Genomic DNA, 57,671 nt, shown 5'->3' on the forward strand with positions numbered 1-57,671 from the left:
GCCAGAGCCAGAGCCAGAGCCAGAGCCAGAGCCAGAGCCAGAGCCAGAGCCAGAGCCAGAGCCAGAGCCAGAGCCAGAGCCAGAGCCAGAGCCAGAGCCAGAGCCAGAGCCAGAGCCAGAGGAAAAAGAAGGTTTCTTTGCGCGCTTGAAGCGAGGATTGTCTCGAACGAAAGAAAATCTGGGTTCAGGCATTGTGAGTCTTTTCAAAGGCAAAACGATTGATGACGAGCTATTTGAAGAGCTTGAAACACAGTTGCTTGTTGCCGATGTTGGCATGGACACAACAACAAAAATCATTGATGGCCTAACCGATTCTGCTAGCCGAAAAGAGCTTAAAGATGGAGACGCACTGTTCCAGATTTTAAAAACCCAATTAGGCGACATGCTAGACAAAGTGAACCAGCCCCTTGTACCAGTGTCTTCAAAAGGGCCATTTGTTATATTGATGGTCGGTGTGAATGGCGTGGGCAAAACGACCACTATCGGTAAGCTTGCCAAGCAATTCCAGAGTCAGGGTAAAAAGGTGATGTTAGCGGCAGGGGATACCTTCCGTGCGGCGGCTGTTGAGCAGTTGCAAGTGTGGGGAGAACGAAATCAAATTCCTGTAGTGGCGCAGCAAACTGGCTCAGACAGTGCGTCGGTTATTTTTGATGCTTTGCAATCAGCAGAAGCGCGTGGAATTGATGTCTTGATTGCGGATACCGCTGGACGATTGCAAAATAAAGATCATTTGATGGAAGAGCTTAAAAAAGTCGTAAGGGTAATGAAGAAAATTAACCCAGAAGCGCCTCATGAAATCATGCTAACGCTAGATGCTGGAACGGGTCAAAATGCGGTGAGCCAAGCCAAGTTATTCGATGAAGCAGTCGGACTAACAGGTATCACGCTGACCAAACTAGACGGTACAGCAAAAGGTGGCGTCATTTTCGCGATAGCCGATAAATTCGGTATTCCAATTCGTTATATCGGTGTGGGAGAAGGCATTGATGATTTGCGTGAGTTTGACAGCAAGCAATTCGTCGATGCATTGTTTAGCGAAAAGTCAGATTAATACCACAAGGAAGCGTTTATCTCGTGATTAAGTTTGAGCAGGTCAGTAAAACCTATCCGGGGGGGCAACAAGCCCTCAGAAAAGTGAGTTTTCATATTGAACCGGGAGAAATGGCATTTCTGACCGGTCATTCTGGCGCGGGTAAAAGTACCTTGCTTAAATTGATTAGCATAATGGAACGCCCAACAGTCGGAAATGTGCTTATCAATGGGCATGATTTGAACCAGATTCACCGACGTCAAATCGCCTATATTCGACGTGATATTGGTATGATTTTTCAAAGCCATCAATTATTGATGGATAAATCTGTTTTTGACAATGTCGCGCTGCCACTTGTCATTGAAGGCTACTCAAGAAAAGAGATCACCAAACGGGTTGATGCAGCCCTGGAAATGGTTGGATTAAGAGATAAAGTGAAATGCTTGCCAATCACCTTGTCTGGCGGTGAACAGCAGCGAGTAGGTATTGCGCGGGCAGTCATTAATAAACCCCCCTTGCTGCTGGCTGACGAACCCACGGGTAACCTTGATCCTAAATTGTCGATGGAAATCATTCGTTTGTTCGAAGATTTTAATCAGGCTGGCGTGTCAGTATTCATCGCTACCCATGATTTAGGATTAATTGCTCGCATGAAATACCGCACGTTAACGCTAAAAAGTGGCATGATGATCACAGATGGCCTGAGTGAAGATTGGCAGGAAGAGGAATCTAGCGGCCTGCAAGGTGAATTATGAGTATTTTGTTTAAAGGTCGCGCGCAAGGCGCACATGATAGTGTGGTGTCGTTGCCACAAAAAATTCAAATGTTTTTTGTCGCGCATTTGCGCCAAGCATTGTCTAGCCTCGGCGAAATTTGGCGTACGCCCGTTGCCAGTTTAATGACCATAGGCGTACTTGGGCTAAGCATCACATTACCGGGGACGCTTTATATCTTGGTTAAAAATGCAGAGCAGGTGAGTGCGGGGTGGCAGCAAGCCTCAGAAATCTCGTTGTTTCTGCACAAGCGAACGTCGGACGCTGAAGCACAACAGTTGATGAAGCGATTGTCTTTGTGGTCTGAAATTGACGAAGTGACATATATTCCAGCTGCTGAGGCATTAGAAGAATTCAAGATGTTGTCTGGATTTGGTGATGCTATCGCCTATTTAGATGAAAACCCCATACCTGATGTGATCTTAGTTGCACCCACTTCCAAACATGCTGGGCCAACCGCGGCTAGGCTTTTACTGGATAAGTTAAGAAAAGAAAGAGAAGTCGAAATAGGCAAGCTTGATATTGAGTGGTTAGAGCGCCTACATGCATTTTTGTCTCTGGCAAAAGAGCTTGTCACTATTATTGCGTTGCTGCTTTTCCTTTCGGTGATTTTAATTATTGGGAACACGATTCGACTGAATATTCTCAGTAAACGTGATGAGATTTTGGTTATGAAGCTGGTGGGCGCTACCGACAGCTTTATTCAGCGCCCTTTCCTATATACAGGTGTATGGTACGGGTTACTCGGCGCCTTAATTGCGTGGATTACTGTAGCCATTTTACTTTTCTGGATGGAGTCAAGTATTCAAGATATCAGTGCGCTTTATCAGAAAAATATCAATATTACTGGCCTCGATGGGCACGCTTTGCTTGTTATGCTGGGGTGCTCAGTAGCGTTAGGGTTGGCGGGCTCAGCAATATCTGTACAGCGCCATGTTAAAGAAATAGAACCCAAGTAGCTAACAATAAAGGCTAGAGCGCCAGAAAGTAGGGCATTTTGGTTATCCCACTTTCTTAGCGAGTGCCAAGGTATTTGGAATGTTTAACTGGTTCTTCGCGTCTTGGTCACAGGAAAGTGTGAAGACAAGGTCTGTCGCACGCTATTTCCCCACACAATGGCTTCGTTAAATAAACTGTGACAGTGTGCTTGCTCCATCATTAACATATCTGAAGCGCGTTTGACCTTCAGCCAAGTTGCACTCTCGAATGCTTTTGCCAGCGCTAGATAGATTGCCAATTGATTTTGCCCGCCGCATAGTGCGTGTTTCACCTCTTCTACAATGGGAAGTTGTGATACGGCATCGTGCATGCGTTGATCGAGTAGTGCATCTAATAGTGAGAATAGTCCAGTTAAGAAACCCAATGGAGGATTATCTCCCACGCATTTTTCTCGCGCTAATAAGTCGCAGAATTTAGCTCTCACTAAAGACAGGTGCAACAGTTCCAGTGGTTTGTCGTCCGCGAGATTTGCAAGTGCCAATAATGCGATAAACTTCTTCACTTCAACCTCGCCCATGTAGGTTAATGCGTGTTTTAGCGAGGTGATTTTGTGGCGCTTATTAACCAGTGGATTATTGATAAAGCGCAGCAACATGTAAGACAATCCCGCGTCTTTTTCAATGATTTCATTGACTGCTGACACGTCGAATGACGACTTATTACATTCAGAAATCAAACTCGTTAGCGAGAGCTTGGAAGAAGGGAGCGGCTTCTTGTTGTAGGCCTGTGGGCGTGAGAAAAAATAGCCTTGAAAATAATCAAATCCTAAGTCAACACATTGCTCAAATGACGCGGGCGTATCAACGTGTTCGGCTATTAACTTAACGCCATTGTCTTTCCACATTGAAATGTTATCGCCATTATGAGCAACAGGATGACGCATCACGTCTAATTTAACGATATCGACAAAAGGCAGTAGCAGCTTTGATTGGTTAATATCGTCGAGATGATCGAGTGCGATTTTGAACCCTTGATCTTTTGCGCGCTTGCAAGAGTTAACTAATTCATCGTCGACATTGCCTAGATGATCAACTTCTACCACGATGTTGTTGGGATCTAAGATTTCAGGAAGCCCGTTAAGTAATGTGGTTTTATCAAAGTTAATAAATGCCTGTTTTTGGCAAGAAATATCTTCTAGATTGAGCTTGAGTATCTCTTTACTTGATGGTGAAGCGTCGTCATCGAGTGATTCTGGAAAGCAGTCGTTTACCCCATTACGGAATAAAAGTTCGTAGGCGAAGACTTCTTTTTTGCCCGTTAAAATGGGCTGACGAGCGATGAACGCAAACATGACATATCCTTTAGTTCAATTCGTTCTTATTATTTTTAATCCTGATCGAGAATACGTTCGCCAAAAATAAAGAGTGGGCGCAGCGACCAAGTTGTGTCGTTTTTTTGCATCATAGCCTTAAAGAATATGAATTAAAAGTTATACGTAAAGAACCAAATTCAAGTAATGATAACGAGCGAATGTTAGCACTTACTACGAAGTTAATATTTGATATCACGCTACCTCGAATACTGATCTGGAGATAGGGCAATAGTATTATTTTTTGATTGCATTGGTCATGGCGTAACTCCACTTAATAGACTCGTTGTAGAAACTATGTATTAGCCGTTGATCAAGGTTAAGTTTGGTCGATAGTCGCTTGACACTGCTCCAATTTCCTTCTTCGAATGCTCTAGCCAAAGAAAGATAAATCTTTAACGTATTTTCAATTCCCAACAAGGCTTGCTTTAGTTCTTCGGAAAGAGGAATTCGCTCTAATAAGTCTTGCATTGTGTGGTCTAACATTGCATCAAGAAGAGACAGTAATCCTACTAAAAATCCCTTCGGCGGGTTGTCATGATCGTTACGAAAGCGAGCGACTAGCTCGCAGAATTTAGCGCGCACCAGAGAGAGTTGAACCAGTTGCATGGGTTTATTGTCTGCCAAATTAGCCAGTGCTAATAACGCGACAAACTTCTTAACTTCCACCTCTCCCATAAACGTAAGTGCGTGTTTTAACGAGGTGATTTTGGTTCGCTTGTTAATGATTGGGCAGTTAATAAAGCGCAGCAACATGTAAGATAATGCCACATCTCGCGTTAGAATGTCGTTGATGTAATCAAAGTCAAAATCGGGTTTATTACAGGCTTCTAACAAATCCAGCATGACTTGTTTGGATGCAGAAATGCTCTTTTTCTTCACCAATTCTGGTTTGGCAAAATGATAGCCCTGAAAAAAATCGAACCCGAGTGCGCTGTATTTATCCAGCTCTTCTGGTGTTTCAATCCGTTCGGCCACCAGAAGTAAATTGCGGGCCTTATAGATGGGAGCGTACTCTTCAATCAGTGCGTGTGATGCGGCTTGTACATCAATTTTTATGTAAGTTGCCAGAGGTATTAGTGGCTCCCAGCGCGATGAAAAATCATAGTCATCTAATGCAAGCGAATAGCCTAGCTGTTTAATTTGTTGACATGCATTGACCAATTCATCGGAAATCTCGACACTTTCGACGATTTCAATCACTACGTTTTTAGGGTCTAAAAACGTGGGAAATTGTTTAATGAGCGCGTCTTGGTGGAAGTTTATAAAGGCTAACTGGCCATCAGAAATATCTTCGATACCAAGCATTAAATGGTTTTCTGCGAGTAGTTTCGATGTCGCCTCATCCTGCGGAACACCTGGGAATTGATTACTTTCCCCGTTACGGAAAAGCAACTCGTAAGCGTGCAATGCACCGCTTTTGTCGAGAATAGGTTGTCGTGCGACATAGGCATACATAGCGTGGTGATTCCTTGTGGTCATCCATTGCAAATGTTATTACGTATAACATCTTCAAATGATTCCAAGACTCTTCATCGCAAAATCGTTGTGATATGATGATCCAACGTTTTGCTTATTCCAAACTGTATAGTAGAAATTGGAATTGTGGTGAAATTTTTTTAAAATTTTGCGGTCTATTAAACGGTGTAGTCATAGCGATCTCTATTTGGCTTTGCTACACTCGTGGACTGGAAAAATAACGAGGTGAACATGAGCACAAACATGCAAATGGCATTAAGCGTCCCTCAGGGCGGAAGCATTGAAAGCTACATCCAAGCGGTGAGCAGTATCAATATGCTTACAGCTGATGAAGAGCGTAGTCTTGCAGAACGTTTGTACAACGAGGGTGATTTAGAAGCAGCGAGAAAGCTGGTAATGTCACACCTTAGGTTTGTTGTGCATATTGCGAAATCGTACTCGGGATACGGATTGCCCCAAGCAGACCTCATTCAGGAAGGCAATATTGGTTTAATGAAAGCGGTCAAGCGTTTCGACCCAGCAGTGGGCGTTCGCTTAGTCTCTTTTGCCGTACATTGGATTAAAGCTGAAATCCACGAGTTTGTTTTACGCAACTGGCGTATCGTAAAAGTGGCGACAACCAAAGCACAGCGTAAGCTTTTCTTTAACCTTAGAAAAGCAAAGAAGCGTTTGGGTTGGTTTACTCATGAAGAAGTGCAGAAAGTGGCAGAAGAGCTAGGTGTAAGCACCAAAGAGGTTCTGCAAATGGAAGCTCGAATGAGTAGTCAGGATCAAGCTTTTGATCTTGGTGCTGACGACGACGATAGCGGAAACTTTGCCCCAGCACAGTACTTAGAAGATAAAAGCACTGATGTTGAAAAAGAAGTCATCAACGCTGACTGGGATAAGAACGCCACCGATCGTTTGTATTCAGCTATCAAAACACTTGATGAGCGAAGCCAGCATATTATTCAAACACGATGGTTGGCCGATGATAAAACCACACTTCAAGATTTGGCTGATAAATATCAAGTATCGGCAGAGCGTGTTCGCCAAATCGAAAAGAATGCAATGAAGAAATTGCAAGCCGCGATGGTTTAGTTTTTAGTTCCCGGCATTGATGTATTTTTTGAAACCCCGCTTATAGCGGGGTTTTTTGTTATTAGGCAATTGCTTCGAATTTGAATAGTGATAACGAGGTTGCAATTGTTGGCTGTGTTACTTTCTTGCTGTTCTATTAATTGTTAGATATGCCCAGATTCGTTAATCCTAAACCAGCCAGTTACTGAGTAACGATCGCGTTTAGATGGCAATACTTCGTGGGGAAAGTCTTCACTCAAAAAAAGTACGGTCGTGGCGAACTCAGGCGCGATGGAGACAGATTGATTATTGGGGAGATACAGAATCATTTCGCCACCATCGTCTTGCGACCAACTTTTATTGAGGTAGTTAATTAACGTTAGCTTTCGATTACTTTTGCCTCTGAATGCATCCACATGCTTTTTGTAAAAATCACCTTGGCGATAATGGGCATAGTGGCCTTCAAACGAAAATAAGCCCATGTACAAATACCGATTCATCGCGGTTTGAATATTACTTGTCCAATCTAACCAAATAGCTTCTGCTTGGGTTTGGCCGTTAAACCAATGAATTTGGTCGCGCCTTATCGTTTTATTCTGCGTGTTATCTGTTTCGCGTCCAATACTGGCTTCGTGAAAATGTGATTGTTGCAATGCTTGTACTTCATCTAGTAATGCTTGTGCAATGGGCTGAGGTAAGGAATGAGGGGCGATAAAGTAACCCTGTGAATGAATCGCATCGACAGCATTTTCGAGGAAACGTTGAATATCATCGGTTTCTTTGCAGGTAATCATACCGTATATATGGTGAAACAAGTGTAATGGGGAAAGTTTACACGAATCTTATCTTTATCAGAATACTCTGAGCTCCCTGTATTCGTAGTAATCGATACATGATCGGTACCATTATTCAGTCGCTACGTCGAGTTATTGGTTCCTCACACCTCCACGGCTTAAAGCAGATCAGGACTTGAAAGAGTGTATATAGCGCACTGTCGGTGAATAAAATCAATCTGACTTAGCTTGCTCAGGCAATACCCAATATATGCCTTTAAACTCAGCGACTGGATTGTCACCGTCAAGTATATCAACCTGAAGTTTGATCCGGCACTTGCTGCCTCGCGTGAGCCGATCAAATTTGCCATCAATTGATTCTATGTTACACAGGGCACGAGGTTGCATGGTAATAGGTTTGTGGTAGTGAATATCACCATCGCCCAGAACGATTTCCCCCATAAGGCCTTTTTCTTTCAACTTTAAAAATATCATCCCCCACCCAGTCAGTGTGGCTAGAGAGAATATGCTTCCAGCGAACATAGTGCCGTGCAAGTTGATATTCTTATTTAGAGATGCACGAGTTTCGAATGTGTTGCCTGTATATTGATGTAGCTTAATGCCCATTTGTTCTGAGATGGGAATGGTATCGTGCCAGGTTTTTTGTAATTCGTTGCACCATTGTGGATGTAAAAGAATCTTATTAACGTCTGTGAGGCGTTTAACCATTTGTTGGCGTTTAAGTTGTCCTAGTTCTGCGGGCGCTTCACTTTCGATTTCGAATCCACAAGCCTGAAAGAAGTGGATCGAAATTTCTCTGCTGTTAGTGACCAAACGAATCGCACCTTGATCTCTAGCGACATTTTCTAAAGCAGAGAGAATCAATTTACCTAACCCCTTACCCTGCGCACTCGGAGACACCGCAATATGGCGAATTTGCGCTTCTTCAGCCGTGTTCATGTGTACGCGCCCAATTGCAACAATATTACCCTTAGCGTCTTTTACCACGCGATGCTCAGCCACCGCTTCGTATTCATCTTTTTCGGAGCCTTGCGGATAATTCCAAGGCTTTCTTAACATCTCCCAGCGAAAGTGGAAATAATGCTCGAAATCCTCGTCAGTGTTGGGCGTGTCAATTCTATACATAAACCGCTACAGTCCTTCCATCAATTGAGTAAGGTGAAAATTTGAAGCCTCACAGGCTATTAAATAGCACTGAGAGAATGCTGGCAAGTCGAGATAATTACATGTTTAGGTGAAAGGTAACAGGCCCATCGTTTTGTAAGAATACTTGCATATCGGCCCCAAAGCGGCCAGTTTCACATTTTACACCCATGTTGCGAATATAAGAGATAAAAGCGTCATACATGGCTTTTCCATGCTCAGGAGATGCCCCTGATGAAAAGCTAGGACGATTTCCCTTCATTGTATCAGCCACTAATGTGAATTGAGATACAACCAGTAGTTCGCCCTTGACTTGTTGAAGGTTCAGATTCATTTTTCCGTTGTCGTCTTCAAAGATACGGTAGTTGAGTACTTTATCTGCCAACCGCTTCATCTTGTCGGTGGTGTCATCTTTTTCCACCCCTAAAAACAACAATATTCCAGTATCAATTTGACCGGTTATATCTTTGTCTACCTCGACACGGGCATGTTTTACGCGTTGTATTAGTCCTATCAATCGTTACTTCTCTTCTTGGATAAACTTAATCATGGCGTCATTTGCATGGCATACTGCTTCTGCAATTTTAGTTTCTGACAAGCAATGGCCTGCTTCTGGTACAACGAGCAACTGACCGTTTTTCCATACTTCACTTAACGCATGGGAAGCATTGAGTTTACACACCATGTCGTAGCGTCCATGAACGATTGTGCCAGGAATATGGCTAATTTTGTGAATGTTATTCAAGATATAATTATCATCAATAAAGCAGCGGTGTTTTACATAATGACATTCCAGTAACGCTAAACTTGTAGCCACATGTAAATGTTGAGATATGTCTTGTTCGTTCACGTTGGCATGTAATGAAGCAATCTGGTGTTCCCATAATGACCACGCTTTTGTCGCCCGTGTCTTCTCAAGTTCGTTACCACTCGTGAGTAATTGGTAATATTGCTCAGTAAGGGCTTTGGTTGTACCGGGGTTTCCTGCTACTTCAACAAAATGGGCGTAATGCTCAGGAAACATCTGTGCGGCAGCCCCATTTTTGCCCATGTACCAATCGTAGTCTTCATCTCGGGCTAAAAAGGTACCGCGTAGCACCAAACCTGATACCGTTTTGGGTTTACTAATGGCATTGAGCAATGCCAGTGTTGCTCCCCAAGAGCCACCACAGACAATCCACTTTTTTACGTTGGCAAACTTACGGATAGCATCAATATCGCTCAATAAGTGATGTGTGGTGTTGTTCTCGGTACTTGCAAATGGCGTAGACTGCCCACATCCTCTTTGATCGAAACTGATAATTCTGAATATGTCAGGATTAAAAAGAGAACGATAAATGGGAGTGAGGCCACCTCCTGGTCCGCCGTGTATAAAAAGAACAGGATAGCCATTCTCATTGCCAGATTGCTCGACGTGCAGTGTATGTCCGTCGCCTGTTTCAATTCGATCACAGCGGTAAGGCTGAATTGCGGGGTATAAATGTGTCATCAATCCCTGTTGTGTATTTGCTTGCTTTGTTTTAATTTTAATCAGTGAGGAACCTATTTTTTGGTTCCCATTCAATAATATGGAGATAAGTATGGCTGGACAAGGCTCTGGTGGCAACGTTATTGCTGCACTATGTAACTTTTTTATTCCAGGACTCGGGCAGTTAATCCAAGGGCGAATCATGTCTGCGCTGTTCTTTTTCCTCACGGTGACAGTGTGTTATGCGTTAGCTGCGACGGTTATTTTGTTCTTTATGTGGTTCTTTGGAGCCATATTTCACCTATGGGCGATAATTGATGCTGCCCGCTACAGAGGAGTGCCTTAATGAGATTCGTATTCATCGCTACGTTACTGAGTGTTTTAGTGGGCTGCCAAAGCGCATATTATGCTGCTTGGGAGAAGCTCGGCGTTGAAAAGCGCGACATATTGGTAGACCGTGTAGAAACGGCAAAAGATTCTCAAGAAGATGCGCAAGAGCAATTTAGTTCGGCCCTAGAACAGTTCAGTGTGTTGATTAACTTTGATGGCGGCGAGTTAGAGGATGTTTACACGCAACTCAAAGATGAGTTTGACGCATCTCAAGCGGCTGCGAACACGGTTTCTGAGCGCATTAACAAAGTAGAAAGTGTTGCAGAAGCACTATTTGACGAGTGGCAAGATGAGCTAGACAAGTTCACGAACGATAAAATGCGTAGGGAAAGTCAGCAGCAGTTGCGCGAAACGCAGCGCCGCTACAAAGCGCTGTTGTCTTCTATGCGTCGTGCTGAAGAGAAAATGGCGCCAGTGTTATCTTCGCTACAAGATAATGTGTTGTATTTGAAACACAACTTAAATGCCAGTGCCATTGGCGCGCTGCAAGGTGAATTTAATAATATTCGACGAGATATAAATGCGTTGATTGCTGATATGAACGTGGCTATTGAGCAGTCAAACCAGTTTATTCAAAGCATGAAATAGCAGGGTGTTCTGAGTAAGAAGAGGAAGGCTTAGTCGTCTTCCTCTTCTTCAAATAAATCTTTTTTCTTACGTTCTTCTTCAACAAACATTTCTAATTCACGGATAAATTCCGCACCGAGTAATACAATCATCCAACTTAAGTATACCCATACAAATAAAATGGGGATCACAGCGATTGCACCATAAATCACTTGATAAGAAGGAAAATTGGTCACGTATAGGGCAAAGCCTTTTTTTGATAGCTCGAATAAAACAGAAGCAATGAGTGCCCCGATGGCCGCGTATTTGGGATTAATACGCTTATTGGGAACGACCATATAAATAATAAAGAATGCCGTTATCGACGTAATAAAAGGCACTGCGCCTAATAGCATGGTGCGTATGCCTGGTGTGTATTCTTCAGCAAAATTGGCCAGCCCAACTAAATAAGAGCTGGCAACAACACTTGAGCCAATTAGCAACGGCCCTAACGTAAGCACCATCCAATAGATCGCGAAGGTATAAATAGCAGGACGCTCACTATGGGTACGCCATATAAAATTCAGGGTTTTGTCGATATTCGAAATGAGCAATAGCGCTACGATGGCAAGAAACAGAATACTCACGGCGCTCATTTCTGTGGCTTTGCCTACAAATTGTGTAATGTATTCCTGTACCACATCGCCAGCATGAGGGACGAAATTAGTAAATACGAAGGACTCAAGTTGCCCTTTCACTTCAGAGAAGGCCGGAAAGGCAGACAAAATAGTAAAAAACATCATCACAAAAGGCACTAATGACAACAGTGAAACGTAAGCTAAATGCCCAGCAGAGACGGTGATGCGGTCATGCTTACAGCGCGATACGAGTGCCATTAAAAATGCACCTAGCAGCTTGATATACTGTGTACCCTCTTCTGATATTTCCTTGATGTTCATACTCTTACATTATTTGAAAACAACCTTATACAGTCTACCTGTTATTCTCCTGAAGTCCTAACATTCGGCATATTGCATAGCTTAACTCACAGCGATTCAGGGTGTAAAAATGGAAGTCTCGAATACCTTCTTTTGCTAATACTTTCACCATGTCCATGGCAATGTTTGCACCCATTAGATTTCGGGTGGTTTGATCATCCTTATCCAACCCTTCATACATGTGATGTAACCAATTCGGTACATGTACATTGGTGAATTCGGCAAATCGCAATAAGGTTTGGTAATTTGTAACGGGTAGGATCCCAGGCACAATATCGAGTTCAATTCCCGCTGCGGCGGCGCGATCTCTAAAGCGTAAAAATACTTCAATATCAAAGAAAAATTGTGTTATTGCCTGATCCGCGCCAGCTTCCGCTTTGCGCTTTAAGTTTAATAAGTCAAATTGAGCGTTAGGTGCCTCAGGGTGTTTTTCAGGATAAGCGGCAACAGAGATATCAAAATCAGCGACACCCTTTAATAAGGCGACTAAGTCAGAAGCATATAGATCGGGCTTATGGCTACTATCTGGAAGATCGCCTCGTAAAGCCACAATACGCCGAATACCGCTATTCCAGTAATCTTTGGCGATAGAACGTAATTCATCTGGCGACGCATCGACACAGGTAAGATGAGGAGCAGCGGCGATACCTGTTTCAGTTTGAATGCGTTTAACCACATCATGGGTGCGATCTCGTTCACCACTATTTGCGCCATAGGTTACTGACATGTAGGCAGGCTCTAACGGCGCGAGACGCTCTACTGAACGCCAAAGCGTATTTTCCATTGCTTCCGTTTTTGGCGGAAAAAATTCGAAAGAAACACTGATCCCTCGAAGTTCTGATAATGACTGATTAAGTGCGTCAATCCCCTGTGCGTACGATACCATATTGAAATACCCTTAATTTAGCCGTTTAACCATTTAGGTGTTTAGACGTCTAAACTATCGTGATACTTATAGGCCGTCAAGATGTTTAGCCATCTATAATTGACCTTTATCCACTATTGTTTAGAATTTCCCTTTATAAGAAAGATAAATTGAGAGTGACAGAATGGCAAAGTGGAATGGTGAATATATTCATCCGTACGCCGAACACGGTAAAAAGAGCGAGCAGGTAAAGAAAGTAACGGTTTCAATTCCGCTTAATGTATTAAAGGTGTTGACTGATGAACGCACACGCCGCCAGATCAATAATTTGCGGCATGCCACCAACAGTGAATTGTTGTGTGAAGCATTTTTACATGCCTTTACCGGACAACCTCTACCTAATGATGACGATCTGCGTAAAGACAATCCAGAACGCATACCAGCTGAAGTTAAACGTCAAATGGAAGCAATGGGATTGAACCCCGATGACATTCAATTAGACGATTAGCCAGAACATGCTCAGATGGATATAGCTCCCGTAAGGGCGCTATATCCATTGTATTTTCAGAATGTTTATTTACCGTAGCACAATGACTTCGTTTTGCGCCAAGGTAAGGGTGGCTTGGCCTGCGTTAACAGTGACTGTATCTGATCCCGTTAGGCTCTGATATACGCCATCAGCCAGTGATAATGCAGAGACCGAAATACTGGTGCTAGGACCTTTGTTCACTGCAACCAAAACGGTATCACTACCTTCTTTACGTTCGAATACCAAAATATCTGAGTTAACCCATTTTTGCTGATAACTGCCTCGAGCAACGGCTGGGCTGACTTTTCTCAGCTCAGCGAGGGTTTTGATCAGAGTAAACGCAGTGCCTGACTGTGCAAAACTGGGCTGTGGCTCTCGGTTATACGGATCATGACCAACCTGTCCATCGCCATTAGCAGTAAACCACGTTGAGTTGTGCTCAGTGCCATAATAGACGGTCGGAATGCCCGGTAAAGTCATGACGAGTGCCATTCCCAAATTCTGACGAGCATCTGCAAACGCTTTCGAGAAGCCTTTACCCTGACGGTTTGAATTCACTACGCCATTGGTTTGTAAGTAAACACTGGTGCGGGTTGCGTCGTGATTGTCGAGGAAAATGGGTTGCCAATCTTCAGCGTTTTGCATGGCTGCGGCTCGGCTGGCGATATGCGCATCTAAATCAATCATGCTGCTATTGTCGGCGATGGCATTTTCAATATTGTCGCGAAGACTAAAATCCAGCAACTCAGATCCTCTTCGTTCATTTAAAAAGGCCATCGACGCGCTGTTTGATGCTCCAGCACCGTACCATTCACCAAAAATATAAATGTCGGGGTTTATTTGTCGAAGCGCAGAAGTGAAGCGATTAATAAAGTTGGGCTCGATGTGTTTGATGGCGTCAATACGAATAGCATCCACACCATGTGATAGCCACTTTTTAGCTGCATCAATTAAATACGTGTCGGCTACGCTGTTGCTGTTTGTACCATGGTTAAAATCGGTAAGATTGAACAAAGATTTGTTTCTAAACGCCCATGGATCGTCATATTCTGCATTACATACCGTATTGGGGTCATTGTCGTAACAATCAGCTATCGCACCGTTTTGATGAAACCAAACGCTATTGTTTTTATCGGCTTGAAACACGCCTTCCTTATACACGGCACCGAATTCATATTTATCATCTTGGCTACTGTGGTTAGGCGCAAAGTCCAGTACCAATTTCATGCCTCTGGCCTCCATTTCAGCATCAAGTTGATCCACTAATGCCCAAGTGCCTACGTGCTCATCCACTTCGAAGAAATCACGACCCCAGTAGCCATGATACGCTCCTGCACTGCCAGAGTTATTCACATTGTCGTTTAAGGGAGAAACCCAAATTGCACCGATACCTAACGCCTCAAGGTAGTCTAGATTGTCAATCAGGCCCTGAATATCGCCACCCCAATATTTTTTCCACTCGCTTAGTCCGCCATTTTGTTTAGTCGTCGATGTAGCAGCTGCATTAAAGCCGTTGTCGTTGCTTGTGTCTCCGTTAGCGAAGCGGTCAACAAATAGGAAATAGATAGTACGATTTCGAAAGTCGCTGGCTATCGATGTGCCACTGCAATTCTCAGCTAAGCCTTCTTCAACTGATACAATCGAGTCTGATGCACCGTCAACGGTAATCTTGGCGAAACCGGCGGATACGTTATAGTCTTGTGCGGGAAATGCGTCAGCTCCCCAATCCCCATTTTTATCGATTTTAAACCGAGGCCCGCCATTGGCATCGCCCGCCGTAAACTCCACGCAGATATCATAATAACTGGTGCCTGCGACGGCAGTTAATAGTGTCCCTTCGCTCCAATTATTGGGGGTGCCTCTAAAATGGTAGGTTGTGGTTGAACTTCCGCCATGTGTTGAGGCGGGAAGAATATTCCAATTTTTGGTATCGGTATAGAATTCGATGTCCCAAGTTCCCGTTGGGGCGGGTATGTTGGTGCCATTTTGGCCGCCTTGGCCATAGTTCTCAGACCAATCACCAAATCGATCCACTTTGAATGTGCCAGAGGCAGAAAAAGTGACATCATTCGCTAACATGGTATTAGCGCCAATGTCTTGCATTTGGTCGGCGGCCCAGCCGTTATGCGTGCCTCTTAAAAACCATTCGGCATTAGCATAGGAACTGGTTACGGTGGAGAATAATAATAATACCGATAACTGTTTAAAGGAAACTTTCACGTTCTCACTCCTTGTTGCATAGGATGAATAAATAGCAAGGGCAAGGAATGCCGTTGCTATGGGTTCTCATTCATCCCGTTTGCATTTACAGAGTGAAACTGCACTCGAATAATACGACGCTTGCATTGAAATGAATGGGACTTGCACCATCATAGAGCGAGTAAAATTTACCTCAATTGCGTGCATACGTATTCATAACAAATATTTTACATTTGCTGGTATCTGGGCGTGTTTATGAGCTAGGTGATGGCGAATAATGATATAGGAGTAGGCACAAAAAAGGCGCGAATTCGCGCCTTTTCGGTATGACAAATCACGCTTTATTTGTATTGTTCCGGTAAGGTGTCGATAAGTGCTACACCAGACTCAATTGCTGCTTTTGCAACAGCCCCTGACACACGCTTACGCAAGCGCGGATCCATTGGTTTAGGAATAATGTAGTCTTTTCCAAAGGTGAGAGAGTCTGAATTACTTGCCGTTAATACTTCTTCAGGAACCGGCTCTTTTGCAATACTGCGAATGGCTTCAACCGCTGCGACTTTCATTTCATTATTAATCGCCGAAGCACGAACATCTAATGCACCGCGGAAAATAAAGGGGAAGCACAGTACGTTATTAACCTGATTCGGGTAATCTGAACGTCCTGTTGCCATGATTAGGTCATCACGTACTTCGTGCGCCAGTTCTGGCTTGATTTCCGGATCAGGGTTTGAGCATGCAAACACAATTGGTTTGTCTGCCATGAGTTTCAGTGCTTCTGGCGGCAATACATCAGGCCCAGATACACCAACGAATACATCGGCATCTTCAAGCACATCTTCTAAAGTGCGTTTGTCGGTATTGTTGGCAAACAGTTGCTTATGAGGAGTTAAGTCGTCGCGACGAGTATGAATAACACCTTTGCGGTCTAGCATATAGATGCGTTCACGCTGGGCACCGCAGGTGATTAATAATTCCATACAGGCGACCGCCGCCGCACCTGCGCCCATACATACAATGGTGACGTCGTGCAGCGATTTATCTTGAATTTCCAGTGCATTCAACATGCCTGCTGCGGTCACGATCGCCGTACCGTGCTGGTCATCATGAAATACGGGCACATTGCAACGCTTGATCAGCTCTTGCTCAATTTCGAAACATTCAGGTGCTTTAATATCTTCTAAGTTAATACCGCCAAAGGTATCTGCAATGTTGGCTACAGTAGAAATGAATTCTTCGGTTGTACGGTGCTTAACTTCAATATCGATAGAATCTAAACCTGCAAATCGCTTAAATAACAGCGCTTTACCTTCCATTACGGGTTTAGATGCTAGCGGCCCTAAATTACCCAAACCTAGAATTGCAGTACCATTAGAAATCACTGCAACCATATTGCCTTTAGCCGTGTACTGGTAAGCCGCATTGGGGTCGGCTGCAATTTCACGGACTGGCTCAGCCACACCTGGGCTGTATGCAAGCGCTAAATCATTGACGCTTTCTGCTGGTTTAGTGAGTTCCACGCTAATCTTTCCGGGCACTGGTTTTGCGTGGTAGTCCAATGCTTTTTGACGGAAATCAGACATCGTTGCCTTCGTCCTTTGGTGTAGAGTTATAACAGAGTGTTGAAATTGGTCTCACGCTTACATCGGTGACATGATTAGTCTGATGCGATTTCTGTCTTTATTATCGTTATTATTATGCTGTGTAGACGCAGGCGGACTTTAGCACATCCGCTAGCGTAGAACACATCAGATGACCTGAATTTCTTATTCACCTCTATATAACGCTTAATTTTTGGCTAAGGCTAATAGGTGAGGTGAATATCTGGCATAGCGCTGGCTAATGCGAAGAAGAGAGCGTAGATGTTTATTCATTTTCAGGCACAAAAAAAGGCGCAAGATGCGCCTTTTCGAAAACCTGTAATCGGTTCTTACTTTTTGCCAAGTGCGCCAAAACGCTTCTTGAAACGGTCAACACGACCACCAGTGTCAACGTTACGCTGCTTACCAGTATAGAAAGGGTGGCAAGCTGAACATACGTCCAGGTTAAGGTCTTTGTTCAAAGTAGAACGGATTGCCATTTTGTTACCACAAGAACAGGTTGCAGTAATTTCGTTGTATTCTGGGTGGATACCTTGTTTCATCGGATTACCTCATCATCAGGCCGTATCGCTATTCAGCCCGAAGCTGAACACCATACGCAATTATTTTTACACCGGCAAGAATAGGGCTTGCCGCAAAGAGGCGCGCATATTAATGTATCGCCTTACTCTGATCAAGCACTTTTGCTGATTTATTCACCAGTTTATTCAGTTTTTTTCGATTCGTAAAATACAAGATATGACACAGCCCTTGCTTGCAGAAGCGCACATTATTCGGGTGGCCTTACCGGTGCCGTTACGCCGAACCTTTGAATACCTTTATGATGACCAAGGTGGATCAGCGAGCGTTCAAGTCGGTTGCCGCGTTGTGGTTCCTTTTGGCAATCGTGAACTGATTGGCGTTGTGACGGATACGGGATGTAATCCAGAACATGACGTAAATAAACTGAAGCGAGTGATTAATGTCTTGGATGCCTCTCCTGTCATTGATGAGATGATGCTCTCGTTATGTCTGTGGATGAGTCAATACTACTATCACAGTCTGGGAGATGTCATTGCTACAGCGTTACCTGTGGCAATTCGCAAAGGGGAAAGCCAAGACCCTAAACCTCTTGTGTACTTAAAAGCAACAAATGTTGACGAAATCACAGTAACTGAGTCACTTAAACGCGCAAAAGCACAACGGGCTCTTTGGCAGCGAATTGTCGAAAAACCTGTATTGCTCAGTGAGCTTTCAGCCGAGGTAAGTCGCCCAGTTATTCAAGGGCTTATACAGAAAAAATTTGCGGAAGAAATGGCGGTGATACCGTCATCAGACGAAAACTGGTGGGCGCTTCCTGCAGATTTGAACAAACCGTTTGCGAACGTACAGCAAGCGGCGGCAATATCAGCCATTAATGCCACAACCAACTTTTCCGTACATTTACTGGAAGGCGTTACTGGAAGTGGTAAGACAGAAGTCTATTTGCAGTGTATTGAGCCTGTTTTGCGACAAAAAAAACAAGTGTTAATGCTGGTCCCTGAAATTGGTCTTACGCCGCAAACCGTCAGTCGCTTTGAACAGCGCTTTGGTTGTCGGGTAGGGGTGTTACATTCCAACTTGAATGATAATGAACGCTTGCTGGTCTGGCAGCAAAGCCTGCGTAAAGAACTGGGCATTGTGATCGGTACGCGCTCTGCGATTTTTACGCCAATGCCAGCACTTGGAATGGTAATCGTTGATGAAGAGCATGATAGCTCCTTTAAGCAGCAGGATGGGCTGCGTTACCATGCGCGTGACGTGGCGATTATGCGTGCCAAGCAGCAAAATATTCCGGTGTTATTAGGAAGTGCAACACCGTCATTGGAATCTTTGAATAATGCACTTCAGCAGCGTTTTTCTCATCATATTCTGAGTGAGCGGGCTGGCAGTGCGACCCATGCCCAACAACATGTTCTAGATATCACTAACCAGCCTCTGATAGCTGGCCTGTCTCATGGGATGCTTGATCGTATTCGCATGCATTTATCGCAAGGAAATCAGGTATTACTGTTTATTAATCGTCGGGGCTTTGCACCAGCATTGTTGTGTCATGCATGCGGCCATGTTGAGACCTGTACACGTTGTAATAAACCGTTCACGTTGCACAAGCAGTTAAACAAAATCCAATGTCACCATTGTTCAAGTGCACGCCCAGTACCACCGCGTTGCAGCCAATGTGGTGATACTGATATAGAGCCTTTTGGTGTTGGAACTGAACAACTTGAGCAGGCGTTGACGGAACAGTTTCCTGAACATCCACCGCTTAGAATTGACAGTGATAGCACAAGAGGGAAAAACAAATTACAAACCCTTCTCGACAAAGTAAATCATGGCGAACATTCATTGCTGGTGGGCACACAGATTTTATCTAAAGGCCATCACTTTCCTAATGTGACGTTGGTCGTGATATTAGGCGCAGATGGAGCACTATTTAGTGCAGATTTCAGGGCATCTGAACATCTCGCCCAGTTAATTACCCAACTTGCAGGACGCGCTGGTCGTGCAGATAAACCTGGCGAAATGTGGCTGCAAACTCATCAACCAGGACACCCATTGATACAAGACCTCATTCACAATGGTTACGGACATTTTGCTCGTCATGCGTTAGTTGAGCGCAAGCATGCGGCGTTGCCTCCATATCATTATCAGGTGCTGTTCCGAGCGGAAGCTACAAATGTACATTGGGTTGAAGCGTTTTTGCGGGATGTCCGAGACTGTGTGAGCCACTCGCCTTCAATCATGATCATTGGTCCGTTGCCCGCAATTATGGAAAAACGACAAGGCCGGTTTCGTATGCAGTTGTTACTTCAAAGCACACACCGAGGGCACTTACAGCGGGCTATCGGTGCACGAATCACTGACATCGAAGCCTTGGCTAGCGCCCGTAGAGTGAGATGGTCAATTGATGTGGATCCTCAAGATTTTATGTAAATTGTGTCGAGTGACGCGAAATTAATAGGACATTTAAACGAAATATTCACTCAATAGGGGATTTCCGTAGAATTTAACCAGATAGTCTTGATAAACTCTCATCCTTATTAATTAGTTGTTGATAGCATTCATTATTTTATGGCGCAAAAAGATTACGTTTCCAGAGGCCGCTCTACCAAGAAAGCCCCCCCACCTCCTCCTTCGAAGCCTTTACCTTGGATTCGAATTGCAATCACTGTTGCGTTGATTGCGGGATTTGGCTTTTTCCTTTGGACAATAAAAGACAACGCCGAAACAGCCCCAGCCACTCAAGGCGTGCCATCTCAGGTAGAAAAAGATCCGCTTCCACAACTTGAAGATGAAGAATGGGATTATCCAGAGCTGCTTTCTGATCATGAAGTTGAAATTGAGGTGAAAGAGCAGGAAAAGCCTGAGGTGCCTTATTTGATGCAGTGTGGCTCGTTTAGAAAAGAGGGGCAGGCTGAAGAGATGCGCGCCAAGCTAGCGTTTCAAGGGTTAGAAGCACAAATTCGTCCTAGCAACGGTAAAAACGGTTTGTGGTATCGCGTTATTCTTGGTCCTTATGATTATAAGCGAGATGCTGAGAAAGACCGACATGCCATTCGCCGTATCGGTATTACTTCATGCCGTATTTGGAACTGGAATCTTTAAGCGTTAGTGCTTACTTCTTCTAAGAGGCGATACCTCGCCTCTTGAAAAACCTTATCCTTACCCCACATAAGGTTTATTGCAATACGAAATGGCTGACTCATTTACTGGTTATTGCTTCGCAAACATAGCAATACAGCAACCAGCAAAGTGAAATTAACGAAGCCTTTCTTCATTTTTCACAAGAGTATATTTATGACTACGATTGTTTCAGTACGTCGCGATAATAAAGTGGTTATCGCAGGCGACGGACAGGTTTCTCTTGGCAATACTGTCATGAAGGGAAACGCCAGAAAAGTGCGTAGGCTTTACAATGATAAAGTGCTAGCTGGATTTGCGGGTGGAACAGCAGACGCGTTTACGCTGTTTGAGAGATTCGAGTCTAAGTTAGAAATGCATCAAGGGCACTTAACAAAAGCGGCAGTAGAGCTGGCAAAAGATTGGCGCACAGATCGCACACTTCGCAGGTTAGAAGCCTTGTTAGCTGTGGCAGATCATACTGCCTCTTTGATCATCACTGGGAACGGTGACGTGGTGCAACCTGAACAAGATCTGATTGCTATTGGTTCAGGCGGTAATTTCGCACAGGCGTCTGCGCGTGCGTTGCTTGAAAATACTGAATTAGGTGCCAGAGAAATAGCGGAGAAAAGTTTGACGATCGCAGGCGACATTTGCGTATTTACGAACCATAGTCAAACGATTGAAGAGTTAGAATATTAATTTGATAAGTGGCGAGAAATAGCCACTTATGATTGTGTGAATAAGGGTAGTTCCATGTCAGCAATGACCCCAAGAGAAATCGTCCACGAGTTGGACAGACACATTATTGGTCAGCAAGATGCGAAGCGAGCAGTGTCTATTGCGCTTCGTAATCGCTGGCGTCGCATGCAGCTTGAACCTGAGCTGCGCCAAGAAGTAACGCCTAAAAACATTCTCATGATAGGCCCGACAGGTGTGGGTAAAACCGAGATTGCTCGTCGATTAGCAAAGTTAGCGAATGCCCCGTTTATTAAAGTAGAGGCCACTAAATTTACTGAAGTGGGTTACGTAGGTAAAGAGGTTGAAACCATCATTCGTGATTTAGCTGATATCGCTGTGAAAATGACGAAAGAACAGGCCACAGAAAAAGTTAAATATCGCGCTGAAGAAGCTGCGGAAGAGCGCATTTTAGATGCCTTATTGCCGCCACCAGAAAATGTGTGGGGCGAGAAAGAAGACGTACAGGATAAAGGTACACGACAGGCTTTTCGTAAAAAGCTACGTGAAGGCCAGTTAGACGACAAAGAAATTGAGATTGATATTGCACTTCCGCAGGTTGGTGTTGAGATTATGGCACCTCCTGGCATGGAAGAGATGACCAACCAACTTCAAGGGATGTTCCAGAACCTGTCTGGCTCTCAGAAAAAGAAGAAAAAGCTGAAAATCAAAGAAGCATTTAAGCTATTGATTGAAGAGGAAGCGGCTAAGTTGGTTAATCAGGAAGAGTTGAAAGAAAGTGCGATAGAAGCCGTAGAGCAAAACGGCATCGTATTTATTGATGAAATTGACAAAATTTGTAAGCGCGAAGGCACGGGATCGGCAGATGTATCGCGTGAAGGTGTTCAGCGTGACTTGCTGCCACTCGTCGAAGGTTCGACGGTGAATACCAAGCACGGCATGGTTAAAACCGATCATATTTTGTTTGTGGCGTCTGGTGCATTTCAGATGAGCAAACCGTCTGATTTGATTCCTGAACTTCAAGGCCGATTGCCGATTCGCGTTGAGCTGTCAGCGTTGACCACAGAAGACTTTGTGCGTATTTTGACTGAGCCTAACGCATCTCTGACTGAGCAATATATCGCCCTTATGAAAACCGAAGGGGTGAATGTTGCCTTTACTGAAGATGGGATTAAGCGAATTGCTGAGGCTGCATGGCAAGTCAATGAACGTACTGAGAATATCGGCGCACGTCGTTTGCATACGGTGTTGGAGCGTCTAATGGAAGACATTTCATTCGATGCTTCTGAAATGAGTGGCGATACCGTGACCATTGATGCTGATTATGTTAACAAGCACCTCGAAATGCTGGTTGATAATGAGGACCTAAGTCGCTTTATTCTATAGTTTGATGGTGTAAACTTAAGTTTAGATTGGGCGATTGGACATGCTTTTCGCCCAACGTCTATTGGTCTTTTCTTGATTATTTTATGATATGCAGGAAAAGGCTAACTGACTTATTCGACATACTTTTTTTCACATTAAGCCTTTCAATTTAGCCAAAATCTGGTAAAAAAATACGCAGTTAAATCATTTTTTAACAATTATTTCACTAGACGTATTTGAAAATTGGTGCTAACTTTTACTCGTTCATACCCTGAACTCACCAATTTTCGCGCTCAAATCAGAGATTTAAATAAGTAACAATCTTTATACCTAACTAATTAACTATTGCTGTAATAGCGAAATTTCAAGCAAAAGAAACCCCCGATATGAATCTAACGGAACTCAAAAACAAACCGATTAACGAACTGGTAGCGCTTGCTGAAAAAATGGGCCTTGAGAACATGGCTCGTGCAAGAAAGCAGGACATCATTTTTTCAATTCTAAAAGCGCACGCTAAGAGTGGCGAAGACATTTTTGGCGATGGGGTATTGGAAATCCTACAAGATGGCTTTGGATTCTTACGTTCAGCCGACTCATCTTACTTGGCTGGGCCTGATGATATTTACGTGTCACCAAGCCAAATCCGACGCTTTAATTTGCGTACCGGTGACACCATAGCTGGCAAAATTCGTCCTCCAAAAGACAGTGAACGTTATTTTGCCCTTCTAAAAATCAATGAAGTTAACTTCGACAAACCTGAAAACTCACGCAATAAGATTCTTTTTGAAAACCTGACACCGCTGCATGCAAACCGCCGTTTGCGTATGGAACGTGGAAATGGCAGTACAGAAGATATCACTGCACGCGTGCTAGACTTGGCATCGCCAATTGGCCATGGACAGCGTGGTTTGATCGTTGCGCCACCTAAAGCAGGTAAAACGCTACTTCTTCAGAATATTGCCCAATCTATTGCTGCGAATCATCCAGAAACAGAACTGATGGTATTGCTTATTGATGAGCGCCCAGAAGAAGTAACTGAAATGCAACGTTTGGTGCAAGGTGAAGTAGTTGCTTCTACCTTTGATGAGCCAGCAAGCCGCCATGTTCAGGTAGCTGAAATGGTCATCGAAAAGGCAAAGCGCCTCGTAGAGCACAAGAAAGATGTCGTCATCTTACTAGACTCAATCACACGTTTAGCGCGTGCGTATAATACGGTGATCCCTTCATCAGGCAAAGTACTTACTGGTGGTGTCGACGCCAATGCATTACACAAACCGAAGCGTTTCTTCGGTGCTGCGCGAAATGTAGAAGAAGGTGGAAGCCTAACAATTATTGCGACTGCACTGATTGATACGGGTTCTAAGATGGATGAGGTGATTTACGAAGAGTTTAAAGGAACAGGTAACATGGAGTTACACCTGAATCGTAAAATCGCAGAGAAACGCGTCTTCCCAGCGATCGACTTCAACCGCTCTGGCACACGCCGTGAAGAGCTTCTTACTTCTCAGGATGAGCTACAGAAAATGTGGATCCTTCGTAAGATTGTGCATGAAATGTCTGAGATTGATGCAATGGAATTCCTTATCGGCAAGTTGTCTATGACGAAAACCAATGATGAGTTCTTTGATGCCATGAAGCGTCAAAAATCCTAATTATCAACATCTTGTGTAAGCCGTCCCAGTTTTTGCTGCGACGGCTTTTTTGTTTTTACTGCAGGATGTTTTGGTCTACGCTTTAAGCTTCACGCATTAAAATATAATGCTAACGGGATTTCATTGGTCGCTAAGGAAGAGGAGAATTCAACCATGCGCACTGAGAAAGACTCACTTGGCGACGTCCAAGTTCCTGATAATGCCTTTTATGGCGCTCAAACTCAGCGTGCAATTGATAACTTTAGTATTAGCCAACAAACCATGCCGAAAGAGTTTATTCGTGTATTGGTTATGCTTAAAGCCTGTGCAGCAAAAGCGAACAGTAATTTATGTTGTATTTCACAGGACAAAGGTCGCGCCATCCAACAAGCGTGCGAGACGGTGCTGGCTGAACCAAACATGATGCGGCACTTTCCTGTCGACCTATATCAGACTGGCTCGGGCACCAGTTCGAACATGAATGCTAACGAAGTTATTGCACATGTTGCCTCATTAGAGGGAGATATCGCGCTACATGCCAACGATGACGTAAATTATGGACAAAGCAGTAACGACGTTATTCCGTCAGTCATTCACATCAGCAATGCTTTGATGCTGCAAAATCAATTGATACCCGCCTTAACGCACCTGCAAGAAACTATTTTACACAAGTCTGTTTCTCTTCGTGATGTATGCAAAATGGGACGCACGCATTTAATGGATGCTATGCCAGTAACGCTAGAACAAAGCTTGAAAAGTTGGGCAGGGCAGCTTCGGCATCATCAACGGCAATTAGAAGCTATTGCACCATCTTTGCATTTACTACCTCTTGGCGGAACAGCGGTGGGAACTGGCGTCAATGCGCATCCCGATTTTGCGCGGGAATGTTGTGGCATTTTGAGTGCGAAAACGGGAATTACCTTTACTGCAACGGGAAATCCATTTTCTTCTATGAGTGGAATGGACGTGCCCGTTGGGTTGTCAGCGAATTTACGCGGCTTGGCAATCGCATTGATGAAGATTGCTAACGATTTGCGCTGGATGAATTCAGGCCCGCTTTCCGGGTTAGGTGAAATAGCTCTCCCTGCGTTACAACCCGGCTCGTCCATCATGCCTGGAAAGGTTAATCCGGTCATTCCTGAATCTGTTGCGATGGTGTGCGCACAGGTCATTGGCTATGACTCCGCCATTGTTGTGGCGGGGCAAAGTGGAAATTTTGAATTGAATGTTATGTTGCCATTAATAGGTTCAAATCTTTTGTGTAGCCAGTCTTTATTGGCAAAAGCCATGTTGCATTTGGCAGACAAAGCGATTAAAGACTTTACGGTTAACGAAGATAAGCTAAACAGCGAACTGGCGCAAAACCCTGTATTGGTGACAGCCTTGAATCCGATAATTGGGTATACCAAGGCGGCAGAAATAGCGAAGAAAGCCTACTCAGAAAATCGTGAGGTGCTTGATGTTGCGAAAGAAATGACCGATTTGTCAGAATCTGAATTGAAAAAACACCTAGACCCTGTTTTACTCACTAAAAATCAATGATTGAATTGTGCATATGATTAGGCGGAGCGCGTTATTCCTTTTACTGTGCGTGTCGATGTATCACAGTCACGTTAGTGCTGGTGAGATACTAGTTGTCGGCAACAAGGCACTCAAATACGAGCAGTTGTCAACCAGACAACTTCGCGCTATTTATATGGGCAATGCCAGACATTTTGATGTTCAGCCTCTGAATTATCCAAAAAGCCATCCGCTTAGAACCATTTTCAATCTTCGCGTTATTGGCTACACCGAGCAGCGCATTCAAACATTTTGGGCGCAAATGATGTTTACAGGAAAAGGTTATCCGCCCGATACTTTAAAGAGTGAATCGGCCGCCGCCGCGTTTTTAATGAATTCAACGAATGCTGTGGCCTTTATCGATTCATCTTCGGTAGGAAAGGTAGAAGAATGCTGCAAAATTCTGCACCGATTTCACTATGATGCACCTAAATAAATGCGGTGATTTTTGATTCTAGTGCCTCTAAAGGAAGAGGTTTCGCGTAGTAGTAGCCTTGTAGTTGATGGCAGCCACGCGAAATTAAAAAATCAGCCTGAGCGGGTGTTTCTACACCTTCCGCACAAATATCCAAGTGCAGTGCTTTGGCTAGGTCAAAGATGGTTTCGATGATCTTGGTATCATGAAGCGATTGATCAATATTCCACACAAAGGCGCGATCAATTTTAATGGTATCTACTTTTATTTGTGCTAAGTAGCTCAAAGATGAATATCCAGTACCAAAATCATCTAATGCGATAGAGAAGCCTAGCTTACGCAATGCCGAAAGTACTTCCGTTGCCTGCTTAAAATTATCTAAGTAGGCAGATTCCGTTACTTCAAACTCAATACCTGCGGGGTTGATATCGTACGCGACCAATAATTCCTGAATATACAGCACGAGCCCAGGTTCTTTTAAATCGTATGCGGATAAATTAATGGCTACGGTAGTTGGACGTTGAGTGATTCGTGCAATTTCGACATGATCTTTAAATACTTGGCGTATTACCCATCGGCTAATGGCGGTTACGCGACCACTTTGCTCGGCAATAGGAATAAACTCGGCGGGTGAGATCATGCCTTCCGATTTACTGTTCCACCTTACAAGTGCTTCAAATCCGCAGATTTTCTCACCATTATTGACCTTAGCCTGATAGAAAATGGTGAGTTCTTCTAGCTCAATTGCAGTGGCTAGTGCATTGGCTATTTTTATTTTTCGAATACTTTGTTCAAGCAAACTCTCGATAAAGAAGGCATAGCGGCCTCGGCCTAATTCCTTGGCTTTGTACATCGCCATATCAGCATTTCTGACGATATCATTCACGTTATATTCGGCGCTTCTGGCATCAGCGATACCAATGCTGACGCCACTATTTAGCTCCCATCCACGTATAATGAATCCAGGCTGCATGATTGCTAATAGCCGTTCTGCCACGCGTCCAAGTCCCATAGAATCAGAAAATTCAGGTATCAGAATGAGAAACTCATCACCGCCCAAACGAGCGAGGATGTCACCCTCTCTGAGTTCAGATTGCAATCGTTCGCTGACTTTGATCAGCAGTTCATCGCCCACTTCATGTCCGTAGGAATCATTGATTTCTTTAAAATTATCTAAATCCAAAAATAGAATAGCCAAATTTCGCTTGGCACGTTTTGCTCTGGCTAGCTCTCCGCGCAATCTATCCATAAAGGATTGGCGATTAGGTAGTTCTGTCAGTAAATCGAAGTTTGCGAGTTTTTTTAGATTAAGTTGCTGTTCTTTTGAATGCTGATTTTTTAGCTCGATAGTTTGTAGCATGGCATTAATATGCTGCCCTAATTCTGCTACTTCGTCGCTTCCCTTGACCTCAAACCGCAGCCTGTAGTCTTCGGGCTTTCTAATAGATTGTGTAAACTTAGAAAGGTTGATGATTTGTCGAAGCAAATGCCTATGAATCCAAAATGATACGAGCACGGCTATCATAATGACGAGTATGAGGGCGGGGAGCGTTTTGACTAATAGGCGTTTTGTACTGCTATTTAAAGGCGTAGTGTAATCAGAAACAACAACGAGAAAACCGAGTGGATAGTTAGGTTCACCTATCTGCTTAATCGCTACAAGGTCGTTTTGTACGACTGACATTCCCAATCTAGAAACATCAAACTTGCGCTGAGCAATGGTTTCAGCGGTGCTGGCATCTTCTATTAATTGAGGGTTCACGTATTGGTGGTTTTTTTCTCCCTCTCTATCCAGTACAAATGCATATTTTATTGTTGGATATTTATCTAACATTAATAAAGATGAGGGAAATTGATAGGCATCTAATCCCAGCGTAACCTCGCTTACCAGCTCTTCGGCGAGCACATCAGACAGTGCGTCCTTATACTGAAATTCAGACTCTTTATACAATTTTTCATGTTCGCGCAAACTAAAATAAAGCACAGTTGTCGCACTGAGTAGTGTGACGAAAACGGAAACAAAGATAGATTTGGCGCGAATGCCTTTAAACATACAGATGTCCGAGTTTTTTAGTAATTCTAGCAGGTTGAGATTTGAACAATAGAGGAATTAAATCCTTAAATGGTTTTTGCTCGTTTTAGCGAGCCAAGGGAAATGTATTTATTGTGCTCCATACAAATGTAATTTTTCTTTTTGAACAAGACGTTGCATTACGTCTTAATCAGGGTAAGGTGGCTATAAACCAACGAACATCAGAGGGAAAAATGAAAAAATTACTGTTGTTATCGGCACTTTTGTCGCCATTCGCTATGGCTCAATCGGTAGATGAGTTGGCTGACAAAATTGAACCAGAGGTGATCAAATGGCGACACCACTTACATCAATACCCTGAATTGTCTAACCGCGAATACAAAACGGCTGAGTATATTGCCAAATATCTAAAAAGTTTGGGATTAGAGGTGCAAACCGGAGTTGCCATTACTGGCGTCGTAGGTTTGCTCGACAGTGGAAAACCTGGGCCGACAGTCGCATTGAGAGCTGACATGGATGGCTTGCCTGTTAAAGAAATGAATGACTTGCCTTGGCGTTCTCAAGAAAGAGGTATGTTCAATGGAAATGACGTGCCTGTTATGCATGCGTGTGGCCATGACACACATATGGCAATGTTGATGGGGGCTGCCAAAATTCTCGTAGAGAAGAAAAGCAGTTTAACAGGTAAAGTTAAATTCATTTTTCAACCTGCTGAAGAAGGCGCGCCGCGCGGTGAAAAAGGCGGTGCTCAGGTTATGGTGCAAGAAGGGGTGCTTAAAAATCCAGATGTTGATGCAATATTTGGCCTACATATAAGTGCTAATACCGATGTAGGAAAAGTTCGATATCGTGCTGGCGGCGTGATGGCTGCCGTAGACCCTTTCAAAATTGTTATAAAGGGTAAACAGGCGCACGGCGCATACCCATGGTTAAGCGTGGATCCTATTGTGACATCTGCGCAAGTGGTGATGGGATTGCAAACATTGGTAAGCCGTGAATTGAAATTGCTTGATGATGCAGCCGTGGTGACGGTTGGCTCTATCCATGGTGGAAATCGCTCTAACATTATTCCTTCAGAGGTAGAGATGGTAGGTACCATCAGAACGTTGAACACTGCGGCGCGAGAACATATTTATGACGCGCTCCCTAAAAAAGTGAAAGCCATTGCTGAGAGTATGCGTGCTGAGGCTGAAGTAACACTTCCGCTAGACTATAACTATCCTATTACGTTTAACGATCATGAATTGATGGCGGTGATGTTGCCAACATTGATCAGTACGGCAGGGGAGGAAAATGTTGTTCATAGTAAACCGGTAACAGGGGCCGAGGACTTTTCATTCTTCCAAGAGCAAGTACCTGGGGTGTATTTGTGGATAGGCGGAAAACCTTTAGATGTAAAAGCGGAAGATGCGCCCGCACACCATACGCCAGAATTTTACGTTGACGATAGCGGTATGAAGCTGGGCGTAAAATTACTGACGAACCTGACTTTGGATTACATGGAAAAACACACCACGAATTAAACGCTATGGCTTGGGCTTGTTGTATATTTAGGATACAATCAGGTCCCTTCTAATATAGGTTAGGCAAATCTGAGGTTTGCCTTTTTTTGTTGCATAAATTTGGGTTGAAAAATTTCCCTTTTTGCAACGTCCATTCTAGTCGACTATTAGTTGGGAGCCGTTATGCCTAAAGTGGCAATTGTTATGGGGTCTACATCCGATTGGCCTACGATGCAACAGGCAGCTATCATGCTGAAAGAGCTAGGTGTCGATTTTGATGCTAAAGTTGTCTCTGCACATCGCACACCTAAACTTCTTACTGAGTTTTCTGAATCCGCAGCGGATGAAGGCTATCACGCTATAATAGCGGGTGCAGGTGGCGCCGCACATTTACCTGGCATGATTGCTGCGCATACGCATCTTCCGGTATTTGGTGTTCCAGTCAGATCTAGCCAGTTAAGTGGGCTTGACTCCTTATTGTCTATTGTGCAGATGCCTAAAGGCGTCGCTGTGGGAACATTAGCAATAGGCGAAGCGGGCGCTGCCAATGCGGGGCTTATGGCTGCCCAAGTGATCGCCCTGCACGATGAAGCAGTTCGAGCTGGCATTATCGCTTTTCGACAAAAGCAAACAGAGAAAGTGCTGGCCAACGCCGACTTGGAGTTACCTCAATGAATGTGCTCATTTACGGCTGTGGACAACTTGCACAAATGATGTATTTGGCGGCCTGTCCGCTGGGTATTACCGTGCGAGCTGTTGATGTCGACAATGAATGTGTGGTTCATCCCATTTCAAAAGACACATTAACACTGTCTCTCGAAGACGCAATTCAACAAGCCGATGCGATATCTGTTGAATTTGAACATATTCCAGAACATCTATTAGCATTAGCACAAAAGACAGGAAAGCTTATGCCTAGTATGGATGCGGTGCTGGCAGGGGCAGATCGTGTTAGAGAGAAAACTTTATTGGATACGCTTGCGGTAGCGAATGCCGAGCATGCCATCGTGTCTGAGCTTTCTCAATTGGATGAGGTTGTGGAAAAGCTTGGCTTACCACTCATTTTAAAAGCAAGCCGCGATGGTTACGATGGCTACGGACAATGGAGACTTAAAACGCTCGAATCGTTGCCTGAACTAAAAGATGAACTACAAACACTTGATTTATCGGCAGTTCCCTTAGTAGTCGAAAAGATGGTGCCTTTTGATAGAGAGCTATCACTGGTAGGTGTGCGTAACGTAAAAGGAGAGATAGCATTTTATCCTCTAGCTGAAAATACCCACCATGAGGGGCAATTACACGTATCGATCGCGCCAGCACCTGATAGTGATGCCCGCTTACAAGCACAAGCAGAAAAAGCGTTTACGGCTATCGCAAATGCGTTTAAATATGTTGGTGTGATGGCGGTCGAGTTTTTTCAAGTGGGTGAAACGCTGTTGGTAAATGAGATTGCGCCAAGAGTCCATAACTCTGGACACTGGACAATGGCAGGTGCGGATACCAGTCAGTTCGAAAATCATATCCGTGCTGTGGCTGGATTGCCTCTTGGTTCTACAGAAGGTAAAACGCTGAGTGCAATGCTCAATATTATTGGCTGTGATCATTTTTCTAGAGAATTGTTATCTGTCCCAAGAACGCAATTACACCTTTATGGCAAAAAAGTAAGAGCAAAAAGAAAGATGGGGCATATCAATATCACTGCTGATTCCTATACAAAATTGGGAAAAAAGCTCAAAAAAGTAGCGGAATATCTACCAGTTGAACATTTTCCGCGCATTCAGAACGAAGCGAATAAATTAATTGAAATAAAGGGTTGACATTGTCATCCCTTTAACTAAAATAGCGCCTCGCTTTGAGGGGTTACCGAAAGGCAAACCACACAAAGCAAGATCCTCCTTAGTGTGCCGACTTAGCTCAGTTGGTAGAGCAACTGACTTGTAATCAGTAGGTCGCCAGTTCGATTCCGGCAGTCGGCACCATTTTTATTATTCAGGTGGTCGTTGGCCTCTCCTTCCGATAGGAAGAGGGACTAGTACCGTGCTATATATTTCATCCTGTAAGTATTCTTTTATATCAACCTCAAAATAAAGAATTGCTGTTGATGCAGACTCACTAAGCCCTCCAATAATTAAATGTGTTTCATCGTATTTAATGTATTCCATAGTTACCTCATTTCTGGACTTGTTTTTGTTAAGTGATGATGTGAATATACTATCACTCGGTAATAAATATTCTCAATGAATATTTGGCTAGAATAAGGACAAAAGCTTGCGAATTAAGGACGAATGGCATCAAGTTAGACGCTTTCTACGAATCATATTCATAACTTTGATAACTAATCATATTGCATTACCTGCAATTGGAAGTGTCTTTAAGAAAGGGTTTACTAACGACATATATTTTGATGATCAACAGCGTTTTTACGCTGGCGAGCAAGGGGTGTTTCTAGCTACAGGGGGACTACTTAAAAAAATATTAGACTCTGAAGAATTGGGTGAAATTTCTTCAATTGTTCAGGTGCATTATAATTTTTTACTAGTTTCAAATTTAAACGGTGACGTAGCTTTATTCCAGATTAGTTCGCAGGACGTTATTTTTAAGTCATCAGTATCATCCTCAAATTTTTGTCATAGCTTTAAAATTTATGAAGAAAAACATGTACTTGGTCAATGCGGTAATACCTTGTATTCTTTTTATATTAGTGAATCGACTTTTGACTTCCGTGAATTTGCACATGACCCCCTGAAATCAACTGTTAAGTATTATGATATTAGCTTAAATAACGAAGTTTTAGTTGTCGATAATGATGGTTTTTTTCATATATTTAGTAACGGAAAAGTTAGAACAAAAAAAATAGACCTGCTCAAATCCTGTAATATTTTTTATATAAAAAAGTACTTGGTATGCGAATCTCTAGATAATATTAACCTTATATCAATATTAAATTTTTCAATATTGATGCTGAAAAGGAGTGAGTACTTAGATTCCAGTGATATATTGATGAAAGCAAATGACACACATGTTGTAGCAATCGGTGAAAAAATAAAATTGCTACATTTTGATATTGAAAATATTAATTTTGAAGATGTTTTGAGTTTCGAGCATAAGTTCAAAATGATTGATTCTATTAGGAAGGTTTTCTTAAAAGATAACAATTTGATTCTTTTGGATTCATACGAGGGCGTATTAGAAGTTCCAACTATGGCAAGAGCAGCCATCACCTCGGATAATTCAGTTTTTTCAGATATTAATTTATTGAAAGTGGTGTACAATAATTCTGAAAATGACTTGATAGCATTGAGCGGAGGTAAAATCGTCAGGCGTACGTCGTCTGAAGTGATAAATATTAGTGGAATTAACCACATTAATATCCACAACAATTACTTACTTGCAGCGAATACGCTTTCAGGTGAAGTTTATAAGGTAGAAAGGTCTGATAGCTATGGCGCTGCTCCGGTTGTATCTCTTTTAAAAAATGCCGAGCGTATTATTTCGTTAGAAAATAGCTTATTACTTATCAATTCAGATGGCTATATTGAATGGTATTTGAACGATTCCCTTTATACTAATAAATTAATTGAATTGTCTGATATGCATATATTTGATGCCTTAAAGTTGGAAAATTCTCTCTTCTTCGTTACACAAAAAAGCGGCATTCTCGAATACCACGAATCCTCTGATTCTTGGACTACTTGGTCTATACCTGGCGCGCTGACTACGATTACGAACTGTATGATAGAGGATGCGAGCGGAGTTATCTGGATATGCACTGATGGTAAAGGTTTGGGGTATCTTGACAAAGCCACGCAGTCGGTGGTCTTCATTGATAGTCAATTTACAGGCAATTCATTATTTATTCGGGATGCTGTTGAGGATACGCAGGGGTATCTTTGGTTAATGACGAATACTGGGCTGGTTAGATATGATCATAAAAACCAGACGACATTTAAGTTTGGCCCAGAGGAATCCATCGATGATACAGATTTTGAAATAGCGGCCTCTATCAATCTTGCCGATGATCAAATATTGGTGGCGGGAGACCAAAATAATTACAAAATTGATACTCGTAAGATGAATGCGTTTGTTGAACAAAGACGCAAACACAAATACAAAGCGTTGATGGTAGGACTAGATATTACATCTCGCAATAGTCAGCATAGCGTGTCAGAAGATTCTAGATTAAGTCGAGCAATTTATGAGAAATTACCCTTAGAGTTCGACTATAGTGAATATATTTTTCAGCTCGAGTTTGCATCAAATAGCTTTTTAAATAGCCGTATATTAGGGTTTGAATATCGACTCAAAGGCTTAACCGATGCGTGGACGAAAGCGACACCAGAACAATCTCAAGTGACTTTTAGCACGTTACCTTCGGGAAAGTATCAATTTGAGGTGCGTGTTCACGATCCGAAGAGCTTCGAAACGCAACCAATCACCTCAGTGAATATTGTGGTTCATCCACCTTTTTGGCTGACGTGGCAAGCGTACCTGTTATATTGCATTACCTTTTTATTATTAGTTTGGGCAGGGTACCAGTATCGTGTCAAAAAGCTTGCCGAATTGAATGACGATTTACAACGACAAGTTGTTAAACAATCTGAGAGGGTGATTCAAAGCAATAAGCGTATTAAAGCTGTGTTAAATAATATGCAGCATCTGTTTGCTAATGTATCTCACGAATTACGCACGCCGTTATCATTGATCGCTGGGCCGCTTGAATTAGTTGAAGATGCAGTAGACACGTCTAAGGTGAAAAAAGAGTTCGATATTATTGAGCGGAATAAAAATAAGCTTAATGAACTTATCGATCAGTTGCTTGCTATCTCTAAGCTAAACCTTTCTACGTTTGAAGGTGTTGAAAAAATCGTATTGTCAGATACCGTACCGTTTCTTGTTGAGCCGTTCAGTACACTGGCAAAGACGCGAGGAATGAAACTGAAATTTGATGCTAATTTATGTCATGCAACGACGTATCTCACTCCTGGAGCGCTAGATTCAGTCGTAAATAACCTTCTGTCTAATGCGGTTAAATATGGTGAAGAGCACTCTACAATTACTGTGTTTGCTACTTGCGATGAGGATAAATTTACGTTTAGTGTACACAATGTGGGGGAACCGTTATCACCCGAGCAACTAGACATGATTTTTAATCGGTTTGTGCGGTTAGAGCGTCATGAACAGGTTGAAGGTGAGGGGTTGGGGCTGTCTATTCTCAACGAGATTGTCCTAGCCAATGGCGGAAAAATGTCAGCAACGAGTAACCGCAAAACGGGAACGGTTTTTGAAGTTCAGTTGAGTTTGATTGATTTGGATGAAGAGCCTTCTTTGTCTACCGAAACGGTATGTGCACAGCCTAAGTTTGAGCTAGAGCCTGCTACTTCAGAAGTGGAAATTGCGCCAGCTACATCAGACGATAAGCGCCCGCATGTTCTTATTGTTGATGATAGCCATGAAATGGCAAACTTTTTACAACGCGCGCTTGGAGCAGACTTTGCGTGTACGCAAGCGTCTAATGGCCATGAAGCCTTTCAGCTGGCTAAACAGTTGTTGCCAGATCTAATATTGACAGATTTGATGATGCCGTTGGTTGATGGTGTCGAACTATTGAAGCTTGTCCGTAGCGATGAAAATCTTTCACATATTGCTGTTATATTAATGACGGCAAAGGAGGGTGATGAAAGTAGAATTAACGCTTGGTCGGCGTATGCTGATGATTTTGTTCCTAAACCTTTTAAAGTGTCTGAACTGAAACTTAGATTGCAACGGACACTAAAACTTCGGGAAGCATTAAAAAGACGCTATACAGAATCGTTAGATATACAAATAGAAGATAAGACGAATGATGAGTTTACTTTGCATTTCTCGCATCCGAAAGACCAAGCATTTTATGATAATTTTATCGATGTTATTGCAAATAATTATAGTGATGAGCGATTCAATCGAAAGGCTGCGGCAGATGCGATGGCAGTAAGTGAGCGTCAGCTTAATCGAAGACTTGGATCATTAATTGAGTATAATTTTACTGAAATATTAAGAGCATACCGTTTAGTAGAAGCAAAAAAATTGTTGAGAGAGGGAAAGCAAATTGCCGAGACTTCCTACCAAGTGGGCTTTTCTTCTCCCTCGTATTTTACTAACTGCTTTAAGCAACGATTTGGTGTGACACCAAGTCAATTCGTGGCAGAGTTGTTTGCTGCTTAGTGATTGAGCAATTGCGACAATGGATATTGGTGATTGTTGTTAGTCTATAGGATGAAACTTCCATTTCAGATAGTCCTCTTCCTCCAGAGGAGGGCTAAAATAAAAGCCTTGAAACTTTTTACAGCCCATTTGAGTTAACGCATCTATTTGCTGAATCGTTTCTGTTCCTTCAGCGATGATTTCTAAGTGCATATGTTTACCAATCACCATAATGGATTCAACGACCTCGCGAGTACCACTTTGGAATAGGCCAATGACAAAACTTCTGTCTATTTTGATGATATCTAGCGGTAAATCGCGAAGGTAAGACAAACTAGAGTAACCTGTTCCAAAGTCATCTAATGCGATGCGGAATCCCGTTTTGCGTAGCAATGATAATTGACGTTTAGTATTATCGATATCTTCTAATAAACCCGATTCAGTTAGCTCGAGTACGATGGTGTTATGGGCTATGTCATAGATATCCGCTAGTCCAATTAAATCTTCAACAAATTCATCTTCTGATAACTGCAGCGCTGAAATATTGATAGATACATGAGCAGGAAGGGGTATATGTCTGTTTTTCCAACTTTGCAGCGTTTTAAATGTCTTGTTTATTATCCATCGACTAAGAGGAATGATGAGGCCAGATTCTTCAGCGATTCTTATAAACTCAAATGTCGGCACTATACCTTGTCTAGGGTGTTTCCAGCGCACCAATACTTCACAACCAAATGCATTGCCATGTTGATCTGTGATGGGCTGAAATACAATGTAGAGCTCAGATTCTACGGTGAGAGCATGGCGTAATTTACTTTCAATGTCCACGCGGTGATCGATACGACGTTGCAGTTCAGGGTCAAAAATCGCATATCGACCTCGGCCACTGCGTTTGGCTTGTTGAAGTGCAGTTTCAGCTGAGCGCACCACATCAAATCGAGAGCCTGTTTGATCTGGAAATACGACTGCACCCATGCTGCATTCTAGTTTAATGCTTCTTTCATCAATAATAATGGGAGCTTTAATGATGGCTTGTATTGCCTGCCAGTTTACCTCTATTAAACCATTGGGCTCGGTGTCGATATTTTTAATCAAAATCGCAAATTCATCTCCATCATTACGAGCAACAAACACGTTATTTGAAGCATAGTGATTAAGACGATTCCCCAGTTCTTTTAACGCACTTTCTGCCGTATCGTAGCCAAATATTCGATTTATATCTTTGAAACGATCTAAGTCAAACAGTAGCAGTATGGAATGGCTAAAGGTTTTTGTATTCTCTTTATAGAGCTCATTGATCAGCTCAAAAAGTTGAGCTCGGTTGGGAAGCGCCGTTGTGTAATCGAAGTAAGCCATGTGTCTGAGCTGCTGTTCCATTTGATTTCGGTGGATTTCAGCACTTGCTCTTGCGGCGAAAACGGTGAGAGTTTGACGCATTTCCTCACTGATTTTTTGAGGTTTAGTATGCATTAATGTAATCAAACCGATAGGCTGTTCATTTTTATGGATGAGGGGAATCCCCACATAGAACTCAATATCCTTCTCAAGTAGCATCCTGTCATGAGGGAACTGATGTTTCGCGCCCTCCTGAATAACTGAAATACCTGAACTTTTAACTTGCTCGCAGGGAGTATTTTTAAGTTCATAATCGATATTGGGGATTAGCCTTCCCCGATCTACAATCGCCAAGCATTCGACCCACTCAACGTGTTTATCTTTCTTGTACAAACCGATGAGTGCGATGTCTACCTTAAACAAGCGTTGCAACGTAATGGTAATTTGTTCGAAAAATGTTCTAGAGGTGGAGTCAGACACCATGCCAGCAAGGGCGTCGATTGCCTGTTTGACCTGTTTATTTTTTCTAACTTGACGTTGTAACCGTTGCGATTGAAGGTGAACCTGATGTGCAATATTGAAGCAGAGTAAAATGACCAATATTGTCGTTGTAAAACCCGTTAAATAAAAAATACTGAGCACGCCCTGGTCAATAAGAAGAGCCATACTCGCAGCGAAGGTTTGCAAAAATACAAACGAACAAAGAGCAATGGCAAAACCCCGTAAGTGCGTTGATAAAAGCGGTTGAAGTTTAAAACTAATCCAGATTAGTACACCAAATATAAAACCGTAATACGCCTTGGCTACGAACGATAGTTCACCCTTTAAAACGTGAATATATTCGTTATTGTGTAGTTCGATTACAGCTAGCCCTGAAATCTCGCTGAATTTAAGGCTATAAGGCATAAACCAATTCATCAGAGCGAATACAAGCGCGACAAGGCATAGCGAAATATACCCATTTGAAGCCGTTTTTTGGTCACTCCATACAGAAAAACAATAGTAAAAAATGGGAATATTTATCAGTACAAAGTAGATTTGGAGTCTCAACCAGAAGGTGGCTTCCATTACCTCTTTCGCCGTATGATATTGCCAACTGCTGTATTGATATAGGGCTACACAAAGAAAGAAGGTCACGAGTGAGTAATAAGGGAGAGTTTGTCTGACGAGCCTTCCCGTCGCGTAGACCAATACTGCGGCCATCAAATTTACCGCAATAGAGGCAGAAAAAAATGAAGCTGTGAAAGCTGATTCCAATGTACCGCCTTATTTGTCCAATCCATGCTTAAACAATAAGCGTAGTTGAAAAATATTCGTTCGGCGGATCATACGTATAAAAAGTTAAGCGAAATAGCGAGTTAAGATAAACCAATTTAGAAAACGCTTTAACAGCAATTTTTTACCAACCTAGTGTGCATAGTCTTCAGGATCGGGATAGCGCTCTCTCAATTGCTGAAAAATGTTAATATTGTCGAGCATGATGTCTACCAATTCAGGTTCGAAATGCTTTCCTCGCTCTTTAGCGATTAAATCAACTATCTTTTCGTGGGGCCACGGAGATTTGTAGCACCGCTTACTCCCAAGTGCGTCGTATACATCTGCTAAAGCGGTAATTCTGCCCGCAATATCAATATCTTCTTTTTCAAGGCCGCGAGGATATCCCTTTCCATCCCATCGCTCGTGGTGTTGATGTGCGATGGTAGCACCCAACTGCAAGATGGGATTGTCAGATTTACTTAACATTGAATAACCAATCTCAGCGTGGGTACGCATGATCCTCCATTCGTCGTCATCGTGTTTACCAGGCTTATTAAGTATCCCGTCGGGTATGCCGACTTTACCGACGTCATGAAGAGGCGAAGCCAGCTTTAACATTTCAGCATCATATTCAGATAATCCATAGAGTTTAGCTAACAAATAGCTGCTATGCGCCACACGTTTGACATGACTGCCGGTCTCCTTACTGCGCATTTCGACTGCCTCTCCAATCACGTACGATAATTCTTTTTGAGACTCTTTGATCATCTCTCGAAGTTGGATATTCTCGTGAGCAACGGCAATGTTGCTTGCAAAATATTCGAGTAAGTGGTGCTGTATAGGTATGAGCTCTCTGTCTTGAGAGACGTACAGCAAGGTTTCTGAACCACGCTTGGTGGTAAAATAGCCGATGAAATGGTCATCTTCGAAAACAGATTCTTTACGCTTGAGGGCGTTATCTAACGCTGTTTGAATGTGCTTGGGGATAGCAGACATTCCCGCATCCGGCATGACTTTTGTGTTGGGCGTATTGATTGCCAAAATATCAATATTGGCTTGAGAGTTTGATTCCTTTCTTGTTGCGGCGCAGCAAATAATATCGTTCGATTCAATTCCAAGAATAAGTGCTACTTGCTTTAAAATGGTGGAGGCAAACTGTGTTACCGTGTCGCAGGCAACGAACTCCGACATAGCCTCAATAATTCTCTCTAATCCGTGTTTATGGCGTTCTATGATCAGGATGTCTCGATAACCACGTAATGCGGAATAAAAGAGTGTTTTGAGTTTTAAGGCGGTCAGTTCAGTTTTATTTTTGTAATCGTTAATATCGTAGTTGCGAATAACACTTTCTTCGGGCGCTTCACCCGGTTGGCCCGTTCTTAAAACAAGCCTAATGTTATGATTATTTAATTCTTCTCTAATCCACTGTACTAGCTCTAATCCTGCGTGATTGCTTTCCATTACCACATCGACGATTGCCACAGCGACATGCTTGCCATTATCACTGAGCAAATATTTTCGCGCTTCTTCAGCTGAATATGCACTGGCGACCTCCAAATTTCCGCCTTCAAATTGAAAGTCATTTAGGACTAGTTTGGTGATATTATGCACTTCTGGCTCATCATCAACGATGAGTATCTTCCAAGTGCCTAAGCACTCAGATTCGCTCTCTTCCTCTTCGTCCGCAAACAAAAAATCATTCATACAATTGAGGCTCATACTTTAGTAATTCGTATCGCCTTAACTATAGTCAGTTTACGAAAAAGGAGCGAAGAAAGTTCCAGTAGTCCGCTCAGATCCCATAAAAAGGTGGCTGCCAGCTTGCTCGTGAGTGGGTATTAATCAGAGCCGCTTACAATTTGTATTTGAGCAATATCGGTATCTCCTTTGATCACTTTATAGATGCCATCTTGCGTCAAGGTGCGCATACCATCTGACATCGCTTGTTCTTTCATCTCACTGACGGACGCTTCTTTATATATAAGTGAACGTAATTCAGGGGTCATCGCCAGTAATTCGTGAACTCCAGTCCTGCCTTTATAGCCGGTGTCTCCACACGCTTCGCACCCTTTCGCCCGATGCAGCTTTAAGGGAGATGGCAAATCTAATTCTGTAAGGAATGCATCCCCATACTGGCGGCGAATAAATCCCATATCACTGTCGGTGGCGACATATTCTTCTTTGCAACTTGAACATAAGGTACGAATTAGCCGTTGCGCGAGAATCCCTACGCAGGCATCAGAAAAGTTAACGGGATCCAAGCCTAAATCCAGTAATCGAGTAATGGTCTCGGGTGCAGAGTTTGTGTGTAGTGTTGATAATACCAAGTGCCCAGTTAGAGATGCTTCTATACCTGCGTGTGCGGTTTCTTTATCACGCATTTCACCAATGAGGATAATGTCGGGATCGGCGCGTAAAAACGCTCTAAGCGCATTGGCAAAGGTGAAGCCAATTTTGGGGCTGACCTGAACTTGCTGTAAACCAGGCTGTGTGATTTCTACAGGATCTTCTGCTGTCCAGATTTTCTTATCTGGGGTGTTTAGGTAACCGAGCACGGCATGAAGCGTGGTGGTTTTCCCAGACCCAGTCGGGCCCACCACAAGCAGAATGCCGTGGGGTTTTCGAATCATGGTTTTCAAACGTTCAAAATTGGAAGGTGCTAAATTCATTTTTTCAATTGGCATTGCCCCGCCCGAGGCGAGGATACGCATGACAACCCCTTCGCCTGCAACAGTCGGAATCGTAGCAACACGGACTTCTACCAATTTGCCTGACATCTTGAATGCGAGCTTGCCATCTTGCGGAATACGTTTTTCTGCAATATTGAGGTTTGCCATAATCTTGATACGTGCTATTACCGCATTATGGTGTGATGCTGGGATTTGAGTAATGTCTCGGCAAACTCCGTCGATGCGCATACGAACGCGGGTGGGGGCGCTTTTCTCTGCATCGACATGAATATCAGAAGCGTTTAGGCGCTTGGCATCATGCAATATTCTACTGACAAGTCTTACTACTGCAGGCGCGTCATCAGATAATTCATCTTGGTGATCTTCTGCTTCTTCTGCGCTGGTGCTGATTTCATCAAGAATTTCATCCATCTCACCAGGTGAGCCACCTGAGCCACTGCCTTCCCCCAAATATTGAAGTACATGGGTGGGTAAACCCACTGCGATGTCATAATTATCTATGCCCAGCGCGCTTTCTACTTCCATTATCAGGGCCGCATTATTGGGTTCTGACATAAGCACAACAGGGTTTTCACTTGCATCAGCAATCACAGCGACGAAATTACGCTTTAAGTAGGATAAATTTAATTTGCTGTTACTTTGAAACAAATGATATTTGTCTGGCAGGTACGGAATAAATGGAACCTGATGATGAACAGATAGCGCATTGCCAATTTGTTCCTCTGAGATACGATATTCGGTAATCAGTTTTTGCGTGATTTGTTTAACGTCCTGCCCTGACTCTAGAACATTCGAAAGGTCTTTTTGAGCGATCAGGTTACTATGAATGAGGAATTCAAATGGATGGCTTGTGCCACCTAATTCATAGCGGAACTTTTTACCAAATAGGTTTGCGATTTCATTGGCTACTTGAAGATCGCGCTCGTTGAAACCGCCTGTTTTTTTGTTGATAATTTGCAGGATCCCCATTAAGACACCGGCATTGAGTATCGGTATACATAAAATCGTATTGGTCTTAAAGGATGAAGACTTATCAAATTTATCAGCAAATCTGAGTCTGGGATGGATTTTTTGTAGCGCCTGACTATCGTAAGGATCGTCGATAATCAGCGGAAGTTGACTCAATGCAACATAGCCAGCGATAGATTGCGCAGTAATCGGTACCTTAATTTCGCGCGTTTCTTTACCAGTTTTAAACCTAGCAACCAAATCTTGGTGCAATCGTCGGCGCATGAATATACTCATTCTTTCCGCCCCGAAAATATCGAGTACGATTGGCTCTAATTGTTGGTATGCATCCATAAGGGATGAGTGCTGATCCAATACACTAGAAATACTACTGAGTTGGTTGTCCTCTGGTTGCGAGTGGGGAGCGATGTCTATCATTACTGCGTCTTTCTATTCATTCTTGTTTAACTATAACCTATTGCACGAGAATATCCGTATCGGGTTTTATTCATGGTTAGCGAAATGGGTAATAATTGACTCACATTTTAATCAGCTGTAAAAGTAATTGCATATTTTCGTGATGCACCACTTTATCCCAGTAGTCTGTTGACTGCTACTGACCAAACGTCCGTTTCAAGAATGATAATGTTAATTAAAATGTGTATACCAACGTGACAGACGTTTGCGTGTCAAGGTTTTCCCTTTCTTCTGGTACGTCTGAGTTGTGGTTTAATGTCAGTGCGACTTTCATCGAAATATCTTCATATAGTTTGGCAGAGACGGAAGTTTCGGATTTAGACTTAACGTTGTCTGAACCTACTTCTGTGCTTATGAGTTGTTTAAATACTGCGGTTTCAGATATGTTCCAGCGATAGTCTAATGCACCTCTTACGATGACGCCTTTTACCGTTTCTCCGTTTTCCTGTTTATCGTATGAATAACCTGGACCAATGCTGTATTCAAACTTGCTTGTTTCAGTATCCCAAAGTTTTTCGCTCCAGCCTATGGCAACAGTAGATTGATAATCAAAGCCACTAAAGCGATCATCTTCATACGAACCGAAGCCGAAAATACGCTGGTTAGGATCTTCAAGCTTGTAATTTAGTTGAGCTGAAACAAAGTACTTTTGCGCCGTTGTTTCACTTTGCTCCGTGCCGTCGTCGTTTTCTACTTCGTCTTCTTTATAAAGCCCTTCAACAATATAATCGTTGCTGAAGCTATCCAATTCGTGATGAGCAGAAAGCTTGGCTTTAACTGAGGTTGTGTCGGTATTGCCTGTTGTTACTATCAGACCGAATTCTCCCTCCATCTCGAAAAGTGGTGAGGCGTCTTGAGCTTCTGCTAATAGCGCGGTAAATAGAAGCGGTATTCCTAAAATATATTTCACTTATTTCTCCTTGAAGATTGCCTGTAAGAAATATAGCGCATAATTTTGTAACCACTTCATTTTTCAGTATTTAATTCGAATTATTGGCGTTTTAAGCGGCAGAATAGTAATAGGGGGGCTCATAATATTGCTATAGCCAACCATATCTCCATATATGTCGACACATTCTAGTGTCAGATGGTTATTCTCAATGGGAGCATAAAATATAATTTCGAGACTACTACTTTGAGGGGTAATTATCATTTTATTATCATTGAAAACGTTACACTCAAAGATGTCTGGATGTTCAAAAACAAGATCGACAGGCTCACCTACTCTTACGAATCTTTTTGACCAAGATGTTATATATGGCGTAGTCGTGGCGTCTACATATATTGTTCTTTGCGGACCGCAGTCTTTACTCGGGTTTCTATAGGTCCCAATTTGTTTACAGGCTTTTATCCAGAATGTGTGAAGTTTCTCTGCTGATATAGGGAGCTCGAATTGCATTTGACCTCCCGTTCCTGAAACAAACGTATTCGGCATAGAAGTTCCCCCCACTGTGTAGTAGCCGGGAGGGGAATGGGGGATTTCATTTGAATGTTGCCAGTTCAGGTAGGCGACTTTGCCTGCTGGCAATTGAATCGACGTTCTTCCATAGTGCGTATTGTCTATCGAATCAGATACTCCCACGAATTCAATTTCTTTGGTAATTGGTAATTGATCAACATTGAACGTAGCAACCTCAGATAGTCTATTGTTCAACATGAACTCAATCTTGTATTGTCCTTTAGTGAGCTTTCCAAAATCATGTGTAAATAATTGATGTGTCTCTGAATAATCCATTGTGTGCCAGTCACCATCATTTAGACGGGCTTTGAAGCTTTGTATGTCGGCACCACCAGTCTGTTTGGCTGATAATATAAACGATTCAGTGTCGTATACATTTCTATTTTCAGTAAGCGCGTTGTATTTTATTTCAACAAGTGGATAAGGGCTGTAAATTGAAACATCTACTGAAGGTGATGGCGGTCCGCAGATGATACTCTGCTCCGAAGCTTCAATTTTTTTTGCAAACCCGCATACTGTTACCGCGAAGGTATGAATACCCTCCTGCTTGAGTGTATATTCTGTGTGAATGTAGTCTCCCCCAAATCTATTATCCAGATAAGGTAAAGAGCGATACCAAAGTGCGTAAGGTTGTCCATTTCTAAGGATTCGATAGAAGCCGTTTCTATCTTGAATATCAGGATGCGGAGAAAAATGGAGATACAAAGGTTCTTCAGTTGATGCTCTAACGGTCTTGCGCACACTATCGAAAGGGTGGTCCTGAGTGCTGACGCTCACATTTGTGACAGGGGCAGTTGGAGGATAAAAGCTCCCAGCTTGAAGACCAGAATAAACAGTAACTGATTTTGCTGGACCGCAATCTGTTTCCATATTCATTTCGGCCCCGATTTGATTGCATGGCAAAATTGAGTAAATCTTAACTCCCTCACTCCCAACATTGTTTAACTCCCAATGCATAGCGTGATCTTGGTATTTGTGCTTTAAATAGCTGGGCGTACCGCGCACAAAACCAATCGACTCTCCATTTCTTAAGAGTTTGTAATAGCCGTAAACGGATGTAGACACTTGCTCTGACGGCTGCCAATGCAGTGTTACTCCAGAATTTTCAGGGACACTCAATGAGGAAATAGTTGGGTCAAACTCTGATGAATCTCCAGATACGGACAGCCAAGTTACTGCCTTATTGGGCTTGGCGTAAACCGTAATTTGTTCATTATGAGATGTGTTGCCATTAATTTTGTATGTGACAATATGAGCACCAGAGCTAATAGGGCCTAAATTGCCTGTGAACGTTGCTTGGTTTTTCTCTAACCTAACCCATGATGAATCATTAATGCTTACGTCTATAAAGGTGATATCATTCTCTAGTAAAGCCGTAGCAGTAATAATAAAATTCTGATTCTCCCAAAGTATATTATTATTCTTTTCATTGGCAGAATGATCTATTTCTAAGCGTTTGACGGGAGTGTACTGCAATCGTTCTAAAAAGGGGCCGCATTCAGTTTGGTTACACGCTCTTACTTTTATGTCTACGGGATGAGAGTTAATACTTTTCCATATAAAAGATGGCGATGTTGTGATTGTCTTTAATCCGTTCAACCACACTTCGTAATATGTCGCATGCTCAACTACTTTCCATTGAAATTCTGCTTCACTGTGTGTGTACAGTTTGCTTGGAATACTAACGAATTGTACGGTATCTGAAAAAGACGTGGGGTGCGGTTGCGTATGTGTGTAATGGGTAATAGAGGATATAAAGTTACCAGCGTTCGCAATGGAAGACGTAAACCATAAGCACAATAAAAAGCTAGCATTGAGGTAGCCATTTAAAAGAAAAGACTTAGGACCTCGTAATAAGGTTGCAATCATAACACACCCCCTCAAATAATTCTCGTTACTGACTTACTATGACTTTACAAGGACGTGTTCCGCATAGAGGATGTGGAGCTTCTTCTAAAATGTACATATTTTTAGCGCTATTACTTGAGTTTTGGCACGCTTGAGTCGATAAATTTCGGATAGAGCGGTAACCGGTGACAGTGTTATTTAGGTTTCCTTGAACATAATTTCCATTTGCAAAATATGGGTTCCATTGATGAATTGTGTGCTCAGACAATGGTGTACCCGTGCAATTGCTTCCTGAGTAATAAACTTGTGATAGTGAAGGCTTAGCATCATAGTATTGAAGCTCTGATGTGGCTGTATTTCCTACATAGGCCCACCTGTCTTTACTAAAAGCCGTGATTATTATGCCCACTTGATGTTTTTCATCACCCGTAACCATTGCAGCAATCTTACCTGTATTAGCTGTTGTATTCATAGAAGAAAAATTAACATTGATTGATTCTGCGCGCTCAACTCCAGAGATGTCAGCGCAGTCATTGGCGGGTTCAATATTCACTGATTTGCTTTGATCGAGCGCTAACATTAATAATGAATAGGATGCTCTGCCAGATTCGGTATTCAAAGACAAAGACCAAAATTGCTCATTTTCATTGGTGACGCAAGCGGCATGTTGCTGGCGCTCTGCACTTGTGCTGAAAAGCACATGGTTGCCTTTTACTTTTAATGTTTGAACGTAGCTAGCATGGGAAGCGGACATGGTGATTGTCGCGCTTGTTACGGTAAATAAACCTAGTAATCTATTCAGCGTTTGTACGAAACGACTCATTGTATTTACACCTATGGTTGTTTGATATGTATGGTTGGGGCGTGTAACGGTATAATCGTTATCGGAGGACTTATCGCTCTGCCTTCGCGGATGGTGTCGCCCGCGCGATCTACACAATCCCACAGAAGTTGCATATCCTTTCCGGCTTGGTAAAACGTCACTTCAATGGCGCCTTGCTTGTTATTCCTAACCGTATAGCTTTTATTGTTCATTTGATTGCATTCGAAGATTTCGGGGTTATTATATTTCAGCAATACTGACTCTCCGACTCTGACATTTTTTTTCTGCCAACGTAGTCCCATGTCGACAGCCCCTATACCGAGATTAATAGCAGTAGAGGGGCCGCAGTCGGTGAAGGTTTTGCGTTGAGTACCCTGCTGTTTACAGGCTTTTAACCACAGTGTATGAATGCCATCTTGAGTTACAGGTATTTCAAAGTGATAGACGTCTTGATTGCCTTCTATGAAATAAGGTTCTATTCCTATGCCCGTGATGACGTAATAGCCGGGTGGGGAGTGTGGTATCTGGTCGGATGCTCGCCAAAATAAGTAGCCTTTTTCACCACTACTGACGCTGAATGTCGTGCCATTGAAAGTTGGTGTGTTTGCTGATGCAGAGAGGCCAATGGATTTTACGGGTTCTGTCACAGGCGATAGTTTGACCGAGAAGTTTTCAGCTTTTATCAGCTTTCCATTAACCAACAGTTCAAGTTGATACAATCCTTTGGTCAAATAGCCAAAGTCATACCAGTAGGAGCCATTACGACTTGCTAAATTATGCCATGTTCCTCCATTTAACCGAGCTTGTATGTCGGTAATAGGGGCTCCGCCTGTACGCGTTACATTTAACAGAAAGCGCTCTGTATCGTAAATCGGGTTAGTTGCAAAGTCTCTTTCGTGCAAATGTGTATGCACTTCAGGATAAGGGTTTTTTACTGTTACTACTACTGGCTCTGACTCTTGCCCACATTCAAAGCTAATTGAATCGTCGATAAAAAGAATGCGATTACATAGTTTAACTCTAAATTCATATGTTCCCTCTTTTTCAAGAACGACTTGCTTATGGAACAAATCATCGTCTTTAGAATAAAACTCAGTAGCTACCCCTAAATTATACAATGCCCATCGCTCTTGGCCATTAATACTCACAGAATATCTACTTCTGGGAAATCCTTCTGCTTCAGGTGAGCGTTCCCAATGCAACATGAAAGGCTCCCCTGCTATTACATCAAGTGATTTTGTAGCGTGTTCCATCTTCACCCGCATTTTCGTTACAGATAAATCTTCAATAGGGAAGATTGGAATACTTGGACTTTCCTCTTTCAATCCAATTTTAATTTTCGTATACGTGATTGGACCACAATCTTTGTCAATTATTTTGACGGGTCGCCCCACAATGCAAGACCTGATAGAGATATTTAATTGTCCAAATTCTGAGCCTGTATCAAATTCACGAATAAAATTTTGATAGTTGTACAATTTGTGAATCCAAGGGAATGCGTCTCCGTAGGCGTCTACCCATCCTTTCCCATTAATGGACAATCTGTAATAGCCATGTGGTGTTCTAGGTACCTCTTCTGACTCTTCCCAATGAAACAAAAGTGTAGAGTTAGGTTCTGCGTGAAAGATATTTGGATGAGCTAATATCTTTCCCCCTTTAGTTGAGATACCTACAATTTTTGCTGCTGTAGTAGGTGTGCTGTAAGCTCGTATACTTTCACTATATATCTCACTATTGTTTATTCTTAACTGAAGCTCATACTCGCCTGTGCTCAAAGGTCCAAAATTGTATGAATAGGCGTCATTGACTCTATCTAATTGCAACCACTCGTTCTCGTCGAGTCGTGCTTCTAATTTGGTCACTAAAGGACCGTTCATTTGTTTAAAGTTAATGGAAAACTCTTCACTATCCCTCAATATAGATGATTGAGTAATACGAGCGCTATGATCGAGCGTAAAATAAGAGAGTACCTCTACTGAGTTTATATTCGTAAAACCACCACATATTGAAGCGGTGCAGGCGCGCACCTTAATATCTTGGTGCCCCTGTTGGGAAAATGTATGTATAAAGTGCGGGGCAGATGACGTGTAACGTTTCTGATTTATCCAAATTTCGTAATACTCAGCATGATCAATAATTTGCCACGAGAATGTCAATGGTTTATCGGTGAGAAGGTGCTCAGGTAACGTGAAAGTATCTGGTTGAATATTAAGATGCTGAGTGTCAACACTCCCTTGAGATAGCTCAGTATTGTAGTAGGCAATATTAGTAAAAAAGCTTGCTGAGGATGGTGTGGTGTAAAATAAGGTTGCCGTTAGTGTGAAAAGGCAAACCGCAAAATCGCGTAAACAGAGCACAGACATGATAATCCCTAATCTCAATGGATGGCAAAGCACTAATCGTTTAAAACAGTAAGTTCGGCAACCGATTCAATATCGCTGTACTCGTTGCAAGATTGTGCACCAACGATAGAGATTGGAAGTTGATGAGTACTGGCGAACATAAGCGCACTGAACATGCCTTTTCCTTTTATGGAGTTAAGGGGAAATGACCAATGCAAGGGTTTTTCGCCTTGGCTACAAGATGCACGTGCTTGTACTTGCTTGACGGAGGGGAGTGTTTGAACAAAGGTAACAATCCCATTTTTAACAGAGAGTGATTCAACGCTAGAGGCGTTAGCCACGCTGGCATTCATGGCCAATAAGATAAAAAATACGGTTCTCATTTAAATTACTCCGTCATTCTAGCTACACAGGGCTTTTCGCCGCAAATAGGGTGTTCGGCTTCCTCCAGTAAATAGCCATCTCCCTTTATGCTGTAGCATTTACCGTTACTTCGCCTAGAGAGCAAATTAGTTTTGTGTTCCCCACCTTTATAAAATCTAATACCATCAAAAAAAATTCGATTACTTGGTAAGTAAGCTTTGCCTTTACATTCACGTTCGGCGTAATGTGTAATCATATTCGACACATATTCAACTTTGGGGTGGGCGTAGAATTGAGGACGTGTAGCAGGTTCATTAGTAAGGAAATAAAACGTATCTGAACGCGGTTCAAAGCTAATAATGCGTCCAACCAAGGTTTTTCCATCACCTTTAAATAAGCCAGGATAAGTTGCTTTTGACGTTAATGGCTGATTTTGTTGAATAGCCACGTGTGCGCTGGCTGCACGCTCAATTCCTTCGATATCACCACAATCGCCCGATGTTTCTATTGTTAGGGTTTTATGTTGATTGATAGCCAACATCGCCAATGTATAAATCGCGCGACCAGAGTCGGTAAGCAAAGACGCCGTCCATTTGTTTTCACCTTCTAGGTTTACGCAACTAGGATGTTTGCGCTCACGCGCTGGATCGGCAGTTTCAAGTATGATGATTTGATCAGAGACTTTCACCGATACAATACTGGCGTCACTGTCTATGCTGAACGTGGTGAGATAAAGAAACAATATTAAAAGTGTAGCAATAGGGCGGGGCGACATATGTAATCCTTTACTTCAAGGCTCAGATTAACTGCAATAAATTGTGCGAGCGTTAAAACAAGGCGCGCATTATACGGATTATACCTACTGAATAAATAGCTCAAAGGTGATTGAGGCTTAAAATATTGTTCAGAGTGCGTATCTTTTAACGCCAGCGTCAAGACAAAAGGATAGGTGCTGATCAAATAACATGCAGTTAAATTCCGTTTTAGGATTGCAAACATAATTCAAAAATGTATAATACGCGCCCATTGCCCGATATGGGCATGAGATTTTTGGCCTCGGCTAACGCTTAAGTGCTGAAAATAATTAGAACAGGGCCCCAATTGTGGGCTATCGGTTTACATGCATCCTCCCACCCTTAGAGTAGGGGTTGGTGTGGGTGGTTTTTTTTGTTCTTTCGATTGGAGCTTAATCGATGCCAAATCAAAGAATTCGTATTCGTTTGAAAGCGTTTGATCACAAGTTGATCGATCAGTCTACTGCGGAAATCGTAGAAACTGCGAAACGCACTGGTGCTCAGGTTAGCGGTCCTATTCCTCTACCTACTCGTAAAGAGCGCTACACAGTATTGATTTCTCCTCACGTGAATAAAGATGCACGTGATCAGTATGAAATCCGTACTCACAAGCGTTTGGTAGATATCATCGAGCCAACTGACAAAACAGTTGACGCGTTGATGCGTTTGGACTTGGCTGCCGGCGTTGATGTTCAAATCAGCCTGGGCTAACAAGAGAGGGTTTTAACAATGGCGATTGGTATAGTCGGTCGTAAAGTGGGTATGACGCGTATCTTCAATGAAGACGGTGTTTCTATCCCTGTGACTGTTATCGAAGCGACCCCTAACCGTGTAACTCAGGTTCGTACTGAGGAAACTGATGGGTATCGCGCGCTACAAGTAACCACTGGTACTAAAAAAGCTAACCGCGTTACTAAAGCTGAAGCAGGTCACTTTGCTAAAGCTGGCGTGGAAGCAGGCCGTGGTTTGTGGGAGTTCCGTTTAGGCAACGAAGAAGGCGAAGGCCTAGAAGTTGGCAGTGAAATCACTGTTGAAATCTTTGCTGAAGCTCAAAAAGTTGACGTAGCGGGCACTTCTAAAGGTAAAGGTTTCCAAGGTGCTATCAAGCGCTGGAACTTCAGTTCACAGCGTATGACTCACGGTAACTCTTTGTCTCACCGTGCTCCTGGTTCAATTGGTCAAAACCAATCACCAGGTAAAGTATTCAAAGGCAAGAAAATGGCTGGTCAACTAGGTAATGCTAGTGTGACTACTCAGTCTTTGGAAATTGTACGTGTTGACGCGGAGAATAACCTTCTTCTAGTCAAAGGTGCAGTACCTGGCGCGACAGGCGGCGATGTAATCGTTAAGCCTGCAGAAAAAGCATAACGTCTGGGGAGTTTAGTGATGGAATTAGTATTGAAAGACGCGAACAGCGCTCTTGAAGTATCCGAAGCGACCTTTGGACGTGAGTTCAACGAAGCACTGGTTCACCAGGTTGTCGTTGCATTCGGTGCAGGTGCACGTCAAGGCACAAAAGCACAAAAGACTCGCTCTGAGGTTAGCGGTGGTGGTAAAAAGCCATGGCGTCAAAAAGGTACTGGCCGCGCTCGTGCTGGTACTATCCGTAGCCCAATTTGGGTTGGCGGTGGCCGCGCATTTGCTGCTAAACCACAAGATCACAGCCAAAAAGTTAACCGTAAAATGTACCGTGGTGCGATCAAAAGCATCCTTTCTGAGCTGGTACGTCAGGAACGTTTGGTTGTAGTAGAAAAGTTCGGTGTTGATGCACCTAAGACTAAAGCACTTGTAGCTAAGCTTAACGAACTTGAGCTTAACGACGTGCTAATCGTTACGTCTGAAGTAGATGAGAACTTGTTCTTGTCTTCACGCAACTTGTACAAAGTTGACGTACGTGACGTTCAAGGCATCGACCCAGTAAGCTTGATTGCTTTTGAGAAAGTGTTGATGACTGCTGATGCAGTTAAGCAACTAGAGGAGGCGTTAGCATGATCTCTGAAGAACGTCTACTTAAGGTGCTGCTAGCACCTCATATTTCTGAAAAATCAACGATGGCTGCTGAAGGCAACAATACCGTTGTATTTAAAGTAGCGAAAGACGCGAACAAAGCTGAAATCAAAGCGGCAGTTGAGAAACTGTTCGAAGTTGAAGTTGACGGCGTTCGCACTGTAAACGTAAAGGGTAAAACCAAGCGTCACGGTATGTCTTTCGGTAAGCGTAGCGACTGGAAAAAAGCATATGTAGTGCTTAAAGAAGGTCAGGACATCGACTTTGTCGGTGGCGAAGCGTAAGAAGGGGATTAGACATGCCATTATTGAAAGCTAAGCCGACTTCTGCAGGTCGTCGTCACGTTGTTCAGGTAGTTAACCCTGATCTACACAAAGGCGCTCCTTATGCTCCTTTGCTAGAAAAGAATAGCAAGTCTGGTGGTCGTAACAACAATGGTCGCATTACTGTGCGTCACATTGGTGGTGGCCACAAGCAGCACTATCGTGTTATCGACTTCAAACGCAACAAAGACGGCATTCCAGCTAAAATTGAGCGTTTGGAATATGATCCAAACCGTTCTGCTAACATTGCTCTTATTTTGTATGCAGACGGTGAGCGTCGTTACATCTTGGCACCAAAAGGCTTGAAAGCAGGTGATGCTATCCAGTCTGGTTCAGATGCAGCGATCAAAGCAGGTAACTCTCTACCTATGCGCAACATCCCAGTAGGTACTACGGTACACGCGATTGAGATGAAGCCAGGTAAAGGTGCGCAAATTGCGCGTTCTGCTGGTGCATATGCACAGATTTTGGCGCGTGACGGAGCGTATGTAACACTTCGTCTACGTTCTGGCGAAGTACGTAAAGTGCTTGCTGACTGCCGTGCAACTATCGGTGAAGTTGGTAACGCAGAGCACATGCTTCGTTCACTAGGTAAAGCTGGTGCAACGCGTTGGCGCGGTGTGCGTCCAACAGTTCGTGGTGTTGCCATGAACCCAGTAGATCACCCACACGGTGGTGGTGAAGGTCGTACGTCAGGTGGCCGTCATCCAGTTACACCATGGGGTGTACCAACTAAGGGTAAGAAGACCCGTAGTAACAAGCGTACAGATAAGTTAATCGTACGTCGTCGTAATAAGTAATAGCGAGGATTCACCATGCCACGTTCTCTCAAGAAAGGTCCATTTATTGACCTGCACTTGTTGAAGAAGGTAGAGGCTGCAGTGGAAAAGGGCGAAAAGAAACCAATTAAAACTTGGTCTCGTCGCTCTATGATCATCCCAGATATGATTGGGTTGACCATTGCGGTCCATAACGGTCGTCAACACGTTCCTGTATATGTCAGTGACGAAATGGTTGGCCATAAGTTGGGCGAATTTGCGCCAACGCGTACTTACCGCGGCCATGTCGCGGATAAGAAAGCGAAGAGATAAGGGGAAGAGTAATGGAAGCATTAGCTAAACATCGTTTTGCCCGCACTTCTGCTCAGAAGGCTCGCTTGGTTGCAGATCAAATTCGCGGTTTACACGTTGAAAAAGCACTTGAACTTTTGACTTATAGTCCTAAGAAAAGTGCTGCTCTAATCAAAAAAGTATTAGAGTCAGCGATTGCGAACGCCGAACACAACGAAGGCGCAGACATCGATGAGTTGACTGTTGCTAAGATTTTCGTTGACGAAGGTCCAACTATGAAGCGTATCAAGCCACGAGCTAAAGGTCGTGCTGATCGTATCTTTAAACGCAGCAGCCACATCACTGTTGTGGTAGCGGACTAGGAGTAGATAATGGGACAGAAGGTACATCCTACAGGTATACGCCTGGGTATCAGCAAACCATGGACTTCTACCTGGTACGCTAATACTGCGGAATATGCAGATAACCTGTATAACGATCATCAAGTACGTCAGTACTTGACGAAACAATTGAAAAACGCGTCTCTTTCTAAAATCGTAATCGAGCGTCCTGCTAAGAGCATCCGTGTGACTATTCACACTGCTCGTCCAGGCGTGGTTATCGGTAAGAAAGGTGAAGACGTAGAGAAGCTTCGCAAGCAAGTATCTAAGTTGGCAGGTGTGCCGGCTCAGATCAATATTGCTGAAGTTCGTAAGCCTGAACTTGACGCACAGTTGGTAGCAGATTCTATCTCTAGCCAGCTAGAGCGCCGTGTAATGTTCCGTCGTGCTATGAAGCGTGCGGTACAAAACGCGATGCGTCTTGGTGCTAAAGGTATCAAAGTTGAAGTAAGTGGTCGTCTTGGTGGTGCTGAAATCGCACGTTCTGAGTGGTACCGTGAAGGTCGTGTACCTCTACACACTTTCCGTGCTGACATCGATTACGCAACTTCAGAAGCTTTGACTACTTACGGTATCATCGGCGTTAAAGTTTGGATCTTCAAAGGTGAAGTACTAGGCGGATTGCCTGCTGCGAATGCTGAACAACCAGCTGCACCTAAGAAGAAAGGCCGTTCAGCTAAACGCGAGGGCTAATTATGTTACAACCTAAACGTATGAAGTTCCGCAAAATGCACAAAGGCCGCAACCGTGGTCTTGCAATTGCGGGAAGCAAAGTTAGCTTCGGTACTTACGGTTTGAAAGCTGTTGGCCGTGGTCGTATGACTGCGCGTCAAATCGAAGCGGCTCGTCGTGCCATGACTCGTCACATTAAGCGTCAAGGTAAAATTTGGATTCGAGTTTTCCCTGACAAGCCAATTACTGAGAAGCCTCTTGAGGTTCGTCAAGGTAAAGGTAAAGGTAATGTTGAGTACTGGGTATGCCAAATTCAACCAGGTCGCGTGCTTTATGAAATGGAAGGTGTTCCAGAAGCATTGGCTCGCGAAGCGTTTGAATTGGCAGCGGCTAAATTGCCATTTAAGACAACCTTTGTAACTCGGACGGTGATGTAATGAAAGCGACAGAACTGAAAGAAAAGAACGTAGAAGAATTGAACGCAGAGCTAATTAACTTGCTTCGCGAACAGTTCAACCTACGTATGCAGCACAGCACTGGTCAGCTTGAAAAAACTGACCAGCTTAAGAAAGTGCGTCGTAACATCGCGCGTGTTAAAACCATTCTGACTCAAAAGGCTGATGCGTAATGACTGAACAGAAAATTCGTACAGTACAAGGTCGTGTGGTTAGCAACAAGATGGACAAAACCATCACTGTTATGGTTGAGCGTTTTGTAAAGCACCCTATCTACGGGAAGTATACTAAGCGTTCTACTAAGCTACACGCACATGACGAGACTAACCAGTGCAACGAAGGTGACGTAGTAACAATCCGTGAATGTCGCCCTCTATCTAAGTCTAAGACTTGGATGTTAGTCGACGTTATTTCTAAAGCTCAATAAGCTTTGGTTAAATAACTAAAAAAGGCGCTCACTGAGCGCCTTTTTTGATCGCCTTCTCTCTGAGTTAAGTTTGTCGCTCTTACTTCTAACTTAAGTCAGCTAAACTATTCTCCACAATCTTCTTCTTGATCCCATTCTGGCATGGGAAGAGGTTCGGCATCGTCCATTTCTTCTTCACTCCAGTCTTCAGGGATATCTTCCTCACTGGGCGTATTTGAAGCGTTAATAAACATCATGACCCATCTCCACAATCGTTCACTGTTTCGGCCACCTTATGTGCAGCGCAATAGTATTGAATCGCGTATTGTTACGTTGAAAAAATAAAGCGTTCTTACTAAATAAGTTTAGCAAGAACGCTGAGGTTTACTTAACGTGTGATTACGACTTTTGCGATTTCAGCAAGTTGTATAATGACTTGGCATTATTGTTAAAGTACGGTGAGTACATTTCGTGCTTTTTACTGCTGCGACGATAGCTGTTCAAACCATTCACATAATTGCCCGTTGCGAAGCGCATGATCCATGGTCCACCACTTGAACCACCCGTTAAATCACTGCCTACCCCTATGGGTTTTGGTGAAGCACCCACACTGCCATGGTATGCATAAGACGAAGTACACGTGATTAAGCGTTTTCCATTAAATGGTGCTGCGGCTGGGTAGCCAAACTGTGTCCAATGCTGGTACTTACTAAAGTTCCAAGCAAAGCCTAACCAACCGACTACTTGGCTCAAACGTTTACCATTACGTTTGTACACAATACCGCCGCCCATATCTTGCGCCAGTCCTTTTGGAATTCCATGTTTATACCAAGATGTTCTAACCCACATACGTTTAACGTGCCACTGGCCGAATGGGGCTGCGCCGTCTTTGTATGCAGGTACGAATACTACGTTGGTCGCCCATCCACTGGCCTTATTGTTACCCGCGTGAAGGCAGTGTCCTGCTGTCCAGATAGCATCACCACCGATTGATGAAGCAGAGCAAACATACGACTTACCATTACGTTTGAAAAACAGCTTGCCTACGCAGCGATAAGGGTACACTTTGTAGGAATCAAATACTTCATAGCGAGTATACGGAGGTGGGTAGTTGTAACCACCACTGGTGGCTTGCTCTTCAAAGTCATCTTCAGCATCAAGCTCTGGCTCGCCACTTTCGGCAAACATACCGCCTTCTTCGGCTTGCGTGAACTTCTCCTCTTCAACTTTTTTGAGTGCGGCATCGGAGACTTCAATGATGTCGCAAGGTTCAGCTTGTTCCATCTCTTCTGCTGTCCATAGCTCTTCATCCATGGTTTGAATTTGTGCAACTGGAGATTCTGAGTTGCCAAGGTCCATTAAGCTGCGATCATCTTCAGCTTGTTTTGCTGAACCGCCGCCACCTTCTTGAGAATTACCCATTTTTTCGCTCCTTACATTTGAAAATAAATAGGTTTGAAAGCCCGGAAATGAAAAGCCCCACAACTCCATTCGAGGCAGAAAAAACGTGCTTTCAATGATAAAGTGAGCGGTTTTTGATGTTTATCTCAGTAATAACAGGTAAAAAATACGGTGTTTTCACTAACGAAATGATTTTCAAGCGATTAAACTTACGCTCTTTTGACTCGCTAAATGTAGTCTGCGTATAAATATTTTGCCGTAACGTAATAGGAATGAACCATATGCAAGCCATGCTCGACGAAATCTACAATGAGGTTCTGCCGTTGTTAGGAGAAGGACGGGTTGCGGATTACATTCCAGCACTTGCAAAGGTGGATCCAAATCAGGTGGGCATTGCAGTCTGTGACTTACATGGC

The 57,671-nt window shown here is 43.2% G+C and carries 54 protein-coding genes and 1 tRNA gene (1 of these 55 running past the window's edge); 31 read left to right on the forward strand and 24 right to left on the reverse strand.

The window, feature by feature from the left end; translation table 11 throughout:
• From ftsY to ftsX, 3 genes are all read left to right on the forward strand, one after another.
• A partial coding sequence (gene ftsY, locus OE749_RS06230) for a signal recognition particle-docking protein FtsY (RefSeq protein ID WP_263711514.1) occupies positions 1-1,051 on the forward strand: 1,051 nt, incomplete at its 5' end.
• A gap of 23 nt (positions 1,052-1,074) precedes the next feature.
• Positions 1,075-1,785: a cell division ATP-binding protein FtsE gene (ftsE, locus tag OE749_RS06235; RefSeq protein ID WP_263711515.1), complete on the forward strand. Its 711-nt coding sequence runs from the start codon at positions 1,075-1,077 to the stop codon at positions 1,783-1,785.
• Entirely contained in the window at positions 1,782-2,762 is a 981-nt protein-coding gene (gene ftsX, locus OE749_RS06240; protein ID WP_263711516.1) for a permease-like cell division protein FtsX, read from the forward strand. The genes ftsE and ftsX overlap by 4 nt, the downstream gene beginning before the upstream one ends.
• Positions 2,763-2,845: 83 nt before the next feature.
• Here ftsX and OE749_RS06245 read toward each other — a convergent pair whose 3' ends face one another.
• Positions 2,846-4,093, reverse strand: coding sequence for an EAL and HDOD domain-containing protein (locus OE749_RS06245; protein ID WP_263711517.1), 1,248 nt, complete (start codon positions 4,091-4,093; stop codon positions 2,846-2,848).
• Between the two features lie 255 nt (positions 4,094-4,348).
• Positions 4,349-5,569 carry an EAL and HDOD domain-containing protein gene (locus tag OE749_RS06250; protein ID WP_263711518.1) on the reverse strand — a complete coding sequence of 407 codons (1,221 nt, stop codon included), beginning with the start codon at positions 5,567-5,569 and terminating at the stop codon, positions 4,349-4,351.
• A 252-nt stretch (positions 5,570-5,821) separates the two neighbouring features.
• Between OE749_RS06250 and rpoH the strand changes: the two genes are divergently transcribed.
• Positions 5,822-6,670, forward strand: coding sequence for an RNA polymerase sigma factor RpoH (gene rpoH, locus OE749_RS06255; RefSeq protein ID WP_263711519.1), 849 nt, complete (start codon positions 5,822-5,824; stop codon positions 6,668-6,670).
• A 143-nt stretch (positions 6,671-6,813) separates the two neighbouring features.
• Here the strand turns inward: rpoH and OE749_RS06260 are convergent, their stop codons facing one another.
• The 4 genes from OE749_RS06260 to pip form a co-directional block, all read right to left on the reverse strand.
• Positions 6,814-7,443, reverse strand: a complete 630-nt coding sequence (locus OE749_RS06260; RefSeq protein WP_263711520.1) for a 2OG-Fe(II) oxygenase — start codon at positions 7,441-7,443, stop codon at positions 6,814-6,816.
• Positions 7,444-7,656: 213 nt separating this feature from the next.
• Positions 7,657-8,568 (reverse strand): bifunctional GNAT family N-acetyltransferase/hotdog fold thioesterase, encoded by a 912-nt coding sequence (locus tag OE749_RS06265; RefSeq protein ID WP_263711521.1) that lies wholly within the window; start codon positions 8,566-8,568, stop codon positions 7,657-7,659.
• Positions 8,569-8,665: 97 nt separating this feature from the next.
• Positions 8,666-9,103 (reverse strand): D-aminoacyl-tRNA deacylase, encoded by a 438-nt coding sequence (gene dtd, locus OE749_RS06270; protein ID WP_263711522.1) that lies wholly within the window; start codon positions 9,101-9,103, stop codon positions 8,666-8,668.
• A gap of 3 nt (positions 9,104-9,106) precedes the next feature.
• The gene (gene pip / locus OE749_RS06275; RefSeq protein ID WP_263711523.1) at positions 9,107-10,075 is read right to left on the reverse strand and encodes a prolyl aminopeptidase; all 969 of its coding nucleotides are present in this window, start codon (positions 10,073-10,075) and stop codon (positions 9,107-9,109) included.
• 91 nt (positions 10,076-10,166) lie between these two features.
• Between pip and OE749_RS06280 the strand changes: the two genes are divergently transcribed.
• Together OE749_RS06280 and OE749_RS06285 are read left to right on the forward strand one after the other, a co-directional pair.
• Positions 10,167-10,400, forward strand: coding sequence for a hypothetical protein (locus OE749_RS06280; protein WP_263711524.1), 234 nt, complete (start codon positions 10,167-10,169; stop codon positions 10,398-10,400).
• On the forward strand, positions 10,400-11,032 hold the full coding sequence (locus OE749_RS06285) for a DUF2959 domain-containing protein (RefSeq protein WP_263711525.1): 633 nt from the start codon (positions 10,400-10,402) through the stop codon (positions 11,030-11,032). Before OE749_RS06280 ends, OE749_RS06285 begins: the two co-directional genes overlap by 1 nt.
• 29 nt (positions 11,033-11,061) lie before the next feature.
• On the opposite strand, the gene OE749_RS06290 is transcribed toward OE749_RS06285, so the two are convergent.
• Together OE749_RS06290 and metF are read right to left on the reverse strand one after the other, a co-directional pair.
• Positions 11,062-11,949, reverse strand: a complete 888-nt coding sequence (locus OE749_RS06290; protein WP_263711526.1) for a virulence factor BrkB family protein — start codon at positions 11,947-11,949, stop codon at positions 11,062-11,064.
• Between the two features lie 34 nt (positions 11,950-11,983).
• Complete coding sequence (gene metF / locus OE749_RS06295) at positions 11,984-12,874, reverse strand: methylenetetrahydrofolate reductase (protein WP_263711527.1); 891 nt, start codon at positions 12,872-12,874, stop codon at positions 11,984-11,986.
• A gap of 163 nt (positions 12,875-13,037) precedes the next feature.
• On the opposite strand from metF, the gene metJ reads away from it, so the two are divergent.
• Entirely contained in the window at positions 13,038-13,361 is a 324-nt protein-coding gene (metJ, locus tag OE749_RS06300) for a met regulon transcriptional regulator MetJ (protein ID WP_263711528.1), read from the forward strand.
• Positions 13,362-13,430: 69 nt separating this feature from the next.
• Here the strand turns inward: metJ and OE749_RS06305 are convergent, their stop codons facing one another.
• The 3 genes from OE749_RS06305 to rpmE form a co-directional block, all read right to left on the reverse strand.
• Positions 13,431-15,602: an alpha-amylase family glycosyl hydrolase gene (locus tag OE749_RS06305; RefSeq protein WP_263711529.1), complete on the reverse strand. Its 2,172-nt coding sequence runs from the start codon at positions 15,600-15,602 to the stop codon at positions 13,431-13,433.
• Between the two features lie 320 nt (positions 15,603-15,922).
• Complete coding sequence (locus tag OE749_RS06310; RefSeq protein ID WP_263711530.1) at positions 15,923-17,164, reverse strand: malic enzyme-like NAD(P)-binding protein; 1,242 nt, start codon at positions 17,162-17,164, stop codon at positions 15,923-15,925.
• 347 nt (positions 17,165-17,511) lie between these two features.
• Positions 17,512-17,724, reverse strand: coding sequence for a 50S ribosomal protein L31 (gene rpmE, locus OE749_RS06315; protein WP_263711531.1), 213 nt, complete (start codon positions 17,722-17,724; stop codon positions 17,512-17,514).
• A 196-nt stretch (positions 17,725-17,920) separates the two neighbouring features.
• On the opposite strand from rpmE, the gene priA reads away from it, so the two are divergent.
• The 7 genes from priA to OE749_RS06350 all read left to right on the forward strand — a co-directional run bounded on the left by priA (position 17,921) and on the right by OE749_RS06350 (position 26,512).
• Positions 17,921-20,134 carry a primosomal protein N' gene (gene priA / locus OE749_RS06320; RefSeq protein ID WP_263711532.1) on the forward strand — a complete coding sequence of 738 codons (2,214 nt, stop codon included), beginning with the start codon at positions 17,921-17,923 and terminating at the stop codon, positions 20,132-20,134.
• 138 nt (positions 20,135-20,272) lie between these two features.
• Positions 20,273-20,806 carry an SPOR domain-containing protein gene (locus OE749_RS06325; RefSeq protein ID WP_263711534.1) on the forward strand — a complete coding sequence of 178 codons (534 nt, stop codon included), beginning with the start codon at positions 20,273-20,275 and terminating at the stop codon, positions 20,804-20,806.
• Between the two features lie 192 nt (positions 20,807-20,998).
• The gene (gene hslV / locus OE749_RS06330) at positions 20,999-21,523 is read left to right on the forward strand and encodes an ATP-dependent protease subunit HslV (protein WP_263711535.1); all 525 of its coding nucleotides are present in this window, start codon (positions 20,999-21,001) and stop codon (positions 21,521-21,523) included.
• A gap of 54 nt (positions 21,524-21,577) precedes the next feature.
• Positions 21,578-22,906 (forward strand): HslU--HslV peptidase ATPase subunit, encoded by a 1,329-nt coding sequence (gene hslU, locus OE749_RS06335; RefSeq protein ID WP_263711536.1) that lies wholly within the window; start codon positions 21,578-21,580, stop codon positions 22,904-22,906.
• Positions 22,907-23,271: 365 nt separating this feature from the next.
• On the forward strand, positions 23,272-24,537 hold the full coding sequence (rho, locus tag OE749_RS06340; RefSeq protein WP_263711537.1) for a transcription termination factor Rho: 1,266 nt from the start codon (positions 23,272-23,274) through the stop codon (positions 24,535-24,537).
• A gap of 153 nt (positions 24,538-24,690) precedes the next feature.
• The gene (locus OE749_RS06345) at positions 24,691-26,058 is read left to right on the forward strand and encodes a class II fumarate hydratase (RefSeq protein ID WP_263711538.1); all 1,368 of its coding nucleotides are present in this window, start codon (positions 24,691-24,693) and stop codon (positions 26,056-26,058) included.
• Between the two features lie 55 nt (positions 26,059-26,113).
• Positions 26,114-26,512, forward strand: coding sequence for a hypothetical protein (locus OE749_RS06350; RefSeq protein ID WP_263711539.1), 399 nt, complete (start codon positions 26,114-26,116; stop codon positions 26,510-26,512).
• Here the strand turns inward: OE749_RS06350 and OE749_RS06355 are convergent.
• Positions 26,505-28,544, reverse strand: coding sequence for an EAL domain-containing protein (locus OE749_RS06355; RefSeq protein WP_263711540.1), 2,040 nt, complete (start codon positions 28,542-28,544; stop codon positions 26,505-26,507). The two genes, OE749_RS06350 and OE749_RS06355, sit on opposite strands and share 8 nt — an antisense overlap.
• A gap of 212 nt (positions 28,545-28,756) precedes the next feature.
• On the opposite strand from OE749_RS06355, the gene OE749_RS06360 reads away from it, so the two are divergent.
• The 4 genes from OE749_RS06360 (at position 28,757) to OE749_RS06375 (ending at position 32,004) form a co-directional block, all read left to right on the forward strand.
• Entirely contained in the window at positions 28,757-30,046 is a 1,290-nt protein-coding gene (locus tag OE749_RS06360; protein WP_263711541.1) for an amidohydrolase, read from the forward strand.
• Positions 30,047-30,208: 162 nt separating this feature from the next.
• Positions 30,209-30,700 (forward strand): 5-(carboxyamino)imidazole ribonucleotide mutase, encoded by a 492-nt coding sequence (gene purE, locus OE749_RS06365; RefSeq protein ID WP_263711542.1) that lies wholly within the window; start codon positions 30,209-30,211, stop codon positions 30,698-30,700.
• Positions 30,697-31,842 (forward strand): 5-(carboxyamino)imidazole ribonucleotide synthase, encoded by a 1,146-nt coding sequence (locus OE749_RS06370; protein ID WP_263711543.1) that lies wholly within the window; start codon positions 30,697-30,699, stop codon positions 31,840-31,842. Before purE ends, OE749_RS06370 begins: the two co-directional genes overlap by 4 nt.
• Positions 31,843-31,928: 86 nt before the next feature.
• Positions 31,929-32,004: transfer RNA gene (locus OE749_RS06375), tRNA-Thr, on the forward strand.
• A 6-nt stretch (positions 32,005-32,010) separates the two neighbouring features.
• Here OE749_RS06375 and OE749_RS06380 read toward each other — a convergent pair.
• Complete coding sequence (locus OE749_RS06380) at positions 32,011-32,187, reverse strand: hypothetical protein (protein ID WP_263711544.1); 177 nt, start codon at positions 32,185-32,187, stop codon at positions 32,011-32,013.
• A gap of 106 nt (positions 32,188-32,293) precedes the next feature.
• On the opposite strand from OE749_RS06380, the gene OE749_RS06385 reads away from it, so the two are divergent.
• Positions 32,294-36,226 carry a hybrid sensor histidine kinase/response regulator transcription factor gene (locus tag OE749_RS06385; protein WP_263711545.1) on the forward strand — a complete coding sequence of 1,311 codons (3,933 nt, stop codon included), beginning with the start codon at positions 32,294-32,296 and terminating at the stop codon, positions 36,224-36,226.
• A gap of 39 nt (positions 36,227-36,265) precedes the next feature.
• Here the strand turns inward: OE749_RS06385 and OE749_RS06390 are convergent, their stop codons facing one another.
• From OE749_RS06390 to OE749_RS06430, 9 genes are all read right to left on the reverse strand, one after another.
• Positions 36,266-38,797 carry a putative bifunctional diguanylate cyclase/phosphodiesterase gene (locus OE749_RS06390; protein WP_263711546.1) on the reverse strand — a complete coding sequence of 844 codons (2,532 nt, stop codon included), beginning with the start codon at positions 38,795-38,797 and terminating at the stop codon, positions 36,266-36,268.
• 150 nt (positions 38,798-38,947) lie between these two features.
• Positions 38,948-40,501 (reverse strand): DUF3369 domain-containing protein, encoded by a 1,554-nt coding sequence (locus OE749_RS06395; RefSeq protein ID WP_263711547.1) that lies wholly within the window; start codon positions 40,499-40,501, stop codon positions 38,948-38,950.
• 134 nt (positions 40,502-40,635) lie between these two features.
• Entirely contained in the window at positions 40,636-42,789 is a 2,154-nt protein-coding gene (locus OE749_RS06400; protein WP_263712002.1) for a GspE/PulE family protein, read from the reverse strand.
• 298 nt (positions 42,790-43,087) lie between these two features.
• Complete coding sequence (locus OE749_RS06405) at positions 43,088-43,822, reverse strand: DUF481 domain-containing protein (protein WP_263711548.1); 735 nt, start codon at positions 43,820-43,822, stop codon at positions 43,088-43,090.
• 63 nt (positions 43,823-43,885) lie between these two features.
• Complete coding sequence (locus tag OE749_RS06410) at positions 43,886-46,240, reverse strand: hypothetical protein (protein WP_263711549.1); 2,355 nt, start codon at positions 46,238-46,240, stop codon at positions 43,886-43,888.
• Between the two features lie 25 nt (positions 46,241-46,265).
• The gene (locus OE749_RS06415) at positions 46,266-47,042 is read right to left on the reverse strand and encodes a hypothetical protein (RefSeq protein ID WP_263711550.1); all 777 of its coding nucleotides are present in this window, start codon (positions 47,040-47,042) and stop codon (positions 46,266-46,268) included.
• An 11-nt stretch (positions 47,043-47,053) separates the two neighbouring features.
• A complete protein-coding gene (locus OE749_RS06420; RefSeq protein ID WP_263711551.1) occupies positions 47,054-49,405 on the reverse strand; it encodes a hypothetical protein in 2,352 nt (783 codons plus the stop codon).
• Between the two features lie 32 nt (positions 49,406-49,437).
• Complete coding sequence (locus OE749_RS06425) at positions 49,438-49,767, reverse strand: hypothetical protein (RefSeq protein ID WP_263711552.1); 330 nt, start codon at positions 49,765-49,767, stop codon at positions 49,438-49,440.
• A gap of 5 nt (positions 49,768-49,772) precedes the next feature.
• Complete coding sequence (locus OE749_RS06430) at positions 49,773-50,522, reverse strand: hypothetical protein (protein WP_263711553.1); 750 nt, start codon at positions 50,520-50,522, stop codon at positions 49,773-49,775.
• A gap of 418 nt (positions 50,523-50,940) precedes the next feature.
• Between OE749_RS06430 and rpsJ the strand changes: the two genes are divergently transcribed.
• From rpsJ to rpsQ, 11 genes are read left to right on the forward strand one after another with little or no spacing between them, the layout of a single operon-like run.
• Positions 50,941-51,252, forward strand: coding sequence for a 30S ribosomal protein S10 (gene rpsJ / locus OE749_RS06435; RefSeq protein WP_010179497.1), 312 nt, complete (start codon positions 50,941-50,943; stop codon positions 51,250-51,252).
• Positions 51,253-51,270: 18 nt separating this feature from the next.
• Positions 51,271-51,909 carry a 50S ribosomal protein L3 gene (rplC, locus tag OE749_RS06440; protein WP_263711557.1) on the forward strand — a complete coding sequence of 213 codons (639 nt, stop codon included), beginning with the start codon at positions 51,271-51,273 and terminating at the stop codon, positions 51,907-51,909.
• Between the two features lie 18 nt (positions 51,910-51,927).
• Positions 51,928-52,533 carry a 50S ribosomal protein L4 gene (rplD, locus tag OE749_RS06445; protein ID WP_263711558.1) on the forward strand — a complete coding sequence of 202 codons (606 nt, stop codon included), beginning with the start codon at positions 51,928-51,930 and terminating at the stop codon, positions 52,531-52,533.
• The gene (gene rplW / locus OE749_RS06450; RefSeq protein WP_263711559.1) at positions 52,530-52,832 is read left to right on the forward strand and encodes a 50S ribosomal protein L23; all 303 of its coding nucleotides are present in this window, start codon (positions 52,530-52,532) and stop codon (positions 52,830-52,832) included. The genes rplD and rplW overlap by 4 nt, the downstream gene beginning before the upstream one ends.
• Positions 52,833-52,846: 14 nt before the next feature.
• Entirely contained in the window at positions 52,847-53,671 is an 825-nt protein-coding gene (gene rplB, locus OE749_RS06455; protein ID WP_263711561.1) for a 50S ribosomal protein L2, read from the forward strand.
• A 15-nt stretch (positions 53,672-53,686) separates the two neighbouring features.
• A complete protein-coding gene (rpsS, locus tag OE749_RS06460) occupies positions 53,687-53,962 on the forward strand; it encodes a 30S ribosomal protein S19 (protein WP_263711563.1) in 276 nt (91 codons plus the stop codon).
• A gap of 11 nt (positions 53,963-53,973) precedes the next feature.
• A complete protein-coding gene (gene rplV, locus OE749_RS06465; protein WP_263711564.1) occupies positions 53,974-54,303 on the forward strand; it encodes a 50S ribosomal protein L22 in 330 nt (109 codons plus the stop codon).
• A 9-nt stretch (positions 54,304-54,312) separates the two neighbouring features.
• Positions 54,313-55,014, forward strand: coding sequence for a 30S ribosomal protein S3 (gene rpsC / locus OE749_RS06470; RefSeq protein WP_263711566.1), 702 nt, complete (start codon positions 54,313-54,315; stop codon positions 55,012-55,014).
• Between the two features lie 2 nt (positions 55,015-55,016).
• On the forward strand, positions 55,017-55,430 hold the full coding sequence (gene rplP, locus OE749_RS06475; protein ID WP_263711567.1) for a 50S ribosomal protein L16: 414 nt from the start codon (positions 55,017-55,019) through the stop codon (positions 55,428-55,430).
• Complete coding sequence (gene rpmC / locus OE749_RS06480) at positions 55,430-55,621, forward strand: 50S ribosomal protein L29 (protein WP_263711568.1); 192 nt, start codon at positions 55,430-55,432, stop codon at positions 55,619-55,621. The genes rplP and rpmC overlap by 1 nt, the downstream gene beginning before the upstream one ends.
• The gene (gene rpsQ, locus OE749_RS06485; protein WP_263711569.1) at positions 55,621-55,875 is read left to right on the forward strand and encodes a 30S ribosomal protein S17; all 255 of its coding nucleotides are present in this window, start codon (positions 55,621-55,623) and stop codon (positions 55,873-55,875) included. The genes rpmC and rpsQ overlap by 1 nt, the downstream gene beginning before the upstream one ends.
• Before the next feature lie 104 nt (positions 55,876-55,979).
• Here rpsQ and OE749_RS06490 read toward each other — a convergent pair whose 3' ends face one another.
• The gene (locus tag OE749_RS06490; protein ID WP_263711570.1) at positions 55,980-56,111 is read right to left on the reverse strand and encodes a hypothetical protein; all 132 of its coding nucleotides are present in this window, start codon (positions 56,109-56,111) and stop codon (positions 55,980-55,982) included.
• Between the two features lie 142 nt (positions 56,112-56,253).
• Positions 56,254-57,276, reverse strand: coding sequence for a trypsin-like serine peptidase (locus tag OE749_RS06495; RefSeq protein ID WP_263711571.1), 1,023 nt, complete (start codon positions 57,274-57,276; stop codon positions 56,254-56,256).
• Between the two features lie 260 nt (positions 57,277-57,536).
• On the opposite strand from OE749_RS06495, the gene glsB reads away from it, so the two are divergent.
• Positions 57,537-57,671, forward strand: the start of a protein-coding gene (gene glsB / locus OE749_RS06500) for a glutaminase B (RefSeq protein WP_404828138.1). 774 nt of this gene lie beyond the right edge of the window; only the first 135 of its 909 coding nucleotides appear in the window; the start codon lies at positions 57,537-57,539; its stop codon lies beyond the right edge, outside the window.

This window comes from Fluctibacter corallii, from assembly GCF_025751585.1.
GTDB classification, from domain to species: Bacteria; Pseudomonadota; Gammaproteobacteria; order Enterobacterales; family Alteromonadaceae; genus Fluctibacter_A; species Fluctibacter_A corallii.

Coding starts and splice junctions, on each gene's coding strand:
- ftsX (WP_263711516.1), top strand. CDS start 1,782: ATGAGTATTTTGTTTAAAGGTCGCGCGCAAGGCGCACATGATAGTGTG.
- OE749_RS06245 (WP_263711517.1), bottom strand. CDS start 4,093: ATGTTTGCGTTCATCGCTCGTCAGCCCATTTTAACGGGCAAAAAAGAA.
- OE749_RS06250 (WP_263711518.1), bottom strand. CDS start 5,569: ATGTATGCCTATGTCGCACGACAACCTATTCTCGACAAAAGCGGTGCA.
- rpoH (WP_263711519.1), top strand. CDS start 5,822: ATGAGCACAAACATGCAAATGGCATTAAGCGTCCCTCAGGGCGGAAGC.
- OE749_RS06260 (WP_263711520.1), bottom strand. CDS start 7,443: ATGATTACCTGCAAAGAAACCGATGATATTCAACGTTTCCTCGAAAAT.
- OE749_RS06265 (WP_263711521.1), bottom strand. CDS start 8,568: ATGTATAGAATTGACACGCCCAACACTGACGAGGATTTCGAGCATTAT.
- pip (WP_263711523.1), bottom strand. CDS start 10,075: ATGACACATTTATACCCCGCAATTCAGCCTTACCGCTGTGATCGAATT.
- OE749_RS06280 (WP_263711524.1), top strand. CDS start 10,167: ATGGCTGGACAAGGCTCTGGTGGCAACGTTATTGCTGCACTATGTAAC.
- OE749_RS06285 (WP_263711525.1), top strand. CDS start 10,400: ATGAGATTCGTATTCATCGCTACGTTACTGAGTGTTTTAGTGGGCTGC.
- OE749_RS06290 (WP_263711526.1), bottom strand. CDS start 11,949: ATGAACATCAAGGAAATATCAGAAGAGGGTACACAGTATATCAAGCTG.
- metF (WP_263711527.1), bottom strand. CDS start 12,874: ATGGTATCGTACGCACAGGGGATTGACGCACTTAATCAGTCATTATCA.
- metJ (WP_263711528.1), top strand. CDS start 13,038: ATGGCAAAGTGGAATGGTGAATATATTCATCCGTACGCCGAACACGGT.
- OE749_RS06310 (WP_263711530.1), bottom strand. CDS start 17,164: ATGTCTGATTTCCGTCAAAAAGCATTGGACTACCACGCAAAACCAGTG.
- rpmE (WP_263711531.1), bottom strand. CDS start 17,724: ATGAAACAAGGTATCCACCCAGAATACAACGAAATTACTGCAACCTGT.
- priA (WP_263711532.1), top strand. CDS start 17,921: ATGACACAGCCCTTGCTTGCAGAAGCGCACATTATTCGGGTGGCCTTA.
- OE749_RS06325 (WP_263711534.1), top strand. CDS start 20,273: ATGGCGCAAAAAGATTACGTTTCCAGAGGCCGCTCTACCAAGAAAGCC.
- hslV (WP_263711535.1), top strand. CDS start 20,999: ATGACTACGATTGTTTCAGTACGTCGCGATAATAAAGTGGTTATCGCA.
- hslU (WP_263711536.1), top strand. CDS start 21,578: ATGTCAGCAATGACCCCAAGAGAAATCGTCCACGAGTTGGACAGACAC.
- rho (WP_263711537.1), top strand. CDS start 23,272: ATGAATCTAACGGAACTCAAAAACAAACCGATTAACGAACTGGTAGCG.
- OE749_RS06345 (WP_263711538.1), top strand. CDS start 24,691: ATGCGCACTGAGAAAGACTCACTTGGCGACGTCCAAGTTCCTGATAAT.
- OE749_RS06350 (WP_263711539.1), top strand. CDS start 26,114: ATGTATCACAGTCACGTTAGTGCTGGTGAGATACTAGTTGTCGGCAAC.
- OE749_RS06355 (WP_263711540.1), bottom strand. CDS start 28,544: ATGTTTAAAGGCATTCGCGCCAAATCTATCTTTGTTTCCGTTTTCGTC.
- OE749_RS06360 (WP_263711541.1), top strand. CDS start 28,757: ATGAAAAAATTACTGTTGTTATCGGCACTTTTGTCGCCATTCGCTATG.
- purE (WP_263711542.1), top strand. CDS start 30,209: ATGCCTAAAGTGGCAATTGTTATGGGGTCTACATCCGATTGGCCTACG.
- OE749_RS06370 (WP_263711543.1), top strand. CDS start 30,697: ATGAATGTGCTCATTTACGGCTGTGGACAACTTGCACAAATGATGTAT.
- OE749_RS06380 (WP_263711544.1), bottom strand. CDS start 32,187: ATGGAATACATTAAATACGATGAAACACATTTAATTATTGGAGGGCTT.
- OE749_RS06395 (WP_263711547.1), bottom strand. CDS start 40,501: ATGAATGATTTTTTGTTTGCGGACGAAGAGGAAGAGAGCGAATCTGAG.
- OE749_RS06400 (WP_263712002.1), bottom strand. CDS start 42,789: ATGGATGCATACCAACAATTAGAGCCAATCGTACTCGATATTTTCGGG.
- OE749_RS06410 (WP_263711549.1), bottom strand. CDS start 46,240: ATGATTGCAACCTTATTACGAGGTCCTAAGTCTTTTCTTTTAAATGGC.
- OE749_RS06415 (WP_263711550.1), bottom strand. CDS start 47,042: ATGAGTCGTTTCGTACAAACGCTGAATAGATTACTAGGTTTATTTACC.
- OE749_RS06420 (WP_263711551.1), bottom strand. CDS start 49,405: ATGTCTGTGCTCTGTTTACGCGATTTTGCGGTTTGCCTTTTCACACTA.
- OE749_RS06425 (WP_263711552.1), bottom strand. CDS start 49,767: ATGAGAACCGTATTTTTTATCTTATTGGCCATGAATGCCAGCGTGGCT.
- OE749_RS06430 (WP_263711553.1), bottom strand. CDS start 50,522: ATGTCGCCCCGCCCTATTGCTACACTTTTAATATTGTTTCTTTATCTC.
- rpsJ (WP_010179497.1), top strand. CDS start 50,941: ATGCCAAATCAAAGAATTCGTATTCGTTTGAAAGCGTTTGATCACAAG.
- rplC (WP_263711557.1), top strand. CDS start 51,271: ATGGCGATTGGTATAGTCGGTCGTAAAGTGGGTATGACGCGTATCTTC.
- rplD (WP_263711558.1), top strand. CDS start 51,928: ATGGAATTAGTATTGAAAGACGCGAACAGCGCTCTTGAAGTATCCGAA.
- rplW (WP_263711559.1), top strand. CDS start 52,530: ATGATCTCTGAAGAACGTCTACTTAAGGTGCTGCTAGCACCTCATATT.
- rplB (WP_263711561.1), top strand. CDS start 52,847: ATGCCATTATTGAAAGCTAAGCCGACTTCTGCAGGTCGTCGTCACGTT.
- rpsS (WP_263711563.1), top strand. CDS start 53,687: ATGCCACGTTCTCTCAAGAAAGGTCCATTTATTGACCTGCACTTGTTG.
- rplV (WP_263711564.1), top strand. CDS start 53,974: ATGGAAGCATTAGCTAAACATCGTTTTGCCCGCACTTCTGCTCAGAAG.
- rpsC (WP_263711566.1), top strand. CDS start 54,313: ATGGGACAGAAGGTACATCCTACAGGTATACGCCTGGGTATCAGCAAA.
- rplP (WP_263711567.1), top strand. CDS start 55,017: ATGTTACAACCTAAACGTATGAAGTTCCGCAAAATGCACAAAGGCCGC.
- rpmC (WP_263711568.1), top strand. CDS start 55,430: ATGAAAGCGACAGAACTGAAAGAAAAGAACGTAGAAGAATTGAACGCA.
- rpsQ (WP_263711569.1), top strand. CDS start 55,621: ATGACTGAACAGAAAATTCGTACAGTACAAGGTCGTGTGGTTAGCAAC.
- OE749_RS06490 (WP_263711570.1), bottom strand. CDS start 56,111: ATGATGTTTATTAACGCTTCAAATACGCCCAGTGAGGAAGATATCCCT.
- OE749_RS06495 (WP_263711571.1), bottom strand. CDS start 57,276: ATGGGTAATTCTCAAGAAGGTGGCGGCGGTTCAGCAAAACAAGCTGAA.